The 55,993-nt window shown below is 66.1% G+C and carries 53 protein-coding genes and 1 pseudogene (1 of these 54 cut by a window edge); 31 read left to right on the forward strand and 23 right to left on the reverse strand.

Annotated elements, in window-relative coordinates; translation table 11 throughout:
* On the reverse strand, positions 1-2,791 hold a 2,791-nt coding region (locus tag Q0044_RS10725), incomplete at its 3' end, for a putative Ig domain-containing protein (RefSeq protein WP_298162140.1).
* 680 nt (positions 2,792-3,471) lie between these two features.
* Entirely contained in the window at positions 3,472-4,536 is a 1,065-nt protein-coding gene (locus Q0044_RS10730) for a TerC family protein (protein ID WP_298162141.1), read from the reverse strand.
* A 498-nt stretch (positions 4,537-5,034) separates the two neighbouring features.
* Here Q0044_RS10730 and Q0044_RS10735 point away from each other — a divergent pair, with 498 nt between their 5' ends.
* From Q0044_RS10735 to Q0044_RS10750, 4 genes and pseudogenes are all read left to right on the forward strand, one after another.
* A complete protein-coding gene (locus Q0044_RS10735; RefSeq protein WP_298162142.1) occupies positions 5,035-5,220 on the forward strand; it encodes an HP1242/YdcH family protein in 186 nt (61 codons plus the stop codon).
* Between the two features lie 97 nt (positions 5,221-5,317).
* Positions 5,318-5,788: a tellurite resistance TerB family protein gene (locus Q0044_RS10740; protein ID WP_298162143.1), complete on the forward strand. Its 471-nt coding sequence runs from the start codon at positions 5,318-5,320 to the stop codon at positions 5,786-5,788.
* Complete coding sequence (locus tag Q0044_RS10745) at positions 5,785-5,970, forward strand: hypothetical protein (RefSeq protein WP_298162144.1); 186 nt, start codon at positions 5,785-5,787, stop codon at positions 5,968-5,970. The genes Q0044_RS10740 and Q0044_RS10745 overlap by 4 nt, the downstream gene beginning before the upstream one ends.
* Positions 5,971-6,124: 154 nt before the next feature.
* Positions 6,125-6,328: pseudogene (locus Q0044_RS10750) on the forward strand (transposase); the annotation flags it as partial.
* On the opposite strand, the gene Q0044_RS10755 reads toward Q0044_RS10750, so the two are convergent.
* Together Q0044_RS10755 and Q0044_RS10760 are read right to left on the reverse strand one after the other, a co-directional pair.
* Entirely contained in the window at positions 6,321-7,982 is a 1,662-nt protein-coding gene (locus Q0044_RS10755) for an MFS transporter (RefSeq protein ID WP_298162145.1), read from the reverse strand. The pseudogene Q0044_RS10750 and the gene Q0044_RS10755 sit on opposite strands and share 8 nt — an antisense overlap.
* Before the next feature lie 5 nt (positions 7,983-7,987).
* Positions 7,988-8,896: an ROK family protein gene (locus tag Q0044_RS10760; protein ID WP_298162146.1), complete on the reverse strand. Its 909-nt coding sequence runs from the start codon at positions 8,894-8,896 to the stop codon at positions 7,988-7,990.
* Between the two features lie 57 nt (positions 8,897-8,953).
* On the opposite strand from Q0044_RS10760, the gene Q0044_RS10765 reads away from it, so the two are divergent.
* Entirely contained in the window at positions 8,954-9,142 is a 189-nt protein-coding gene (locus Q0044_RS10765) for a substrate-binding domain-containing protein (RefSeq protein ID WP_298162148.1), read from the forward strand.
* A gap of 430 nt (positions 9,143-9,572) precedes the next feature.
* Here Q0044_RS10765 and Q0044_RS10770 read toward each other — a convergent pair whose 3' ends face one another.
* Complete coding sequence (locus Q0044_RS10770) at positions 9,573-10,496, reverse strand: hypothetical protein (RefSeq protein ID WP_298162149.1); 924 nt, start codon at positions 10,494-10,496, stop codon at positions 9,573-9,575.
* A 239-nt stretch (positions 10,497-10,735) separates the two neighbouring features.
* The gene (locus Q0044_RS10775) at positions 10,736-11,665 is read right to left on the reverse strand and encodes a phosphodiester glycosidase family protein (protein WP_298162150.1); all 930 of its coding nucleotides are present in this window, start codon (positions 11,663-11,665) and stop codon (positions 10,736-10,738) included.
* Between the two features lie 251 nt (positions 11,666-11,916).
* Here Q0044_RS10775 and Q0044_RS10780 point away from each other — a divergent pair, with 251 nt between their 5' ends.
* Complete coding sequence (locus Q0044_RS10780; RefSeq protein WP_298162152.1) at positions 11,917-14,469, forward strand: TonB-dependent receptor; 2,553 nt, start codon at positions 11,917-11,919, stop codon at positions 14,467-14,469.
* A 214-nt stretch (positions 14,470-14,683) separates the two neighbouring features.
* Here the strand turns inward: Q0044_RS10780 and Q0044_RS10785 are convergent, their stop codons facing one another.
* The 6 genes from Q0044_RS10785 to modA all read right to left on the reverse strand — a co-directional run bounded on the left by Q0044_RS10785 (position 14,684) and on the right by modA (position 19,042).
* Entirely contained in the window at positions 14,684-15,454 is a 771-nt protein-coding gene (locus Q0044_RS10785; RefSeq protein WP_298162153.1) for a molybdopterin-binding protein, read from the reverse strand.
* The gene (locus Q0044_RS10790; RefSeq protein ID WP_298162154.1) at positions 15,451-16,242 is read right to left on the reverse strand and encodes a cytochrome b/b6 domain-containing protein; all 792 of its coding nucleotides are present in this window, start codon (positions 16,240-16,242) and stop codon (positions 15,451-15,453) included. The genes Q0044_RS10785 and Q0044_RS10790 overlap by 4 nt, the downstream gene beginning before the upstream one ends.
* Positions 16,243-16,655: 413 nt before the next feature.
* On the reverse strand, positions 16,656-17,303 hold the full coding sequence (locus tag Q0044_RS10795) for an ATP-binding cassette domain-containing protein (protein WP_298162156.1): 648 nt from the start codon (positions 17,301-17,303) through the stop codon (positions 16,656-16,658).
* Entirely contained in the window at positions 17,300-18,007 is a 708-nt protein-coding gene (modB, locus tag Q0044_RS10800; protein WP_298162157.1) for a molybdate ABC transporter permease subunit, read from the reverse strand. Before modB ends, Q0044_RS10795 begins: the two co-directional genes overlap by 4 nt.
* Complete coding sequence (locus Q0044_RS10805; protein ID WP_298162159.1) at positions 18,000-18,347, reverse strand: winged helix-turn-helix domain-containing protein; 348 nt, start codon at positions 18,345-18,347, stop codon at positions 18,000-18,002. The genes modB and Q0044_RS10805 overlap by 8 nt, the downstream gene beginning before the upstream one ends.
* A complete protein-coding gene (gene modA / locus Q0044_RS10810) occupies positions 18,344-19,042 on the reverse strand; it encodes a molybdate ABC transporter substrate-binding protein (RefSeq protein ID WP_298162160.1) in 699 nt (232 codons plus the stop codon). The genes Q0044_RS10805 and modA overlap by 4 nt, the downstream gene beginning before the upstream one ends.
* Before the next feature lie 85 nt (positions 19,043-19,127).
* Here modA and moaA point away from each other — a divergent pair, with 85 nt between their 5' ends.
* The 7 genes from moaA to Q0044_RS10845 all read left to right on the forward strand — a co-directional run bounded on the left by moaA (position 19,128) and on the right by Q0044_RS10845 (position 24,345).
* Complete coding sequence (moaA, locus tag Q0044_RS10815; protein ID WP_524536169.1) at positions 19,128-20,153, forward strand: GTP 3',8-cyclase MoaA; 1,026 nt, start codon at positions 19,128-19,130, stop codon at positions 20,151-20,153.
* Positions 20,154-20,155: 2 nt separating this feature from the next.
* Complete coding sequence (locus Q0044_RS10820; protein ID WP_298162163.1) at positions 20,156-20,392, forward strand: MoaD/ThiS family protein; 237 nt, start codon at positions 20,156-20,158, stop codon at positions 20,390-20,392.
* Positions 20,393-20,394: 2 nt separating this feature from the next.
* On the forward strand, positions 20,395-20,859 hold the full coding sequence (locus Q0044_RS10825; protein WP_298162165.1) for a molybdenum cofactor biosynthesis protein MoaE: 465 nt from the start codon (positions 20,395-20,397) through the stop codon (positions 20,857-20,859).
* Positions 20,856-21,425: a molybdenum cofactor biosynthesis protein B gene (gene moaB, locus Q0044_RS10830; RefSeq protein WP_298162166.1), complete on the forward strand. Its 570-nt coding sequence runs from the start codon at positions 20,856-20,858 to the stop codon at positions 21,423-21,425. The genes Q0044_RS10825 and moaB overlap by 4 nt, the downstream gene beginning before the upstream one ends.
* An 11-nt stretch (positions 21,426-21,436) precedes the next feature.
* A complete protein-coding gene (moaC, locus tag Q0044_RS10835; protein ID WP_298162221.1) occupies positions 21,437-21,913 on the forward strand; it encodes a cyclic pyranopterin monophosphate synthase MoaC in 477 nt (158 codons plus the stop codon).
* The gene (locus Q0044_RS10840) at positions 21,910-23,133 is read left to right on the forward strand and encodes a molybdopterin molybdotransferase MoeA (RefSeq protein ID WP_298162167.1); all 1,224 of its coding nucleotides are present in this window, start codon (positions 21,910-21,912) and stop codon (positions 23,131-23,133) included. The genes moaC and Q0044_RS10840 overlap by 4 nt, the downstream gene beginning before the upstream one ends.
* Positions 23,134-23,445: 312 nt before the next feature.
* Positions 23,446-24,345 carry a haloalkane dehalogenase gene (locus Q0044_RS10845; RefSeq protein ID WP_298162170.1) on the forward strand — a complete coding sequence of 300 codons (900 nt, stop codon included), beginning with the start codon at positions 23,446-23,448 and terminating at the stop codon, positions 24,343-24,345.
* A gap of 39 nt (positions 24,346-24,384) precedes the next feature.
* Here Q0044_RS10845 and Q0044_RS10850 read toward each other — a convergent pair whose 3' ends face one another.
* Positions 24,385-24,840: a DUF1330 domain-containing protein gene (locus Q0044_RS10850; protein WP_298162171.1), complete on the reverse strand. Its 456-nt coding sequence runs from the start codon at positions 24,838-24,840 to the stop codon at positions 24,385-24,387.
* 77 nt (positions 24,841-24,917) lie between these two features.
* On the opposite strand from Q0044_RS10850, the gene Q0044_RS10855 reads away from it, so the two are divergent.
* Positions 24,918-26,003 (forward strand): DUF2855 family protein, encoded by a 1,086-nt coding sequence (locus Q0044_RS10855; protein WP_298162172.1) that lies wholly within the window; start codon positions 24,918-24,920, stop codon positions 26,001-26,003.
* Positions 26,004-26,023: 20 nt separating this feature from the next.
* On the opposite strand, the gene Q0044_RS10860 is transcribed toward Q0044_RS10855, so the two are convergent.
* Positions 26,024-26,827 carry an SDR family NAD(P)-dependent oxidoreductase gene (locus Q0044_RS10860; RefSeq protein ID WP_298162174.1) on the reverse strand — a complete coding sequence of 268 codons (804 nt, stop codon included), beginning with the start codon at positions 26,825-26,827 and terminating at the stop codon, positions 26,024-26,026.
* 81 nt (positions 26,828-26,908) lie between these two features.
* Between Q0044_RS10860 and Q0044_RS10865 the strand changes: the two genes are divergently transcribed.
* Positions 26,909-27,907, forward strand: a complete 999-nt coding sequence (locus Q0044_RS10865) for an NADP-dependent oxidoreductase (protein WP_298162175.1) — start codon at positions 26,909-26,911, stop codon at positions 27,905-27,907.
* A gap of 6 nt (positions 27,908-27,913) precedes the next feature.
* Here Q0044_RS10865 and Q0044_RS10870 read toward each other — a convergent pair whose 3' ends face one another.
* Both Q0044_RS10870 and Q0044_RS10875 read right to left on the reverse strand, forming a co-directional pair.
* Positions 27,914-28,546: a hypothetical protein gene (locus Q0044_RS10870; RefSeq protein ID WP_298162177.1), complete on the reverse strand. Its 633-nt coding sequence runs from the start codon at positions 28,544-28,546 to the stop codon at positions 27,914-27,916.
* Between the two features lie 8 nt (positions 28,547-28,554).
* Positions 28,555-30,210 carry a sulfatase-like hydrolase/transferase gene (locus Q0044_RS10875; protein WP_298162178.1) on the reverse strand — a complete coding sequence of 552 codons (1,656 nt, stop codon included), beginning with the start codon at positions 30,208-30,210 and terminating at the stop codon, positions 28,555-28,557.
* 110 nt (positions 30,211-30,320) lie between these two features.
* On the opposite strand from Q0044_RS10875, the gene Q0044_RS10880 reads away from it, so the two are divergent.
* Positions 30,321-30,608, forward strand: a complete 288-nt coding sequence (locus Q0044_RS10880) for an EF-hand domain-containing protein (RefSeq protein ID WP_298162180.1) — start codon at positions 30,321-30,323, stop codon at positions 30,606-30,608.
* Here the strand turns inward: Q0044_RS10880 and Q0044_RS10885 are convergent.
* Entirely contained in the window at positions 30,605-31,021 is a 417-nt protein-coding gene (locus Q0044_RS10885; RefSeq protein WP_298162181.1) for a hypothetical protein, read from the reverse strand. The genes Q0044_RS10880 and Q0044_RS10885 overlap by 4 nt on opposite strands.
* A gap of 169 nt (positions 31,022-31,190) precedes the next feature.
* On the opposite strand from Q0044_RS10885, the gene Q0044_RS10890 reads away from it, so the two are divergent.
* The 3 genes from Q0044_RS10890 to Q0044_RS10900 are packed head-to-tail and all read left to right on the forward strand — an operon-like array spanning position 31,191 to position 34,683.
* The gene (locus tag Q0044_RS10890) at positions 31,191-31,649 is read left to right on the forward strand and encodes a MaoC family dehydratase (protein WP_298162182.1); all 459 of its coding nucleotides are present in this window, start codon (positions 31,191-31,193) and stop codon (positions 31,647-31,649) included.
* Positions 31,650-31,651: 2 nt separating this feature from the next.
* Positions 31,652-33,256: a GMC family oxidoreductase gene (locus Q0044_RS10895; protein WP_298162183.1), complete on the forward strand. Its 1,605-nt coding sequence runs from the start codon at positions 31,652-31,654 to the stop codon at positions 33,254-33,256.
* The gene (locus tag Q0044_RS10900) at positions 33,253-34,683 is read left to right on the forward strand and encodes an aldehyde dehydrogenase family protein (protein WP_298162184.1); all 1,431 of its coding nucleotides are present in this window, start codon (positions 33,253-33,255) and stop codon (positions 34,681-34,683) included. Before Q0044_RS10895 ends, Q0044_RS10900 begins: the two co-directional genes overlap by 4 nt.
* 1 nt (position 34,684) lies before the next feature.
* Here Q0044_RS10900 and Q0044_RS10905 read toward each other — a convergent pair whose 3' ends face one another.
* Positions 34,685-35,056: a hypothetical protein gene (locus Q0044_RS10905; RefSeq protein ID WP_298162185.1), complete on the reverse strand. Its 372-nt coding sequence runs from the start codon at positions 35,054-35,056 to the stop codon at positions 34,685-34,687.
* Between the two features lie 231 nt (positions 35,057-35,287).
* On the opposite strand from Q0044_RS10905, the gene Q0044_RS10910 reads away from it, so the two are divergent.
* The 3 genes from Q0044_RS10910 to Q0044_RS10920 all read left to right on the forward strand — a co-directional run bounded on the left by Q0044_RS10910 (position 35,288) and on the right by Q0044_RS10920 (position 40,188).
* Complete coding sequence (locus Q0044_RS10910; RefSeq protein WP_298162187.1) at positions 35,288-37,735, forward strand: TonB-dependent receptor; 2,448 nt, start codon at positions 35,288-35,290, stop codon at positions 37,733-37,735.
* A 120-nt stretch (positions 37,736-37,855) separates the two neighbouring features.
* The gene (locus Q0044_RS10915) at positions 37,856-39,106 is read left to right on the forward strand and encodes a DsbA family protein (RefSeq protein ID WP_298162188.1); all 1,251 of its coding nucleotides are present in this window, start codon (positions 37,856-37,858) and stop codon (positions 39,104-39,106) included.
* Entirely contained in the window at positions 39,103-40,188 is a 1,086-nt protein-coding gene (locus tag Q0044_RS10920; protein WP_298162189.1) for an MBL fold metallo-hydrolase, read from the forward strand. The genes Q0044_RS10915 and Q0044_RS10920 overlap by 4 nt, the downstream gene beginning before the upstream one ends.
* Position 40,189: 1 nt before the next feature.
* Here the strand turns inward: Q0044_RS10920 and Q0044_RS10925 are convergent, their stop codons facing one another.
* Positions 40,190-40,816, reverse strand: a complete 627-nt coding sequence (locus Q0044_RS10925) for a TetR/AcrR family transcriptional regulator (RefSeq protein WP_298162190.1) — start codon at positions 40,814-40,816, stop codon at positions 40,190-40,192.
* A 103-nt stretch (positions 40,817-40,919) separates the two neighbouring features.
* On the opposite strand from Q0044_RS10925, the gene Q0044_RS10930 reads away from it, so the two are divergent.
* Positions 40,920-41,222 (forward strand): SCP2 sterol-binding domain-containing protein, encoded by a 303-nt coding sequence (locus Q0044_RS10930; protein WP_298162191.1) that lies wholly within the window; start codon positions 40,920-40,922, stop codon positions 41,220-41,222.
* A 19-nt stretch (positions 41,223-41,241) separates the two neighbouring features.
* Here the strand turns inward: Q0044_RS10930 and Q0044_RS10935 are convergent, their stop codons facing one another.
* Both Q0044_RS10935 and Q0044_RS10940 read right to left on the reverse strand, forming a co-directional pair.
* Positions 41,242-42,405, reverse strand: coding sequence for a glutathione S-transferase family protein (locus Q0044_RS10935; protein WP_298162192.1), 1,164 nt, complete (start codon positions 42,403-42,405; stop codon positions 41,242-41,244).
* Between the two features lie 12 nt (positions 42,406-42,417).
* A complete protein-coding gene (locus Q0044_RS10940) occupies positions 42,418-43,485 on the reverse strand; it encodes a glutathione S-transferase N-terminal domain-containing protein (RefSeq protein WP_298162194.1) in 1,068 nt (355 codons plus the stop codon).
* Positions 43,486-43,592: 107 nt separating this feature from the next.
* Between Q0044_RS10940 and Q0044_RS10945 the strand changes: the two genes are divergently transcribed.
* Genes Q0044_RS10945 through Q0044_RS10970 form a run of 6 tightly spaced genes read left to right on the forward strand, consistent with a single transcriptional unit; the run spans position 43,593 to position 51,387 of the window.
* Entirely contained in the window at positions 43,593-44,636 is a 1,044-nt protein-coding gene (locus tag Q0044_RS10945) for a glutathione S-transferase family protein (RefSeq protein WP_298162195.1), read from the forward strand.
* Positions 44,633-47,035 (forward strand): arylsulfatase, encoded by a 2,403-nt coding sequence (locus Q0044_RS10950; RefSeq protein WP_298162197.1) that lies wholly within the window; start codon positions 44,633-44,635, stop codon positions 47,033-47,035. Before Q0044_RS10945 ends, Q0044_RS10950 begins: the two co-directional genes overlap by 4 nt.
* Entirely contained in the window at positions 47,032-47,886 is an 855-nt protein-coding gene (locus tag Q0044_RS10955; protein WP_524536170.1) for a formylglycine-generating enzyme family protein, read from the forward strand. Before Q0044_RS10950 ends, Q0044_RS10955 begins: the two co-directional genes overlap by 4 nt.
* A complete protein-coding gene (locus Q0044_RS10960; RefSeq protein WP_298162201.1) occupies positions 47,883-48,584 on the forward strand; it encodes a glutathione S-transferase family protein in 702 nt (233 codons plus the stop codon). Before Q0044_RS10955 ends, Q0044_RS10960 begins: the two co-directional genes overlap by 4 nt.
* Before the next feature lie 5 nt (positions 48,585-48,589).
* Positions 48,590-50,380 carry a long-chain-acyl-CoA synthetase gene (locus Q0044_RS10965; RefSeq protein ID WP_298162222.1) on the forward strand — a complete coding sequence of 597 codons (1,791 nt, stop codon included), beginning with the start codon at positions 48,590-48,592 and terminating at the stop codon, positions 50,378-50,380.
* Positions 50,377-51,387 carry an SUMF1/EgtB/PvdO family nonheme iron enzyme gene (locus Q0044_RS10970; protein ID WP_298162204.1) on the forward strand — a complete coding sequence of 337 codons (1,011 nt, stop codon included), beginning with the start codon at positions 50,377-50,379 and terminating at the stop codon, positions 51,385-51,387. The genes Q0044_RS10965 and Q0044_RS10970 overlap by 4 nt, the downstream gene beginning before the upstream one ends.
* A 39-nt stretch (positions 51,388-51,426) precedes the next feature.
* Here the strand turns inward: Q0044_RS10970 and Q0044_RS10975 are convergent, their stop codons facing one another.
* Together Q0044_RS10975 and Q0044_RS10980 are read right to left on the reverse strand one after the other, a co-directional pair.
* On the reverse strand, positions 51,427-51,990 hold the full coding sequence (locus tag Q0044_RS10975; protein ID WP_298162205.1) for an SCO family protein: 564 nt from the start codon (positions 51,988-51,990) through the stop codon (positions 51,427-51,429).
* Positions 51,990-53,348, reverse strand: a complete 1,359-nt coding sequence (locus Q0044_RS10980; protein WP_298162206.1) for an MFS transporter — start codon at positions 53,346-53,348, stop codon at positions 51,990-51,992. Before Q0044_RS10980 ends, Q0044_RS10975 begins: the two co-directional genes overlap by 1 nt.
* 182 nt (positions 53,349-53,530) lie before the next feature.
* On the opposite strand from Q0044_RS10980, the gene cyoA reads away from it, so the two are divergent.
* Both cyoA and cyoB read left to right on the forward strand, forming a co-directional pair.
* Entirely contained in the window at positions 53,531-54,712 is a 1,182-nt protein-coding gene (cyoA, locus tag Q0044_RS10985; protein ID WP_298162207.1) for a ubiquinol oxidase subunit II, read from the forward strand.
* Positions 54,712-55,993, forward strand: partial view of a cytochrome o ubiquinol oxidase subunit I gene (gene cyoB / locus Q0044_RS10990; RefSeq protein WP_298162208.1) — the 5' portion only. It continues 743 nt past the right edge of the window; only the first 1,282 of its 2,025 coding nucleotides appear in the window; its start codon is at positions 54,712-54,714; its stop codon lies beyond the right edge, outside the window. The genes cyoA and cyoB overlap by 1 nt, the downstream gene beginning before the upstream one ends.

Raw genomic sequence — 55,993 nt, forward strand, 5'->3', positions numbered from 1 at the left:
CGGTGACCGTAAAGGTCGCCGTCGCCGAGGTCGCGGTGGGCGTACCCGTGATCTGACCGTTCGTGGTGTCGAAGGCCAGTCCCGCGGGCAGTCCCGGCGACACGGCGTAGCTCAGCGTCCCTGTTCCGCCCGCGGCGGTGACGGGGGTGAAGGCGGTCGCCGCCACGCCCTGTGTCAGGATCCGCGACGCCACCGCCTGGACGGTATCCAGCGCCCCGTTGACGGTCAGGCTGAAGGTCTTGGACGAGGTCTGGGCCACAGGCGACGTCTGGTCCGTGACTGTGACGGTATAGGTGGTCGCCGCCGAGGCGGAAGTCGGCGTGCCGGTAATCTGGCCGGTGGTGGTGCTGAACGTCAGCCCCGCTGGAAGTCCAGGCGATACGGCGTAGCTCAGCGTCCCCGTGCCGCCGCCGGCGGTCACCGGGGTGAAGGCGGTGATGGCGGACCCCACAGTCGCCGTGCTGGATGCGACGGCCTGCGTGGTGTTCAGCGGCGGCGCCGCCGGCGGATCGACCGTCAGGCTGAAGGTCTTGGACGAGGTTTGCGCGGTCGGCGTCGTCTGGTCGGTCACCGTGACCGTATAGGTGGTCGTGGCGGAGGCGGACGCCGCCGTGCCGGTGATCTGGCCCGTGGTGGTGCTGAACGACAGACCCGCCGGGAGGCCCGGCGATATGGCATAGGACAGGACGCCCAGACCGCCGCTTCCGGTCACCGGCGTGAAGGGGGTGATCGCCGCGCCGACGCTCACAGTCCGGGACGCCACCGCCTGGGTCGTGGTCAGGGTCGTGTCGGAGAACACATAGGCCGCGCCACTGGAAGACCCGGCATCGTCGCGGGTGATGGCGCCGGTCGCGATCGAGACCCCGTCAATGCTCACGCTACTGCCCAGCCGGTCGCGATCAATGGCGTCGCTGGCGGTCAGGATCTGCTGTTCGGTCCAGACGCCCCCGGCGCGCGTGAAGACGAAGACCGCCCCCCGGGTGATGCCACCGGCAGGATTGGTCGGAGCCCCGATCGCCGCCGTGTCGCCCTGCACGGCGAGCGCATAGCCGAAGTTGGCGTTGTCCGCCACGCTGCTGGGTTGCAGTCGAGCCTGCTGGGACCAGGTCGTTCCGGAGCGGGTGAAGACATAGGCCGTGCCGCGAGCGGCTCCCCCTGCCTCGGCGAAGGGCGCGCCGACGACGACAGTGTCGCCGGACGCGGCGACGAAATAGCCGAAGCGATCGTCAGCATTGGCGTCGCTGGCCTTCAGCTTGGCCTGCTGGGTCCAGATCGTTCCGGAGCGTGTGAAGACATAGGCCGCGCCGGAGAGAGAACCGAGGGAGTCTTCGGAATAGGCGCCCGCGATGACCGTATCTCCGGAAATGGCGACCGAATAGCCGAGGTTGTCGCTGGCCAGTCGGTCAGCGGCCGTCAGTTCAGCCTGCTGGGACCAGACGCCCCCAGACCGGGTGAAGACATAGACGGAGCCGCTGTTGTTTACCCCGCCGTCATCGGCCTGGTGGGCACCGACGACCAGGGTGTCGCCGTCAATATCGAGGTTAATGCCAAAGCGGTCGGTGCCGGTCGCGTCGGTGTTGACCAGCTTGGCCTGCTGCGTCCAGGTCGTGCCCGACCGCGTGAAGACGTAAACCGCACCGGAGTTGCGGCCACTGGTGATCCTCCCTATGGCGCCGACCGCCACGGTGTCCCCCGATATGGCGATCGACGTGCCCAGGGCGTCGTTGAGCTCGGGGGCTTCCGCCGGCACCAGCCTCGCCTGCTGGCTCCACACGCCTCCGGATTTCACGAAGACATAGGCGGCGCCGGTGTCAGTGACCGTGCCGCTTTCGTCCTTCCCGTTGGCCCCGACGACCACGGTGGATCCGGAAATGTCGATCGAATAGCCGAACTGATCGATCGCCGCCGCATCGCTGGCGTTCAGGCGGGCGGCCTGGGTGAAGGTCGGGTCCACGATGATGGGATAGACGGCGTCTCGGGCGTCTACATCCACGGTGATCGTGTCGCCCAGGCCGCGCATGGCGGCAGGCAGTTTGCGCCCCGTGGCGTCCTTGACGATCAGGCCCGCGTAGCGAAGGCGGGCGCTCTTGTCCGCGTTGTTCAGGCGGATGTCATCGCCGTCCTGCTCGGCGATGAAGCCCCCGCCGACCTCCATCATGAATCTCAGGCTTTCGCTGGCCCCATCCGGCGCTTCCGCCACGTCGAAGCCCTGTTCGATTCCGCCGGGGCGATTGATGTACCACTCGGTGACGTTTCCGCGCCGGAACTCGACGCGCTCGCCATTTTGAACGGGAGAAGCCGTCGACAACGGCTCGAGCGACTCGGGCGCGCCATAGGCCGCGAGACGAACCGGCAGGCGCCAGTCCCTATCCTTGCCCCCCGCAAGAGCGAAGCCGTCCTCATTGAAATGAGCGACATAGTCCTGTCGGGGGTTGGCCGCCCGTAGCGCGGTGGAGGCTGCGTCAGGGCGATCAGCTACAGGCGTCGGCGTGTAGATCGCCTCGGCCAACAGTCCCTCGATCTGCGCCCTGTCAGAGGATGACAGCGCGTCGCCGCCCGCCAGGCGGACGGCCGGCCGGTCAAGCTTTTCCGACGGAGAAGGCGTCGGTCGTTCTGTCGTCGGGCTGGAATTCGCGGCTGTCGAAAACAGGACGCCGGACGCGGGAATGGCGGCCGGCTCGACCCTCGCCTCTTGAGGCAGTGCGGTGGCCAGAGCGATTGCAAGCGCGAAAGCTGCAAGCCCTCCGACAGCGGTGACGAGACGGACCTTGACCACTGAAAGAGGCAACATGAACGAGTTCCACCGAACGCGCTTTGCGCGAACCCGCGTATGGAGGCCGAAACGTCAGCGTCGGCGCAATGCTGCGGCAAGAATTCGCAATCGCGGCCAAACTCTTTGATGGGCTCGACGTCTTCACCGGACAGCTCACCGATTACATCAGCGTTAGTGCCGTCAGCTCAGTCCAACAGCGCACAACAGATGAGAACCGACACAAATTCGGGAAGCGAACTCGTATGTCGGCGCAGGCGTCTTTCGACCCTGATGAACTTATCGTACCTGAGATCGCTTGATCAGATGTTCCTTCGGCGCTTGTAGTTTATCAACGATTAAACAACAGACGGTATAGCGCCGAAACTGATTAACTCTGTATCCATGCGCTCACTGCCAATGCTTCGCCACCCGCTCCGAGGCGTCGGCGATGCGGCGGAGCGGGCCGCTTGCCTTTGAGGATGCCGACGACTTACGGACCGAACCTGATGGTCCAGCATCGGATTGTTCCATCGCTCAGGTCGCGGAAACGGACCGTGAAACGGCATGGAGCCGCTCCCCCACCCCGGCGGATGACGCCTGAACGAGCGCGGCGGCACGGCGCCAGCCTCCCCTGACGCCGCCCCCCCCCCGGCCAGCCTCAACCGGTGACCCGTTCGCGCCGGACCGAAAGAAGCTTCGTGGCGCCCAACAGATCGGGTTTATCGCCCGTCCTTGCCGTAGCCGGTCTTGATCCAGGAATAGAGCATCGAGCCGCCAATCAGGCCCAGGGTCGCGATCAGCGACCACTGCGGCTCGAGATAGGGCACCAGCGCCTCGCCAGTCAGGTCCTTCCAGGCCTTGTAGAGGCCGAAGTTCCAGATGATCTTGACCCCGATCAGGACCAGCACCATCGACAATCCGTACTTCAGATACTTGAAGCGGGCGACGGCTTCGGCGAGCATGAAGTACATCGACCGCAGGCCCAGGATCGCGAAGATGTTGGATGTGTAGACGATGAAGGGGTCTTTCGTGACGGCGAAGATCGCGGGCACGGAATCGACCGCGAAGATGACGTCGACCACCTCGACCATGACCAGGGCCAGGAACAGCGGGGTCGCGAACAGGACCAGCCGCCCCGTACCTTTGGGATCGGGCTTTTTGACGAAGAAGTTGTGGTTGTCGATGGTGTCGGTGATCCGCATCCGTTTCCTGAGGATTTTCAGGACGGGGTTCTGATTGAGATCCATCTCGTGGTCGCCGCCAAAGATCATCTTCCAGCCTGTGAAGATCAGGAAGGCGGCAAAAATGAACAGCACCCAGGTGAACTCGTTCACGATCGCAGCACCGAGCGATATAAAGATCGCCCTGAAGACGATCGCACCCATAATCCCCCAGAACAGCACACGGTGCTGATACTGGCGGGGCACCGCGAAGAAGGTGAAGATCATCCCGATGACGAAGATGTTGTCGAACGCCAGCGCCGTTTCGAGCAGATAGCCCGTAAAGTATTGAAGCACGGCCTGCTGGTTGAGATTCTCAGCGCTCATATAGTAGCGCGGATCGGGCTCATAGACGAAGTAGACATAGGCCCCGAACGCGATGGCGATCGAGGCGAAGGACGCCCACATGGCCGCCGATTTTTTGGCCGAAACGACCCCGTCCTTGCTGTTCACGACCCCGAGGTCGATCCACAGCAGAAAGCCTATAAAGGCCAGGAAGGCGATCCAGAGCCAGATCGGCTGACCGACATAGGTGGACGCAATAAATGGAAGGGACTCAAGCATCCCGCACCCCCGAATTTTGAAAAGGTGCTGCGTTGCACCATCCATGCGGGGATCCGACATCGCAGCCGACGCCTCGGCTGCCAGAGGGGCCCGGACCCGTGGAGGGGCCGGTAATGAAGTCAGAGCTTCGCCGCGTCAACACCTACTTTAGCGCACGACATGTTATGGTAAGCGTTTTTGTTCGCCTGTCAGTTTATTGCGGTCGTCGCGGCGCACCATCTCTTGTGCATCTGCGCATCAGTATTTTCAGGCTGATCCGGCGATTGATCCGATACGCACATAATACTTATTCATTCGCCGCATAAGAATTTGTTATTGGCGGATTTTGCGGATCCAGAGCATCTTGTCTATGCGGCCCGGGCCCCTCTGACGATCGATGGCGATCGTGATGTCGGACCGCATCGGGTGCGCTCGATGACGGGGTCCGGCTTTTGTTTCCCCCCAATCGAACCGACGACTTCGTCGTCGAGCGCTCCCCTTCAGAGAAGGAGAGGCTCCATGTCTAACGTGTTGGCGCATCGGCTACGGGGATTTCATTCCCTGCTCGAGATGGCGTTGAAGGACGAGCGGGCGCGACCGCGCCCCGATGATCGCACCATTGCGGGCATCAAGAAGAAGAAGCTCGCCATCAAGGACCGGCTCGCCGTCTTTGATGGTCGTCAGACGCCGACTGCGTCGCGCTAGTCGCCGAAGGGGTCGGCGGCCACCCCGATCGCCGACCCCGATCGTCCCCGACATCAACATGCGTCGCCGCCCGCCGGCGACCAGACGTGAGGTTCTTATGCCCAGATCAAACAGACTGCTTCAACGACGCGCTTCGATCGACCCGGACGACGTCTGGACCCCCGGCGACATCGTCCAGATGGACGCCGTCGTGGCAGGCTGCGCCATGGTGGCCCAGGCCGACGGCTGGGTCACGCCGGAGGAACGCAAGGGCATGATCGATCGAATGCGCAACTCCCCCACCATCGCCTTCTTTGGCGTCGACGACGTGCTTGTCCTGTTCGAGGCGCTGAACCTGCGCTTCGAACGGGATCCGGATGATGGCGAGGCGACGGCGGAGGTGGCCGTCTCACGCCTGCGCGGCCAGTCCGGAGCCTCTCGCGCGCTGATAGAAGCCGCCTGTCTGGTCGCCGAGGCGGACGGGGGCGTTGATGCCGAGGAGCGGGCGGTGATCTTGCGGCTTTGTACGCTCCTCGACCTTGATCCGGCGTCGTTCGACCTGCTGCCGCGTGAAGGAGGGCCACGATGAGGGTCGGCACATCCTCGAATCCCGCTGCATACGCCTGGGCCCTGCAGCTCACCCAAATGACCGGTCGCGTGGCGTCGCATCAGAGCACGCCCACCGATCGTCCCGTCGATCCGCCGAAGGCCATCAGCGATGACGCCGCGATCCGCAGACCCAGCCGCCATACCTTCGACATCCGGGTCTGACCGCGCGTCAGGGCCGGGCGAGCTGTCCGTCATCCGTAATGTCGCACACCCGGTTCCACGCCATGCCCCTGAAGGCGGGGGTCACGGCATCTGACCTGCCCCCTTCCTGATCCCTCGGTTTGAGTGAGCGTCCGTCAACCTCAAGGAGACGGAGATGAAGAAGAGCAGGTTCGCCGCGGCGCAGTTCATCGGCGTGCTTCGGGAGCAGGAGGCCGGCAGCCCGACGGCGGAGGTCTGCCGGCGGCACGGGATCAGCGAGCAGACCTTCTATCGGTGGAAGGCCAGATACAGCGGCATGAGCGTCCCGGACGCCCAGAAGCTGAAGGCGCTGGAGGACGAGAACCGGCGGCTCAGGCGTGGATGTCCACGTCCTTGCCTTCCCTGACCAGCAGGAAGCCCAGCGCCGCTGTCGCGATGGCGATGACGATCGGATACCAGAGGCCGTAGTAGATGTTGCCCGTGGCGGCGACCATGGCGAAGGCCGTGGTCGGCAGGAAGCCGCCGAACCAGCCGTTGCCGATGTGATAGGGCAGCGACATCGAGGTGTAGCGGATGTTGGTCGGGAACATCTCAACCAGGGCCGCCGCGATCGGGCCGTAGACCATGGTCACATAGAAGACGAGCACGAACAGGATCGCGATGACCAGCGGCTTGTTCACAAGGGCGCTGTCAGCCTTGGCAGGATAGCCGGCGGCCTTGAGGGCCTCGCCCAACCCCTTTTCCCAGTCTGTGCGGGCCGTCTTGAAATCGGCCGGAGGCATGGTCTCGCCGCGGAAGCTCTGAACGGTTGTTCCACCGATACGGACCTCGGCCACCGTCCCTGCGGGAGCGGCGACGTTTTCGTAGGTGACGCCCGCCTTGGCCAGCCAGGACTTGGCAAGGTCGCAGGACGTGTTGAACACCGTCTTGCCGATCGGGTCGAACTGGACCGAACAGTCGGCGGGGTCGGCATAGACCGAGACCGGAGCCGAAGCCGTGGCCGCCGCCAGTTGCGGATTGGCCGCGCCAGTCAGGGCATGGAATAGCGGGAAATAGGTCAGGGCCGCGATCAGGCAGCCGCCCAGTATGATCGGCTTCCGGCCGACCTTGTCCGACAGCCAGCCCCAGAAGACGAAGAAGGGGGTGGCCAGCAGCAGGGCCGCGGCGATCATCATATTGGCCAGCGCGCCATCGACCTTGAGCACACGCTCAAGGAAGAAAAGGGCGTAGAACTGGCCCGTGTACCAGACCACAGCCTGACCGGCCGCCAAACCGACCAGGGCGATGAGCACCAGCTTCAGATTCGGCCATTTGCCGAAGGAGTCCTTCAGGGGGGTCTTCGACGCCTTGCCCTCGTCCTTCATGCGCTGGAAGGCGGGGCTCTCGGCCAGCTTCAGCCGGATCAGCAGCGACACGCCCAGCATCAGGATCGAGAGCAGGAAGGGAATGCGCCAGCCCCAGTCGAGGAAGGCCGCCTCCCCCACTGCGAACCGCACGCCGAGGATCACCAGCAACGAGATCATCAGCCCGGCCGTGGCCGTGATCTGGATGAAGGAGGTGTAGAAGCCGCGTTTGCCCGGAGGCGCATGCTCGGCGACATAGGTCGCGGCCCCGCCATACTCTCCGCCCAGGGCCAGCCCCTGGATCAGCCGCATCAGCACCAGGATGATCGGCGCGGCGATGCCGATGGCGGCGTAGTTGGGCAACAGACCGACCACGAAGGTCGACAGACCCATCAGCAACATGGTCACGAGGAAGGTGTTCTTGCGCCCCCACAGGTCGCCCAGCCGCCCGAACACGATGGCCCCGAAAGGCCGCACCGCGAACCCGGCGGCAAACGCCATCAGGGCGAAGATATAGCCCGTCGTCTCGTTCACGCCCGAGAAGAACTGGGTCGTGATGATCGCGGCCAGGGAGCCGTACAGATAGAAGTCGTACCATTCGATCACCGTCCCGACCGACGAGGCCAGGATCACCAGCCGGTCGTCCTTGCCGATGCGGGTGTCGGGCGTTCCAGCACGGGTATCGGTCATAAAGGTCAGCCTCGCGGTGAAGGTGGATTGGCGCTGGCAACGGCAGCGATGGCGATTGCGCCCAGAACGCCGGATCGACCACCAAGGCCGGGACCGACGAGATAGTCGGCGATGGCGTCGGCATCGTCCAGATGTTTGAGGTAGCCGCCCAGTTCCGGCTTCAGCCGGGCCCGCGCGCGATTCAGCAGGGCGGGCATGCCGCCGACGCCGCCGCCGATGACGATGCGCTGGGGCGCGAGCACATAGGTCAGGCTCGCCGCCATCTGGGCCAGATATTCGGCGACCAGTTCCCAGACGGGATCGTCGCTCAAGAGGGTCTCTCCGGGACGGCCAATCCGCGCGGCGATGGCCGGACCGCTGATCAGACCCTCCAGGCAGCCGCCATGGAAGGGGCAGGCGCCCGCAAAGGGATCGCGCGCCGGATCGCGGCGCATCGGCAGATGCCCGGCTTCCGGATGCAGGACGCCGTGCACCAGCGCGCCGTTGGCGACAATGCCCATGCCGACCCCTGTCCCGACCGTGACGTACACATGGTCGGACAGCCCCTGGCAGGCGCCCCATCGTCCTTCGGCCAAGGCCGCACCCCCGACGTCGGTCGCCAGGCCGATCGGCACGCCGAACCGTCTCAGGGGATCCAGAATGTCAGCCCCTGACCACCCCGCCTTGGGGGTCGCCAGGATGCGCCCAAAATCGGCATTCGTCCGGTCGAGCCCGACCGGGCCGAAACTGGCCACGCCGATGGTGTCAAAGCCCTGTTCGGAGAACCCCGCTTCGAGAACCGCCTCCACCCGTCGCAGGGTCTCGGCCGGGGTCGTGGTCGCAATGCGGATCGGCTCGGACAGGTCGCCCGGCCCCTGACCGAAGGCGACCACGACCTTGGTGCCCCCGAACTCAATTCCCGCAAATCTCCTCATTGGGCGGCAACCCACCAGAAGACCTCTTAGGGCGCAAGACGGAGCGGACCCGGCGAGGTGTCAGTGATCGGGTTCGACGACCTGCCCTTCGCCGAACATGCCCATCCTCGCCTGACCACGGTTCACCAGGACCTGAAGCGCGGAGCTGCCGCCCTCGTGGAATTCCTCTTCCGCCAACTGGACGGCGAAGAGACCTCATCGGCGATTCTTCCGGTCACGATCATCGGACTGGAATCGTCCGTCTGACGGAACTTGTGAATAGCTGAGCCGGCGTCCGGCACCTGACCTAGTGCCGTCAGATCAACTTCGGCCTGACTTCAGGCAGGCCCCCTCGCCCGCCCATGGCACAGCTGCGTTCCACGCTTGACGTGCCGCTGATCAGAACAGCTTCATCCCTGGTCGGGAGCCCAAACGCCGCTGCATGCAGCAGGTGCTGTAGTCGGCGGCGGGTGCGGGCAGGAACCGCTGCTCCGGAAGCTGAGACGTGTGAACTCGGCTCCCGCCGGTGAATCGGTCGATGCGATTTCTCAATCCGGTCGTTTTCTCTGAGCCGACCTGGGTGGTGCAACGCGGTGAGACCGGATGCATCACCGCAAAGACATGGGTTCCAAATGCGTCACCGCATCTACGCCACCCGAGACTCTGACGGGCCGGCCCGCGGTGGACCTTGTCGCCTTCAGCGGTTCAGCGGCAATGGCGGCACATGGGTTTGAACGACAGCCCGACCCGACGCGATCGACCAGATCTCCCGGTCGGCCGTCCGGTCCCACGCCCAGCCCTGGCCCTCGAACTCGACATTGACGGTGGCGACATGGCGCAGGACCGACCCGGCCTCTGGCAGGGCGAGGACATACAGTTCCTTGGCGTCGTGCCCCGAAACATACAGCAGCCCGTCGTCGCCCCAACCTCCGCCCGAACTGGACGTCGGGGCGAACCGTTCCAGCACCGACGGCGGAAACACCCAGCTTTCCATACGCCGCCACTCGTCGTCGAACTTCACCAGTGTCGTGGTGGTGTGGTCACGGCCCGGCTGGCCGCCGCGCTGGTCATAGTTGGCGAACAGGGCCCACCAGGCGCCATCCTTGCGGTCGACCCAGGTCAGCGACCCGATCTGTTCGCCGAGGCTGATGCTGTCGATGTGGGCCAGGGTGTCCGGATCGAACACCTCGACCGAAGAGACCATCGGCACATGCGGAAAGTTCGAATGGCCGCACATCAACCTGCCCTCCAGCACGGCGCAGGCATTGAGATGGATGAACAGGGTCCGGTCGCCCGCCCATTCCGCCAGCTTCGCGCCATCCGACTTGGCGTACTTGCCGATACGGGTGTTGACCACGGCATAGAAGACATCGCCTGCCGCCGCTGCGCCCTGGCCCGCCTCCATGATACCGGGATAACGCCGTAACTCGACCGAGCCGAACGTCGGCGGGGCCGGCGGTTGCGGGATGGGCCGCTCCTGTTGGCGAGGATAGCTGGCGAGCGGCGGAATCGGCCGTGGTTCGGCGGGCTGGGCGACCGTCGGGCGGTCCTGGCCGCGCGCGGCAGCGGTGCCCAGGGCGAAGACGGCCAGGGCCGTGGCGGCCAGAATGAGTCTGGGCATCGGCGTCTCCAATCCCCTCCCTCGAGGGAAGGCAAGGCTGGGGCGAGAAAGGGGTTCACCGCACCCGCCGGCACCAGCCTGACCCCCACTCTTCAGTACCGCCTAGGCTCCAGCCGTGACGAGGTCTCGTCAGACTCAGCGCAGTTTCGAGACAGCCTTGCGAACAATTTACAGGCCGCCCGAACGGCGAACGGTTTCAGACCCGTCCGCTCCGGTTCGTTCAGATCAGGGGAGCCGGCTCAGGGCTGGATCGCATCAGAACGCGGACGCGCGCGGACGCCCAGATGATTGGCCGAGGGACGTTCCCGGCCCGGCACGGCGGTGTGGATCGGACGGTTCAACACAACGGGTCCATTCGCAGACTCGACCACCATGGTCGTGGATCCGCCACCGTCCAGATTGATCGCGTCACTGGCTCCCAAAGCGACCAGAATGTCGGTCAGTTCGTCGAGACTGGCGCCTTCGCTGAAACCCGGCTGGCGTCCATCCACGGTCACAAGCCAGGCGAGCCGACGGCGGGCATCGAGTCCGACGGCGGTCCGGGGGTGACGGGCTGCCCCATAGGCGGCGTCAAAGGACTCATAGGACAGACGCTGGCCGTCCCTCAGAAGCCGCGGACCGGCCGCCATGGCCTCACGCACCCCCGGGCCGCACTCCTGGCCATCCCGGATCACCACCTCGGCCTCACGCCAGATACACAGGATGGCGTTGACCCGCCGGTCGAGGTCCGTTTCGATCGGGGACACAACCCGCCCGTCATGGATCGCGGCCCCGGAGACATCCGTCCCCTGACCCGGTTGGGGGATATAGTCATCTCCTCCGGGCGAGCCCCCTGCGAAGGGCAGGAAGTAGCCTCCATTGACGGCCGCCTGCCAGTCCTGGGCCATGAGCGCCTCGGATGTTTTCAGCGCCCGGTATTCGTGGCCATCGCTGGAATCGCCAGGGGTGACAATCAGCGACACGCCCGGAGCCGTCAGGTCGATCTGGAGCACCTGTATCGCCATCGGGACCGGCCCTGGCGCAGGCAGGGTCCGATGTGACACGCCATCAAACAGGGCGACCCAGGGCGCAGGATCCGGATGGGCCATCGAGAGGGTGCCGCACGCAGAGATGGCGCAGGATGCAGCGGCAATAATGGCTCTCGCAAGAATGGTGGACGAACTAATCATTACATCCTCAGTATTCAGACCAATATTCACAGGATCGCAGCATCACAGGATTCTGGACGCTCCTTCTATTGCTTCTGACGCTGCCTGTCTCGGCCTGCCCGTGCAACGCCTATGTCTATTCGTAAAAAATTCGTTAACTCACTATCTAAACTTCTCCTAACGGATGCGCCGTTGTTGTCAGTCGCTGCGACGACATCGCCCCGACGCAGGCGCCTTGCTGAACAGCGCAAGCCTGCAGGGGGAATATTTCCATGACGTCTTCGCTTCGCGCCCTCCTCATGCTGATGAGCAGCTCGATCGCCTTGTCGGCTGTTGCCGGACAGGCCTTTGCGCAGTCGGCCGCCGCCGACCAGCATGCCACTGACGTCGAGGAGATCGTCGTTGTCGGCTATCGCGCCCAGAACGCACAGGCGATCCTTGCGCGTCGTCAGGATGAGCGGATCGCCGACTATCTCGCGGCCGACGATATCGGCAGCCAGCCCGACTACAACATCTCCGATGCGATCCGTCGCCTGCCCGGCGTCCAGACGGTGTTCGATGAAGACGAAGGCAAATTCGTCTCGATCCGCGGCCTTAACCCCAGCTACACCCTGGGTGCCTTCGATGGGGCGACCCTGGCGACCTCCGAACGCTCGAACCGCCAACTGAACATGGAGGCAATCCCCTCCGGTGCGATCCGCCAGGTCGTGGTCACCAAGTCCCGGACGCCCGATGTCGACGGCAATGCGATCGGCGGCACGCTGAACCTGATCACGCGCTCCCCGTTCGATTCGCCGGGCTTCTATCTCGCAGGCACAGCCTCGGGCGGCATCTCCTCCGACACCGTCGTCCCGGGTGAAGGTTTTGGCCGCGACTATGACGATGCGCCGAACTGGCGCTTCGATGCGACCATGTCGCAACGTTTTGGCAGCAGCGGCGAATTCGGCGTCCTTCTCGGCCTCAACTATCTTCAGCGCAACCGCGACCAGGAAAGGCTCCTGCCGCAGCAGGTCCAGCCCTCCATTTCCGCGACTCCGACGCCCGTGGGGGCCCCGGCGGCTGCGGCGGCCCAGACGGATTTGCTGTGGTCGACCTATCCGAACACCATTGAACGGCTCGGCGGCATCCTGAAGCTGGAATGGGAGCCGATGTCCGGCCTGCGGACGGGCGTTTCGTTCGTTCACTACGTCCAGAACGACAACGAGCTGCGCCATTCGCAGCGACTGCGCAACGGGACCGGCGGCAACGCCAGCTTCGTCCGTTTCAACGATTTTCCGCTCGAGAAGCCCACCACGGTGGGCCAGTTCTTCATCGACTGGACCCCGGACGAGGATCAGACCCTGGCCTTCCGGGCCTCCTATTCCGAAGCCCAATTCCTGGAAGCGTCCAACCAGCTTCAGTTCAACCTGACGGGTCCTGCGGCGACGTTCGATGTGGGCCTCCAGGGCCGGGTGCCGGTCGCGACCAACCTTGACCCACGCCTTTCGAACCCGGCCAGCTACACCCTGCTGAACAACGCCTTCACGCCCTATGAGGACGACAGCGACGAATATGTCCGCGAAGTCGCCTTCGACTACGGCCGCAATACCGAGCGCGGCGACATGGGTCTGGGGATTGGCCTCGGCGCCAAGGTCCGCGAGATCATCCGCGACAACGACTCGACCACCTGGAACTGGGTCTATACAGGCGCGCCCCTGTCGCTCGGCCAGTTCGCGGTCCCGACGAACTACAGGCCGCCGTTCGGCAGCTTCAACCAGATCTTCATCGACTTCGACGCCTTCAACGCCTTCTTCAACAGCAATCGCGCCAGTTTCACGGGCGGGCGCAACGAGAACCGGCAGGCCGACTGGCTGTTTGAAGAGGACGTCACCGCCCTCTACGGCCTCGTGCGCCACGCAGGCTCGCGTCACACCCTGATCCTCGGCGGTCGCTACGAGGACACGGAAACCTCGGTCGAACGCAACCGCACCCAGGGCACGGCCCAGTCGCGCGTGACCCGTGACGGCCAATACGACCACTTCCTCCCGTCGATCACCCTCCTTTATGATCTCACGGACTCACTGCGACTGCGCGCAGGCGCGGCCCGCGCGGTGGGACGCCCCAACCCCAGCCAGCTCGCCTCGGGCGAAACCGTCAATCAGACCACCGGGGCCATCAACCGTGGCAACCCGGACCTGCTCGCCCGCGAAGGCGACAGCTATGAAGCCTCTCTGGAATACTACATGCCCGGCAATGTCGGCGTGTTCTCGGTCGGCGTCTTCCGCAAGGAGATCAAGAACGAGATCGTCACCCGTCTGACCGTCGCCGGCGGCCCCAACGGCGAGGACGTGACGCAGCCCGTCAATGCCACAAGGGCAGACGTCCAGGGCCTCGAGCTCAACGCCGTCATCAACAACCTGCCCCTGCCGGGCTGGTTGTCGAACTTCGGCGTGTCTGCCAACGCCTCCTTCATCGACGGCAGTTTCGATACGGGCGGCGCGCGCGGCACGGTCGACGTGCTGCAAGGCCAGGCCGACACCCTCGCCAATCTCGCCCTCTTCTATGAGCAGGGTCCGTTCCGTGCCCGCGCCGCCTACGCCTATGTCGGCGAAGCCTTCACCAGTGTCAGCGCGACCGACCTGACCGGTGTGACGGATCGCTATGACGCGGCGACCAGCACCCTGGACCTCCAGGCGCGCTATACGATCAATGATCGCTTCGAACTGATCGGAGAGGTTCGCAACGCGACCAACGAAGAAAAGATCAACTACACCGGAAACGACATCTATCGGGACGTGTCCTTCTACGGGCGTCAGTTCTGGATCGGCACCACGTTCGGGTTCTAGGCCGCGCAAGCGTTGGCAACTGGGCTCCGGGCCGGGCTGGAGGGTTCGGTCAGGACAACCTCGCCAAACTGAAGTGGCCCTGACGTGACACGGTTGCAGGCAACCACGGCCGCCGAGGCGGCCGTCGCTGGTGCTCGTCCCGGGATCGACCTGCTGGTTATGCAGCAGGCGCGTCAGCAGGCTCAATGTGGCACCGGTGTCCCTCCGCGGCCCCTCAGATTCCGGCGTACCACTCGTATCCGCGATCGGGCCAATAGCCCCCATTGCCGCCCTGGATGTCGGCGAAGCTGGCGACCGCCTCGATCCGACGGATGTATTTGGCCTGTTTGTAGCCCAGCTGCCGCTCGACCCGCAGCCTCAGCGGCGCCCCGTGGGGCACGCCCAGAACCTCACCGTTCATGTCATAGGCCAGAAGGGTCTGGGGGTGGCGGGCGTCGACCAGGTCGATGCTCTCGTAATAGCGCGGCCCGTCCTCCGTCTGGGTCAGGGCGTCGAAACAGTGGAAGACGATGTATTTCGCCTCGGGCTTCAGCCCCGCCTCGTCGAGCAGGGTCTCCAGCCGGACCCCAGTCCACTGGCCGATCGCCGTCCAGCCTTCCACGCAGTCATGCTTGGTGATCTGGGTCCTCGCAGGGCGCGTGCGCAACTCGGCCAGCGACAGCGACAGGGGCCGTTCGACCAGTCCGCCGATCTCCAGCCGGTAGTCGGCGAAATCCGCGTCCCTCAGCGCCACATAGTCCGACGCTGCCGGATCGATCGATCCGTTCGGCTTGAAGTCCGGACTGATCTCGGAGACGTCGTATTCGGGCGCCAGGGCCTCGCGTGGCACCAGCAGACGCTGGGACCGGCGCGTCAGCGCCTCGGCGGACACCTTCAGCCGCTCACTGAACGACACGCCGCGTTCGCAGGCGGCAAGGGCCATCACGCCGGCGGTCGCCAGGACCCGACCCAGCCAGGTTCGACGGTTCATCGCAGGCGCGCTCATTTGGGTTCTCCATCAGCGGGAGTGGTCGGCTCGAGCACGAACCAGCCTGTGATCATAGCCCGCATGTTGTTGTAGAACCCGGTCCAGATCACCAGGCCCACGTGGATGACGATGAAGCCCACGATCAGTCCTGCCGAGATGAAATGCAGCGTCCGCGCCGACTGCCGTCCGCCCATGATCTCCAGAAGAATGCCGCCGATCGCGTTGAAGCCCGGCGACATCGAAAGGCCCGTGATCAGCATCATGGGAAGGATCACGAGGATCATCGTCACATAGGTCAGCTTCTGGATGACGTTGTAGGTCCGGGCTTCCTCATCCTTCGGGAAGTGAAACCGGGCGTGTTCCTTCACCGAAGGCCAGAACCCCTTCAGGTCCATTCCGGTCGGCCAGAGCCGCCGCCCGAACCGGCGGGTGATGAAGCCATAGGCGAGGTAGATCAGACCGTTGATGACAAACAACCAGGCAAAGAAGAAGTGCCAGTGCCGCGCTTCCGCCAAGTTGCGGCCCTGCGGGATCAGAAGCCAGTTCGGGATCGTGGGAATGCTCAGCCACGGGTCGGCAAAGTTGGTGCGCACGCCCCAGTCGAGATGAGGGTGGGCAAGCAGGATGTTCAGCCCGCTCATGATCAACACCACGACGGCCACGACGTTCAGCCAGTGGCTGATCCGGACCAGCACAGGGTGGCGCCAGGTGTCGGTGCGTCCGCCGGGCAGGGGCCGGTCTGCAGGTCCCGGGCTCGGCATCTCCGGAGCCTCGCCCCCGGCCTCATCGAATGGACGGTCAGTCATGCAGTTCCCCCCGACAGCCTGCGGACGGTCTCACGATCCGACCGGCGCGCAAACCGCCATTTCCGGTGGTTTCGATCCAGCGGGCAGAAAGGTTACACGGTCGCCTGGTCGGGCAGACTGAAAGATCACCCGCGGCCGCCTCAGGCGGGCATCCTGCGGTCGCTTGTCGGTTTTCGGCTGGCAGGCCGGAAGGGCTCTCCTTCAGACGAACGCCGACGATCCTGCCGTCGTTCTCCGGACGGTTGCCCATACCGCCGGAGATCATCCGCCGGCTGCAAGGCCCCCCTGATTCCTGGTCCGGCCGCGCCGCGCTTCAGAACGAGGCGACGCGCCTTCACCGACCGGCTGCTCCCTGTCCTCTGCCGCGCTGTCGGCCTCGTGCGCCTGTCCGGGGGCCATTGTCGTTATCGAAGTCAGTCTGAATCGAGCGGCCGATCGATCCGGCCATCGACCATCACGACCCGATCATCCGCGAGGCGATCGGCGTCGCGCGGGTCGTGCGAGACCAGCAGCATCGGAAGGGCGGTCTCGTCGCGCAGGACGGCCAGCCAGGGGAGAAGTTCGTCCCGCCGGGGCCCGTCAAGACCTGCGAACGGCTCGTCCAGCAGCAGCAGGCGCGGATCCGACGCCAGGGCCCGGGCGATGGCCACCCGCCGCGCCTCTCCGCCTGAGAGGTTGCGTGTCCAACGCCCCAACAAAGGTTCAAGCCCCAGCAGGCGCAGTATGGGCGCAATATGGATGGGACGCCCGGCGAAGCGGCACCCGTAGTCGATGTTTTCCGCCACGGTCAGATGCGGAAACAGGCGTGCATCCTGAAACACGTAACCGATCCTGCGCCTATGGGGAGGCGGCATCTGACCCGATCCGGCGTCCAGGATGGTCTCTCCGTCGACCACGAACCGGCCGGTCTCGACCGGAATCAGTCCGGCGATCGCGTGCAAAAGGGTGGTCTTGCCGGCCCCCGACGCGCCTTCCACCGCCACGATCCGCGCAGCGCTTTCGAACCGCGCCTGGATGCGAAAATCGCCCCGGGTCGCGACGATCTCACACCGGATGGTCACATCACTGCGCTCCGTCGCAACAGGCGGCGATTGACCCATTCCGTCGCCAGCAGGGCGGCCACACAGACAATGACCGACAGAAGCGCCAGCCGCAGAGCCGTCGCCTCCCCGTCGACCCGCTGCAGCACGGCATAGATGGCGACCGGAAGGGTGCGCGTCTCGCCCGGGATGGCCCCGACAAAGGTGACCGTGGCCCCAAACTCTCCGAACGCCCGCGCAAAACCCAGCAGGCCGCCCGCGATCAGCCCCGGCAGCGCCAGCGGAAGGGTGACCGTGGCCAGCACCCAGTGGGGCGGTGCCCCAAGTGTCGCCGCGGCCTGTTCCACGCCCCGGTCGATGCTCTCGATCGCCTGACGGATCGGTCGCACCATCAGCGGCAGGGCCATCACCGAAGCCGCCAGGGCCGCCCCCGTCCAGCTGAATGACAGGCTGATCCCGAAGGTCTCCGACAGCCACCGACCGACTGGTCCGCGCGCCCCGAACAACAGGAGCAGCCCAAGCCCGGTCACCACCGGCGGCAGCACCAGAGGCAGATTGACCAATGCCTCCAGGATCCAGCGTCCGGGAAATTTCCCCCGCGCCAGTACCAGAGCCAATCCGGCGGCGACCGGCAGGGTCGCGATCGTGGCCACCGCCCCGACCCGCAACGATAGAACCAGCGCCTCGATCTCGAACGCGGTCAGGGGCGCGAACAGGTCACTCATCGCCGCTGTCCAGCGCCGCCAGCCGCGCAAGGGTCGGCGCCGCGACAGCCTCGAGCTCCGCCCGAAGCGTCTCATAGGCGGCCAGCAGGGTTTCGCCATGCTCGGTGAGTCGCGATCCGCCCCCCTGGGCCCCACCTCGCGCGGTCACCAGAGCCGGTTTCCCGGTCAGGTCGTTGATCGCCTCCATCAGGGTCCATGCCCGGCGATAGGACATGCCCATCCGTCGTGCGGCTTCGCTGAGCGAACCGGAGTCCCGGATATGGGCCAGGAGTTCCGCCTTGCCGGGGCCGAGCCGGCCTTCGCCGATCCGGATCTGGAACCACAGCCGCGTCGATCTCATCGCCCCGGCCCGAATCCATGACGGGTGAACACCACCCCCGCCGCCTCCGACTGAAGAAAGGCCATCAACGACCCGGCCTCTCTTGCTGCCGTCGCCGTCAATGCGGCCGGATAGGCGATGTCAGGCTGAAACGCCGCTGCGGGCACATTGACGACGCGCGCGCCGTCGTAGCCGAGCGCGTCGCTGCGATAGACGATCCCCAGGTCGACCTCGCCCCTGGCCACGAACCCGCGCACGGCCCTGACGTCCCCCGCCAGGATCAGATTGGGCGAGACTGCGTCCCAGACGCCTGATCGCTGGAGCATCTCGCGGGCATAGCGCCCCGCAGGCACGCTCTCCGGGTCGCCTATAGCGATCCGGCCTTGCCAGGCGAAATTCACGACCGGGCGATCGGACGGCGCGATGACGACGAGACTGTTGGTGAGCAGGGTCACCTGGCTGTCGGCCCGGATCGCCCCCTCCCGCGCCAGTCGGCCCATCCAGAGGTCATCGGCCAGCACCACCAGGTCGGCAGGGGCTCCCGCCAGGAGCTGACGCGCCAGCTCCCCGCTGCCGGCGTACACGGTCCGCACGGGACCCCTCCCCTCGGCTTGGAACTTCGCCGCAAGCTCGGTCACAGCGTCAGTGAGCGAGGCGGCCGCAAACAGGGTCAGCGGCAAGGGTGCAGCGGGGCGACAGCCGGAAACGAGGGCCATGGCTCCGGTCAGCACGCCGCGCCGTCCGATCATCGGTCCAGAAATGACTTTGCTCCGCCACAGGCTTCGTTATGCTGATATGAGCATGACGGTCCTGCCCGCGTCCAGCCGCGTCGCAACGCCGATGGTCGACCCGTTCGGCCGAACGATCGACTATGTCCGTGTCTCGGTCACCGACCGGTGCGACCTGCGATGCACCTACTGTATGGCGGAACGGCAGACCTTCCTGCCGCGCGCCGAACTGCTGAGCCTCGAGGAACTGGACCGGCTGTGCTCGGTCTTCGTCGGCCTCGGGACCCGCAAGCTGCGTCTGACCGGCGGGGAGCCTCTGGTGCGCAAGGGGTTCATCGATCTTGTCGCGCGCCTGTCGCGGCATCTGGCTTCGGGGGCGCTGGACGAGCTGACCCTGACCACCAATGGCACCCGTCTGGCCGAGCACGCCGAAGCTCTGGCGGGCCACGGGGTGCGCAGGATCAATGTCTCGCTGGATACGCTTGACCCTGCCGCCTACCGGCGGATCACCCGCGGCGGGGATCTGGCCAAGGTGCTTGAAGGACTGGCGGCCGCCCGCGGCGCCGGGATTGCGATCAAGATCAACACTGTCGCCCTGAAACAGGACAACGGCGCCGATCTGCCGGCCATGATCGAGTGGGCGCACAATCTGGGCATGGAGATCACCCTGATCGAGACCATGCCGATGGGCGAGATCGAGGCCGACCGGACCGGCCAGTTCCTGTCGCTGAGCGACGTGCGCCGCGACCTTGAGACCCGCTGGACCCTGACACCGCTGGTCCGGCGGACCGGTGGCCCGGCCCGATATGCCCGCGTGGAACAGACCGGCGGGACCGTCGGGTTCATCACGCCCCTAACGCATACGTTCTGCGGCGACTGCAACCGGGTGCGGGTGACCTGCACCGGGACGCTGTTCCTTTGCCTCGGTCAGGACGATCACGCCGACCTGCGCGAAACCCTACGCGCTCACACCGACGACGGTCCGGTAGCCGAGGCCATCCGCGCCGCCGTTGCCCGGAAGCCCAAGGCGCACGATTTCCGTATCGGCCTCGACGTCGCGCCCGCCGTACGGCGGTCCATGTCCGTAACGGGAGGCTGAGCATGGCGCGTGTGCTTCTGTTCGGGGCCCTCGCCGATGCCGCCGGATGGCGCGACCGGGACATAGAGGGCGACACGATCGAGGCCCTGCGCCTTTCTCTGTCCGGAGACGAGCGGCTGGCGGAGCGGCTGGCGCGCCCGGGCCTGATGACGGTGCTGAACCAGGTGGTGGTGCGCGGTGATCATCCGGTCGGCAAGGACGACGAGGTGGCCTTTGCCCCACCGGTCAGCGGAGGCTGAACATGGTCCGACTTGAGGCCGGGCCGGTCGATCCCGGGGCACTACTTGAGGCGTTCTGCCGCGACCGCACGGATGTCGGCGCGGTCGTGAGCTTCACCGGCCTGTGCCGGGCGGCCAGCGAGGGCCTCCCGGTGACGACCCTGACCCTCGACGCCTGGCCCGGCTTTACCGAAGCCGTGATGACCGAACTGGAGGCGAGCACCCGCGCGCGCTTCGACGTTGTCGACGTCCTGGCGGTCCACCGATGGGGCGAAGTCGGGGTTGGCCAGCCCATCGTCTTCGTCGCCGTGGCGGCCGCACACCGACGCGCCGCCTTCGAGGCGGCCGACTTTCTGATGGACCAGTTGAAAACCCGTGCGCCCCTGTGGAAACGCGAGGACGGCCCGAACGGCCGTCGCTGGATCGAGCCTCGCCCATCGGACCACGCCGACGCCGCCCGCTGGACCGAACCGGAGCCTGCCGAATGACCGACATCCCGTCTTCCGACACCCTGCCCGCGCCCGGCGGCCGGCTGCTGCTCGATCAGGCCGTGACGCCGGTGCGCATCGCCGTCCTGACGATATCGGACACCCGCGACCACGACAGCGACACCTCCGGCGCGATCCTCGCGGAACGGATCGCGGCGGCGAGCCATGTCTGTGTCGACAAAGCCATCGTCCCCGACGCCGTGGATGCCATCCGGGCTCAGGTCACGCGCTGGATTGCGTCAGGAACGGTGGACGCGATCCTGACCACCGGCGGTACCGGCCTGACCGGTCGCGACGTGACGCCCGAAGCGCTGGAGCCGTTGTTCGACAAGCGGATCGACGGCTTCTCGGTGATCTTCCACACCGTCAGCTACCAGACCATCGGCCTGTCCACGCTGCAGTCGCGGGCGACCGCGGGGATCATCAACGGTGTCTTCGTCTTCTGCCTGCCCGGCTCCAACGGGGCCGTGCGCGACGGGTGGGACAAGGTCATCCGCTGGCAGCTCGACAGCCGTCACCGTCCCTGCAACCTGGTCGAACTCATGCCCCGGCTGCTGGAGGTCTGATGGCCGGGGACATGACAGGCCTGACCCATATCGACGCCGACGGCCGCGCCCGTATGGTCGACGTGTCGGCCAAGGCCGTGACCGTCCGCGAGGCCCGCGCCGAGGGCCGGATCATCATGGAACCCGCCACCCTCGCCCTTGCCCTGTCAGGAGCCGCGAAAAAGGGTGACGTGCGCGCCGTCGCCGAGATCGCCGGCGTCATGGCGGCCAAGAGAACCGCTGACCTGATCCCCCTGTGCCATCCCCTGCCGCTGGACGCCGTCGTGGTGACGGTCGAGGCCAGTCCGGACGGATCGGGCCTGTCAGTCTCGGCCACCACCCGCACGACCGGTCGCACAGGGGTCGAAATGGAGGCTCTGACGGCCGGGACCGTGGCCCTCCTGACCCTGTACGACATGCTCAAGGCCGTCGATCGCGGCATGACGATCGAGGCGGTCCGGGTGGTCGCCAAGTCCGGCGGCGCATCCGGCGACTGGACCCAGGCATGAGCCTTCCCACAGTCGAGGCCGCCCGCACGGCCATACTGACGTCAGTCAGGGCGCTGCTTCCAGAGCCGGTGCCGTTGATCGAGGCCGACGGCCGCTGGCTGGCCGAAGCTGTGACCGCGACACGGGATCAGCCCCCCTTCGACGCCTCGGCCATGGACGGCTGGGCGGTGCGGACAGCCGACCTCGGCCTCGCGTCGCTGTCGATTGTCGGACAGAGTGTCGCGGGACGGGGCCGGGCCATGCCCCTGGGTCCGGGCGAGGCCGTCCGCATCTTCACCGGCGCGCCGCTGCCGCCCGGCGCGGACCGCGTGGTGATCCAGGAAGAGGCGACACGCGACGGCGACCGCCTGACGGTCCAGAGCGCACCGGACGCACCGGCCTGGGTTCGCCCGCGCGGGTCCGACTATGCGGCAGGCGCCGGTCTGCTGGAGGCGGGCCAGGCGCTCAACCCCTGGCGGGTCGCCCTTGCCGCCTCGGCCGGCCGGCCCGAATTGACCTGCGCGCGCCGTCCCAGGGTGGCCATACTGGCCGGTGGCGACGAGGTGGTGGAACCCGGCACCGCTCCTGGACCGCATCAGATCAGCGACGCGGCGGGTCCTGGCGTGGCCCTGGTCGCCCGCCGCGCGGGGGCGGAGGTCCGCCGCCTGCCTCTTGTTGGAGACACGCTGGCGGGGATCGCCGCGACCCTGGCGACAACCGAAGCAGACCTGATCGTCACCATCGGCGGGGCCTCGGTCGGCGATCACGACCTGCTGAAGCCGGCGGCCCGGTCAAGGGGCGCGATCCTTGTGGTCGAGGGCAGCGCCATGCGCCCGGGCAAACCGGTCTGGTTCGCCACCCTGCCCGACGGCCGCGCCATTCTGGGCCTGCCGGGCAATCCGGTCTCGGCCCTGGTCTGCGCGGAACTTTTCCTCGCGCCGCTTCTCGCCGCCCTTCAGGGCGGAGCATCGGAACCGGCGTTTCAACGTCTGCCCGTCGCTGCGGCCATGCCCGCGAACGGGCCTCGGGATCACTATATGCGCGGTCGCATTGTCTACGATGCGGACGGCCGCCCCAGGGCCGAGGCCTTGCCCGATCAGGACTCGTCGATGGTGACGACGATGGCCCAGGCAGACTGCCTGCTTCGGCGACCGCCCCATAGTCCTGCTCTGGCGGCCGGCGATCCGGTGCTGGTTCTGACCCTGGGATCAGGCCCGAACGATGGGATACGCTCGACCTGATTCCGGCTCTGCAACGCAGGCGCTGGAACGCTGTGACGCCAGAACAAAATCAGCTGCACGAGACATCACCTCACTCGGCGGCCTGGCCGTCTTCGGTGGAGACCGGCCGGGATCAGGCCGACGCCACGCTCGTCGCGACCACAGAGCCCATCGGCGAACCATCCAATAGTGACGCGTTCACTGGCGCGGTGAAACGGCGGCTACGCGTCATGAACCCCGACTGCACCTCCTTCACAGCAAGGCCCGGCCACATCGCGAGATTGACGCACGGGATTATATTGGCATCCTGCGTGCAATATTCAGGAGGTTGCCATGCGGCTTTTGAGAACGCCCGATTCCAGTTTCGCGAATCTGGAAGGCTATGATTTCGCGCCGCACTACACCGAAATCGCCGACGCGGACGGAACCGTCATCCGGATCCACCACGTCGACGAGGGTCCGCGAGATGGACCGCCGGTCTTGCTGATGCACGGCAATCCGACCTGGGCCTATCTGTACCGCAGGATGATCCCGATCCTGGCCGCCGCCGGCTGTCGGGTCATGGCTGTGGATCTGGTCGGATGCGGCCGATCCGACAAGCCGGCCGAAAAGTCCGACTACACCCTTGCCCGTCACTATGACTGGATCGGTCGCTGGATGGCCGCGCTGGACCTGAAGGGGCTGACCCTCTTCTGTCAGGACTGGGGAGGAACGATCGGCCTTGCCCAGGTCGCCAACATGCCCGAGCGGTTCGACCGGGTGATCGCATGCAACACCGGCGTGCCGGCAGGCGAAGGCGGCAATGAGATGCTGCGGAACTGGCTGGCGATGATGGCGGTCCTGCCGGAATTTCCGTTCGACGCCGTCATGCAGGGCGGGATGACGGTTCCCCTCACCCCCGCCATGATGGCCGCCTATAAGGCCCCCTTCCCGGAGCCGGCCTACCAGGCGGGAATCGTCGCCTTCCCGCAACTAATCGCCATCTTCGAAGACAATCCCGGCGTGCCGCTGAACCGCGAGATCCGCGAAAAACTCAAGCGTTTCAACAAGCCCTTCCTGACCGTCTGGGGCGGGAAGGACGTGGTGACTCCCGGCGGCGATCGGCGCCTTCAGCGTGAGATCCCCGGAACGGCGGGGCAGCCTCACCTTCACCTGCCGGAGGCCGGCCACTTCTTGCAGGAAGATGCACCGGAGGAAGCGGCGCGCGCCATACTCTCCTTCATGGGGCGCTGAGGGAAATCGGGCGTCCCTCCGTCGGCCGACCAGCGGGACTCACCCGCCCTGGCGCGTCCTGAGCCACGCCGGCAGGACGGTCTCGATATTGAGCTGGCCTTCCAGACCAGCCGCCCTGTGCACCGAGATCGCACGCCATTCGGCCGAGGTGCTCATGGCCGTCAGGGCGGCGCGGTCGGGATACTGGGCCAGGGCGACCTCATCCCAAAGCCTGTCGACCTCACCGATCGCCAGCCAGGTGACGTCGCCAACAAACAGCACCTTGCCGCCGAAGGCCGTGATCATCGGACCGACCTCGGCCCCGTAAAGGGCATAGGCCTCGCGCCCGGTCAGGTCGCAGGGCCGCCCGTCCTCATAGACGGCGCGGTCACGGAACTTGAGCAGATTGACCATGACGATCGGCCCGGAAGGCCCCGCCTCGAACATGCCCTTCTTCTGGGCCTCGGAAACCGGGTAGAGTGCGTTTCTGACCTGTACGGCGGGACTGGCGTTCATTGCGGGCACCTCTGTTGTTTCGTCACACAGGATGCCATAATAATCATGCCAGACAAGATCGAGACCGGAGCTTCATCGTGAACGAGATCACCCAGATCCAGGTGCGCAGGAACGACCTGCACACCACGCGGATCGTAAACCGGCCCCTGCCCGAACTGGCGGTTGGCGAGGTGGTGGTGTCCGTCGACCGGTTCGCCTTGACGGCCAACAACATCAGCTATGCCGTCACCGGTGATTTCATCGGCTACTGGGGCTTCTTCCCCGTGGACGCCGACTGGGGCGTCGTTCCGGTCTGGGGCTATGGGACGGTGGTCGCGTCCAGATGCCCAGACATTCCGGAGGGGGAGCGCCTGTACGGCTTCTTCCCCATGGCGTCACACGTCGTGCTTCAGCCCGGAAAAGTGACGGCGAGCGCCTTCATGGATTTCGCCGAGCATCGCCGCCCCTTGCCGGGCCTCTACAACCGCTATGTCCGGACCGCCGGGGACCCACCCGAGATCGCCGCCATGGGGGACGAGCGGTGCCTGTTGTTCCCCCTCTTCGCCACCTCATACATTCTCTCGGACTATCTGGAAGACAACGCCAATTTCGGTGCGACCCGCGTCCTGATCGGCAGCGCCTCGTCCAAGACTGCCTTCGGCCTCGCCCATCTGCTCTCAAAGGCCCCCGGGCGGACTCTCGAGATCATCGGTCTGACGTCGCCCGGCAATGTCGCGTTCACAACCGGCCTCGGCCTCTATGACCGGGTCATCACCTACGACCAGATCGGCACCCTTGAGACCGGCATACCGACCGCACTTGTGGACATGTCGGGGTCAGGCGCGGTGATCCAGGCGGTCGACGACCATCTGGGCAAGGACGTGGTGCTCAGCTCCATCGTCGGGGCGACCCACTGGGACGCCAAACGGCACAAGGGCGAGACGCAAGGTGCAAAGCCCACCTTCTTCTTCGCGCCCGCCCAGTTCGGCAAGCGCGAGCAGGACTGGGGCCCCGGGGTCGTGATGCAGCGCGCGCTTGAGGCCAGCGCGCGTGTCGCGGCTGATGCCCGGTCGCTGCTCGAGGTGCGGCACAGCCGGGGGGCGGAGACCGTCCGCGACGCCTATGTGGAAATGCTGAACGGCCAGACGCCGCCCCGCATCGGAGTGATGCTGAGCGTCGCCTGATCCGCCGCCTCTGCGGCCCGTCAGAGGTTGTCGGTGATGATCGCCGGTGCAGGGAAGGCGGCGCTGAGGCCGCCGCAGACGTTCAGGGCCTGCCCGTTGACATAGCGGGACTCGTCGCTCGCCAGGAACAGGGCCGCATCGGCCATGTCCTCTGCCGCCCCGATCCGGCGCATCGGATTGATGTCCGCGAGCGGATTTGTGCCAACTGCCGCCTCGAGAAAGTCGAACGAGGGCTTGGTCATCGGCGTGGCGGTGCCGGCCGGGCAAAGCGCGTTGACGCGTACACCCTTCCGCCCCAGCGACTGGGCCGTGTTCTGGACCAGGCTGATGACGCCGGCCTTGGAAGCACTGTAGTCGATCGGACCGGAGTTGGCGCGCTGGCCCGCGATACTCGCCGTGACGATGATCGCGCCCGACCGCTGTGCGGTCAGTCGCGGCGCGCCATGTTTGATGAGCAGCATGGGCCCCAGGAGATTGATCCGGATCGTCTCCATGAAATTGGCGACCTCCGTGCCCTGGATCGGCACCATCCAGCCGCCCACCCCGGCATTGGCGACCAGGACGTCCAGTCCGCCGAAGCGCTCCGCGGCGGCCGTGACGAAGGCCTCAACCGAGGCCTCATCGGCCACGTCGGCGCGATGGAACGCGATCCGCTCGGAGGCTTGATCGAAGCCCTCGAGCGCCGCATCCAGGCGACGCTGGGAACGGTCGACGCCGAACACCCGCGCCCCTTCCGCCACGAAACGACGGGCCATCGCCAGGCCGATGCCCCCCGCAACCCCGGTGATGAGGGCGACCTTGCCCTCGAGTCGTCCACTGCTCATGGTGTCTTTCCGATGCACTGATTATGGCATAGTTAGTGCCAATATATAGACTGCCGCAACCCCGATCTACGAAAGCTACCCATGACCCGACCGACCCAGATCCGTCTCGCGCAGCGTCCCGTTGGATCGGCTGATGCAGACACCTGGACGACGACCCACGACGCCGGCCGCGATCCGGAAGAGGGAGAGATCCGGCTGAACGTGACCCACATCTCGCTCGACCCTGCGATGCGGGGATGGATCAACGCCGGTCGCAGCTACGTCCCGCCTGTCGGGATCGGCGAGGTTATGCGGGCCATCGGCGTGGGCGAAGTGACGGCCACGGCGTCCGATCGCTTCCAGGTCGGGGAGATCGTGATGGGCCTCACGGGGGTTCAGACGGACGCCACGGTCGTCGCCAAGGATTTCAACAAGATCGAGCCGTCTCTTGCTCCGGCCTCGACCTTCCTCGGCGGCCTCGGGATGCCGGGCATGACCGCCTATTTCGGACTGCTGGACATCGGCAAGCCCGAGGCCGGACAGACCGTGGTTGTCTCCGCCGCAGCCGGCGCTGTCGGAGCCGTTGTCGGACAGATTGCGAAGATCAAGGGGTGTCGGGTGGTCGGTCTGGCCGGGGGACCCGAGAAATGCCGCTACGTCGTCGAGGAACTGGGGTTCGACGCCTGCATCGACTACCGGTCGGGCTCGTTGCATGAACAGCTGAAGGCCGCCTGTCCGGACCGGATCGACATCTATTTCGACAATGTCGGCGGCGAAATTCTGGACGTTTGCCTGGGTCTTCTGGCCCAGAAGGCCCGGGTCGTGATCTGCGGGGCCATCAGCCAGTACAACGCCACTGAAGGCATGACCGGGCCGGCCAACTACATGAGCCTGCTGGTCAATCGCGCGCGGATGGAGGGGTTTGTCGTGTTCGACTACCAGAAGCAGTTCCTGAGCGCGATCATGGAGATGGCCGGCTGGATGATGTCCGGTCAGATCAAGTTCAGGGAGCATGTCGTCGAGGGCATCGAGAGCTTCCCCGTCGCGTTCGACATGCTGTTCGCGGGGACCAACTTCGGCAAGCTGGTGATCAGGGTCTAGCCGGGATCAGCCGGCCGTCCAGATCAGCTGGAACAGGGCGGCACACAGGGCCAGCACCAGGGCGACCGCTGTGCGCGGGCCCGCGACCAGGGTCGAGATCGGCTGGGCGGGAAAGGCCATGGCGTGGGTCAGGGCCGCCATCTTCAACCCGTGCGCGCGAAGGAACGCTTCGTCGGTCGCCAGCTTCATCATGTCTTTGCGGCTGCGATAGCGCATCAATCCGGCGATGCTCCAGCCCGGATCTGGCGGTACGTTGAGGGCATCGACGTAACCCGAGATCTTTCGGTAGCTCAGGAGCGGAAGCCCCCCGTTCGCGATCAGGGTGGGGGCGAAGACGGAGAAATAGGCCTTCAGAAGAGCGAGGCCGCTGCGGCTCTCGCCCGAGACCGGATCGGTCACTGCACCGGGCCGGACGCGGATCAGATTGACCATGAGGAATTCGCGGCCGTCGTCCTCTTCGAGGAAGCGACGGATCTGGGCCATGTCGTTCAACCCCGGCGGCCAGATCGCCTCCGCCCGGGAAATCATGGCCTCGATCTCATGCCTCCGGATCGGACCCCTCCAGTTGTCATACCAGAGGCGAAAAACGCCATAGAGGACCGCGGCCACGATCCAGATCATCCAGGGTCGCAACTCCATCGACGATCTCAGTTCGACCAGGTGACGTAGGTGTCGCCGGTCTGGATAGGCTGATCGCCGGTCCTGTCGACACCCACCGGCGCCTCGACCAGGGCCGGCCACATGGGAGCCCTCTGGGTCCTGTCGTGAGCTTCGAGCTGGGCTCTGAGCGCCGCGACCACCTCGGGTCTGCTGGCGGCCAGGTCATTCCGCTCGGTTGGATCGGAGGCGAGGTCGAACAGCCAGGTCCGGGCCGGACGGTCGAGCACCTGGAGTTTCCAGTCTCCGGCGCGCACGACCCGATAGCCGCCTGACCTCCAGAACAGGGCCTCATGCGGACGACCGGATGACTGCCCCGAAAGGAAGGGAGACAAGTCCACGCCGTCCATCGCACGGTCTGACGGCATGGAAGCACCCGCAGCGGCGGCAGCGGTGGCGAAGATGTCGAAATGCGAGACTGGGGCCGTCAGCCGTGTTCCCGCCGGAATACGGGCCGGCCAGTTCATGAAGTAGGGCACGCGGATGCCGCCTTCGAAGAAGGTCAGTTTCCAGCCGCGGAAGGGCTTATTGATGTCAGGCAGGCCGATGTAGTTCGCACCACCGTTGTCACTGGTGAAGACGACAAGAGTGTTGTCGTCGAGTCCCTGGGCCTTCAGTTCGGCCATGATCCGCCCGACGCCGCGGTCGAGCGCGACGATCATCGCCGCATAGACCCGTTCACGGTGGTCGGTGATGTGGGAGAGCGCGTCGTAGTCCGACTTCAGCGCCTGAAGGGGCGTGTGGGGCGCGTTGTAGGCCAGATACATGAAGAACGGCCGGTTCCGGTTCGCCCGTATGCCCGCCAGCGCCTGGTCCGTCAGATAGTCAGTGATGTAGCCGTCGGGATGAAAACGGTCCCCGCCGTTGTACTGGACGCTGTAGGGCAGGTTCGCCCACAGGAATTTGTCGATCGGATCGAAGTCCTGACGCGAGTTGACGACATCCGGATCCCGCGCCGGCAGATACATCTGGCCGCCCACCATGAAGCCAAGGCTTTCGTCGAAGCCCTGGTCTTCCGGCCGCATTCCCGCAGTCTCGCCGAGGTGCCATTTGCCGAGGTGCATGGTGTGGTAGCCACGCGTCTTGAGGAGCTCGGCAAGGGTGATCTCTCCGGCCGGCACCCCCATCTGTTCATAGGAGGGGGTCTGATCGACCCGGTCGCGGCGGAAGACGGGCCGCAGCTCCCGATCCCTTGGCGCCAGGGTCGGGATCAGCTGGGCCATCTGGACGGGGATCGAGGTGAACTCGAAGCCGAACCGGGTCGGATAGCGACCGGTCATCAGCGCTGCGCGCGAGGGGGAACAGGTCGCATTGCCCGCATAGCCCGATGCCAGCACCGCCCCGCCCTGCGCCAGGCCGTCGATATTCGGAGTGCGGACGCTCCCCTCCCCGAGGCCGCCGTTCAGGCTGACGTCGTTGAAGCCCAGATCATCGGCGAGAATCACGATGACATTGGGGGGACGATCGGCCGGGGCTTCAGTCGCCGATGCCGGGCCGGGTTCCCACACCACGGGGCGGTTCGGTCCGACCGGAGGCGCGCGCCAGCCCGCGATATGCAGGATGACATAGTCCTTGAGCGCAACCCCGCCGAACCCAAGCACGAGCAGCCCGGCAAGGGCTCCACCGATCCAAACGGCCCGCTTCATGATCACTCCCCGTCCGGCCCTCCGCATCGGAGCCAGTACATATTGGCATGCAGGATGCCAATATGTAGAAGCCTCTGTAAAGAGGCATAGAGCACCGAGGAGAATTGGAGATGATCGACCGAACCCTGCTGGCCGTCATGTTGCTGTCGTCGGGTCTGGCGGCTGCGCCGGATCACGCCGAAGCGGGCACGCCAGCCGAGGACTTTGTCGCCAGCGACGCGGACCGTTCAGGCACGCTGAATGCCGCCGAGTTCCGCCGCTTCATCGCCCTTGGTGTTGCAGCCGGCCGTCCGCGGGCGGTGATGATTCGGGACAACAACGCCTATGACATGGCCTTCGGTCGGGTGGATCGCGACCGGAATGGTCAGCTCTCGCGCGCCGAACTCCAGATCCGCTAGCGTTTGTCGCGCCGAAGCCTGCGGTCTCCATAGACCGCGACCAGCCAGGCGATCACGACGATCGGCAGCAGGATCGTGTTGAAGACCTCCCCGGGCACCTCGACAGGGAGGGGTCTCCAGAACTGCAGGTTCACGACGGCCCCCGCGGTCAGCAGGGCCTGCAGGCCGAGCCCCAGCGTCACAAGGTCCCTTCGGGCCGCGAGAATGAACCCCTCGAAAAGCCCGACCCCGATCTGGTTGACGCCGATCAACGCGAACAGGGGGATGATCGTGTCCGCCGACGTGCTCAGATCCAGTCCGGCGATCGTACCGGCGCCGCCGTCAGGACTGAAGGCATGAACCCCGCCACGCGCCAGGTTCATGAGGGCGAACAGACCAAGGACGATGGACGGCCCGAGTTTGAAGGGGTTCATGGAATCGGCCTTTCCGAGTCTGTGACCACCCGCCGTGTTGAAAGGTGCGGTCGCTGAAGTGAGTCGTCTGGCCTTCCGGTGGGTTTCATGATCCAACGCCAGTCACTTATACTGCACCATGAGTGACGATAGATGGCAAGCCGAGCCGTCGAGCCACCTCGGGAGTCCCATGCCGCAAATCATCTCCGCCGAGAGCCTTGCCACCCGCACTGGCGACGATCTCGGTGCGTCAGACTGGGTCCTGGTCGATCAGGACCGGATCGACCGCTTCGCGGCGGCGACCGGTGATCATCAATTCATCCACGTCGATCCCGTCGCAGCAGCCCAGACCCCGTTCGGCGGAACGATCGCGCACGGCATGCTGACCCTGTCCATGGCGATCGCCATGTTGCCGCCGGGCTATCTCCTCGTGGAAGGCCTGGTGATGGCCGTGAACTACGGGTTCGAAAAGGTCCGGCTGATCGCACCGGTGCCGGTCGGATCGGAAATCCGGGCCCACCATCGGTTCCTGGGCGCGACGCCGCGAGGGTCCGGCTGGTTGTTGCGCAACGAGATCTCGGTGGAGATCAGGGGTATGGACAAGCCAGCCCTGACCGCTGAGTCCCTCATTCTGCAGCTCACCGCCTGAACATGAGCACGGACATCTTCGACTTTATTGTCGTAGGCGCAGGCTCCGCCGGATGCGTCCTGGCCGAACGGCTATCCCGCGATCCCCGCCATACGGTTCTGCTGCTCGAGGCCGGCGGATCAGACGACGCCGCCGTGATCCGCACACCGATGCTGATGGGGCTGGCCATCCAGTCACGGGCCTACAACTGGCACTATGAGACCGAGCCCCAGGGCGAATTGAATGATCGGCGGCTCTATTGGCCGAGAGGGCGAACCCTCGGCGGCTCGAGCGCGATCAATGCGATGCACTATATCCGGGGCGCGCACGCCAACTACGACGAGTGGCGCGACGTCTGCGGCTGCGAGGGTTGGGACTGGGATTCCGCTCTTGCGGCGTTCCGCGAGGTCGAAGGCCAGTCACGGGGCGCTGACGCCTACCACGGGGCGGACGGGCCTCTCACGGTCCAGGATGTGTCGCCGCTCAATCCCCTCACCGAGGCCTTCTTCGAGGCCGGGGGCCTGCTCCAGTACCCACGCAATCCGGACTTCAACGGCGCCGGGCAACTCGGGTTCGGTCCGTATCAGGTCACACAGCGCGGCCTTCGACGCTGGAGCGCGGCCGACGCCTTCCTGAAGCCCGCCCTGTCGCGGCCGAACCTGACGCTTCGAACGGGCGCCCTCACCCGCCGTGTCCTTCTGGAGGCTGGCGTCGCGCGCGGCGTGGAGGTCGAGGTCGACGGTCGCTGCGAACTCCCCATGGCGCGGCGCGAAGTCATCCTCTGCGGGGGGGCCGTCAACTCGCCGCAGCTTCTGCAACTGTCCGGTATCGGCGACGCCGGCGATCTCAGGAACGCCGGCGTCACCCCCGAGATCGACCTGCCGGGCGTCGGCCGCAACCTGCAGGATCACATCGACATCATCGGTCAGATCTCGACCCGCAGCGCCACATCGATCGGCCTGTCTCTGCGGGCGCTGCCGACCCTGATCGGGGGCGTCGCCGCCTGGATGGGCGGTCGGGCCGGCCCGCTGTCGACCAATCCGATCCAGGGGGGCGCGTTCGTCCGGTCCTCACAGGCCGGCGACCTGCCGGACATCCAGCTGGTGTTCACCCCGGGCCTCGCGGCGCCGCATGGTCGAGAAATGCCGCTCGGCCACGGCGCCACCCTTCACGCCTGCGTCCTTTATCCGGAAAGTCGGGGGCGGCTCCGGATCGTCTCCAACGATCCGGCGATGCCGCCGGCGATCGATCCGGCCTATCTGACTGCGCCCCGGGACCTTGAGGTCCTGACAGACGGGCTGGAAATCGTCCGCACCCTGCTCGGCTCGACAGCTTTCGACTTCGACCGTCGCGCCGAGCTCCTTCCCGGGCCAGACAAGACCAGCCGTTCGGACCTGATGGACGATGTTCGGGCGCGGGCCGAAACCCTCTACCATCCGGTCGGTACCTGCATGATGGGGCGGGGTGAACTGGCCGTCGTCGATCCCCAGTTGAGAGTCCGGGGTGTGGAACGGTTGCGGGTCGTCGACGCCTCGGTCATGCCCAGACTGGTCGGCGGCAATACCAACGCCCCGACCATCATGATCGCCACCCGTGCCGCCCCGATGATCCTGGAGACCGCCCCATGACGAATTCCCCCGAGATCTCAGAAGCCCGTGACCTGATCCGTTCGGGCATCGAGGCCCAGAGAGCGGCATTCGCGCGGCAGCCCCGTCGCCCGCTCGCGGACCGGCGCCGCGACCTGGAGGCCATAGAGCGTCTGGTCCTCGACAACGAGGCGGCCATCGCCGACGCCATCGACGCTGACTTCGGTGGTCGATCCAGACAGGAGACCCGCCTGCTCGAGATCGCTGTGACGGCCCAGGCGGCCCGTCATGCCCGCAAGGCCCTGGCGGCCTGGATGAAGCCCCGCCGTGTGGGTACCCCCGCCACGGCGGCGCCGGGGCGATCCCTGATCCGGCATGACCCCAAGGGAGTCGTCGGTATCGTCTCGCCCTGGAACTATCCGGTTCAGTTGACCCTAGTCCCGCTGGTCGCCGCCCTGGCGGCGGGCTGCAGAGCTCTGGTCAAGCCGTCGGAGCTGACGCCCCGCACCAGCCAGCTGATGGCGGACCTGCTCGCCGACCGCTTCCCTGCCGACCAGGTCGCGGTCGTGACGGGCGGAGCCGATGTCGCCGAAGCGTTCTGCGCCCAGAGGTTCGACCATCTTTTCTACACCGGCTCGACCCGGGTCGGGCGATCAGTGGCCGAAGCTGCGGCTCGTCATCTGACGCCGGTCACACTGGAGCTGGGGGGCAAGTCCCCGGTCATTGTCGATGATGCGGTTCCCCTGGAGCGAGTCGTCCACCCCCTGGCCTGGGGCCGGTTCCTGAATGCGGGCCAGACCTGCGTGGCGCCGGACTATGTACTGGCGACGGGGGGCCGCGCCGAAGCGCTCGGCCAGGCCGTGATCCGGCAGGCCGAGACCTTCTATCCCGACCTGGCCTCAAACCCCGAGTACACGGCCATCGTATCGGACCGGCATCATGCCCGGTTGACGGCCATGATCGACGAGGCGCGGCACCGGGGCGTTCAGGTTCTGCAGGCGACGCACGACCCCGCAGCCTGTGCGCTGGCCGGACGGATCGCCCCCACAGTCCTGATCGACCCTCCCGCTGATCTGGCCGTCATGCGCGAAGAGATTTTCGGCCCGTTGTTGCCGGTCCTGAACTGCCCGTCGATCGCGGCGGCGTGCGCCCGTGTCAGCGCCGGAGAACACCCGCTCGCCCTCTATGTTTTCAGCGATGATCACCGGGTGGTCGGTCAGGTGCTGGAAAGCACCCGCTCCGGCGGCGTCACCGTGAACGCCACCATGCTTCATCTCGCCAACGAAAACCTGCCCTTCGGGGGTGTCGGGGAAAGCGGATCAGGCGCCTATCACGGACGTCGCGGGTTCGAGGAATTCAGCCACGCCCGCAGCGTTTTTGTAGCGGGGCGCTGGCACTCCAGCCGCCTGATCGCACCGCCCTACGGGGCCGCCTACCGGTTTGCCTCGTCCCTGGCGCTGAAATCCTGAGCTAGGGCAGTGTGCGATAGCCGAGGACGACGACCGCCAGCATCATGACCTCCGCAGCGATCAGGGGCAGCGCGTCCCGGCCGCTTCCATCCAGCACGGCGCTGACCAGTCGGCCGGCGATGATGACCGAGAGCATGACCAGAGGGATGATCAGAACATCCGACCGGTTGCGGACTGCGGCATAGATCGCTGATCCTCCGATCATGACGAAGATCCCGAGGAAGTCACCGCGCAGGGTCGACATTCCGACCGGACCGGAGGCTTCCAGGCCGAGGCGCAGTGCTGCCCGGGCGGGCGTCAGAAGAAAACCGGCGGCGAGCGGCAGGGTCAGCCCGCCCGTCAGGAGAAGTGCGATCCGGACGATTGTGTTCAAGAGCTGCCCCCCGGCATGAACGGTGAATGAATGGCCTTCCGCGTCGGATCGAACCGGACGCGAACCCTGAATAGCGGGACCCACTTCGGCCGCAAGGCCCAATCCTATCAACCCCACTTTATTTTGACACTCATAGTGCTAACGTAGTTCGCAAGTCCGCCGTGAACCACGAGACGGGACGAGCAATGGCTGCGGTTTTCATCACGCCGACAGCCAAGGGGGAGAGATGATATGAAGGCCAAGACCGGACTCGGAGTCTCGCTGCTCGCACTCACTGCGGCCATGATGACCGGAACCGCTGCCGTTGCGCAGTCCGCACAGGACAGTGAACCCGTAACACTGGATGAAATCGTCGTCCTGGCGACGAAGCGTCCCGAAAGCCTGTTCGATGTGCCGGTCGCCGTCACGGCCTATTCAAACGAGCAGCTTCAGGCGGCCCAGGTTCGCGATGTCCGGGACCTTCAGATCGTCGCGCCGACCCTTGTCGTCAATTCCAGCTCAGGGTCGACACAGACCATTTTCACGATCCGCGGCATCGGCACGCCGGGCCAGAATACGGGGCTCGAGCAGTCGGTCGGGGTGTTCATCGACGGCGTCTACCGGGGCCGCCCGGGCGCGGCCCTCGGCGACCTCGCCGACGTCAGCCAGATCGAGGTGCTGCGCGGACCCCAAGGGACCCTCTTCGGCCGGAACACCTCCGGCGGCGTCATCAGCGTGCAGACAGAACTGCCGGAGTTCGTCCCCGGCGGGCAGATCGAGAGTTCGCTGGGCGATTACAACTACCGTCAGATCCGCGGAACCGTGACCGGCCCGATCTTCGGAGATTCGGTCGCCGGCCGGCTGACTGCCACATCCCAGCAGCGGGACGGCTACGTCGAGGATTTCAATGCGGGCGGAACCTACAACGACCGTTCTCGCTGGTCGGTGAAGGGGCAGTTGCTCTGGGACATCTCGCCCAGCGCGACCCTGCGACTGATCGCCGATCGGTCGGAAACAGATGAAATCTGCTGCGTCGCCGTACCCGTCTTCTACGGTCCGACGGGCGTGGCGATCTCGGCGCTGGGCGGCGTCCGCCGTTCAGGCACGGCCGGCGCCTATGGCGGCGTCTCCGGCGTCTTCGTCGACAACAGCCGCTATGAGGTGGCGCTGAATCCGGCGAGCCAGCCGGTCAGCGACGCGTCGGTAGACCAGGGGATTTCGGGCCAGCTGGACTGGAACCTCGGGTCGACGGACCTGACCGTCATCGCATCCCGGCGGACCTACGAGACGCTTCCGACCGTCGACGGCGACTACACCAGCCTCAATCTGCTCACCCAGAAGACGGGGCAGGACATCGAGGAAGGATCCCTCGAAATCCGTCTGGCGTCCGCCGATCCTGACGCCCGACTTGAGTGGCTGATCGGCGGGTTCCTGTTCAACCAGGATATCTTCGCCGACCAGGAATTGCGCTACGGAACCCAGTTCCGGGCCTATCTCGAGGCCATTACCCCTCGCGTCACGATCGCACCCGGCGTGACCATCCCCATTCTGACCCGCCTCGAACAGGCGACCGGACGGCCGGTCGGAACGTTCGGCGCGGCCGGTGTCGCGGTGAACGACGACTACGACTACGAGAGCCGCAGCGCCGCCGTGTTCGGACAGGCGACCTGGAACGCTACCGAGAAACTCGAGATCACTGGCGGCCTGCGCTACTCGCGCGAGGAAAAGAGCGCCGACTACCGGATCCAGTCGTTCGATCCCCTGTCCCAGATCCAGTTCGTGGGCCCGCTGGCGCCCTTCGCAGCGCTGAGGACCCTGCAGAACTTCCCGGCGGTGAACCCCTTCTCGACGGAGTTCACCGACGACGATGTCTCGGGAACGCTCAGCGCCGCCTATGAGCTGTCCGAGGGGGTGAACCTGTTCGTGCGCTATGCGCGAGGCTACAAGTCCGGGGGCTTCAACCTCAGCCGGACGGCCGCACAGACGACGCCTGGCAACCCCGTGGCCGACCCGAATAGGGTCATCTTCAATCCCGAGATCGTCGATGCCTATGAGGCCGGCGGCAAGTTCCGCTTCTGGGACGGCCGGGCCCAGATCAACGCCAACGTCTTCTTCCAGACCCTGGACAACTATCAGACCAACGCCTTCGACGGGACGTCCTTCAGGATCATCAACGCCGGGGGACTGGAGAGCAAGGGACTGGAGTGGGATTACCGCATCCAGCTGACGGACGACATCATCCTCGACGGCGGCGGCACGCTCCAGGACGCCCAGTACACCGACTTCACCAACGCCAGTCCGACGGCCGGCCAGATCGTGGCGGGCCAGACCGTGCAGGACCTGAGCGGCCAGACGCCGAACTTCGTGTCCGATGTCCTGATTTCGGGCGGGATCACCTTTGCGAAACCCCTGAACAGCTCCGTCGGCCTGCGCGCCAACCTCAACTACCTGTATCGCTCTGACTACACGACCGCCCAGGACCTGGACCCTCTGTCACTTCAGGACGGGTACGTCCTTCTGAACGCCAGCCTCGGCCTGGGCACGCTCGACAAGGCATGGGGGGTGGAAATCTGGGTTCGGAACCTGACCGACGAACGTGTCGCCAACATCATCTTCGACACGCCTTTCCAGGCCGGCAGCCAGAGCGCCTTCATGGAGCCGCCGCGCACGGCCGGCATCACCCTGCGTCGCAACTTCTGACCGCGACCGTTTCGGGGCAGGACCATGGGGCTCAGGGCGGCGATCGGGCCTCTGGTCGCGCAGGCGATCACATCGAACCGGCGCCGCGACGATCAACGGCGTCGGTTCGAGGCGGCTCGCTTGCGTCGCGGGCAGCCGCACGAAATCCTCTATTTCCATCAGGCGGATGATCCCTATTCCGCCCTGACGGTCGAGAGGCTCGCAGAGATATCCGCGCGATACGACGTGGTGATCACACCCCATCTGGTCCCGCCGCCGGCCGACTGGGCGGCTCCGGAACGCAGGAGACTGGAGGCCTACAGCCGCCGCGACGCCGCACAGATCGCCGCCGCCTACGGTCTGGCCCATGAGAGCCGCTCGGTGCCGCAGACCGAGGCGGTGCGTCGGGCCGAGGCCGTGCTTCAGTCCGCCATTGCCGCAGGGCAATTCCTTGCGGCCGCGCCGGTCGTCAGCCGCGCCCTGATCCAGGGCGACTCGCTCGACGAGGCCGCGACCGCCTTCGGAACGGCGGACGCGACCGTCGTGGCGGCTGCCCTTGCGGAGGGAAGCCGGCTGCGCGACCGCCTGGGCCACTATCTCGGCGCGACCCTGTTTCACGCCGGGGAATGGTACTGGGGCCTCGATCGTCTGGGTGATCTCGAGGCCCGTCTGCGGACCCTGGGGTGTGGCGACTCGTCCGCGGACCGGATGGTGGCCGCCCGCCCTGAGCTCCGGTTCGGGGAGACGGACCGTTCGGCCGATCTCTCGACACCGGCGCTGGAGATGTTTCTCTCGTTCCGCAGCCCCTACACCTATCTGGCGATCGACCGGACCATCGCGCTGGCGTCCCACTATCGGGTGGAGCTGCGCCTGCGTCCCGTCCTGCCGATGGTCATGCGGGGACTGCCCGTTCCGGCCGCCAAGCGGAACTACATCCTCAGGGACTGCAAGCGGGAGGCTGAACGGCTCGGGCTCCCGTTCGGCCGGGTCGCCGATCCGGTCGGGCGTCCGGTGGAGCGGGGCCTTGCCGTCCTGCACGGAGCCATCGGCGTCGGGCAGGGTCCAGCGTTTGCGACCTCCTTCCTTCGCGGTGTTTTTGCAGAGGGCGTCGACGCCGGGTCGGACCGGGGCCTGCGGACGCTGGTCCAGCGCGCCGGTCTCGAGTGGCGGCAGGCCCAGGGCTGGATGGCGGATGACGGCTGGCGAACCGAGGTTGAAAACAATCGCCTCGCGATGTTCGCCGATGATCTTTGGGGGGTGCCGTCCTTCCGGTTCGGCCAGCTGTCGACCTGGGGCCAGGACCGCCTCTGGCTGGTCGAGAAGGCCGTCGTCGAAACGCTCGGCCACCCCCGCGGGGTCGCCACCAGGACCAGTCCCAGGACACCATCATGACCCTTCGCCGCGTCGCCCTCGCCGCCCTCGCTCTCATCCTGTTGGCCGCGGGCCTGCTGATCGTGTTCCAGCGACCGATCGGGGCCCGGGTGTTGGCCAGGATCGCCGACACCCAGGTCGGACGCGACAGCGTCACCACCATGCCCGACGGTCTCAATGTCGCGCTTTGCGGTACAGGCTCCCCTCTTCCGGATCCCACGCGGGCCGGCCCCTGTAGCGCTGTGATCGTCGGCGGCAAGGTCTTTCTGGTCGACAGCGGCGAAGGGGCGGCGCGCAATCTGTCACGAATGGGAATTCCCGCCGGACGAATCGAAGCGATCTTCCTGACGCATTTCCATTCCGATCACATCGACGGCCTCCCCCCGGTCCTCCTGCAGCGCTGGGTCGGCGGAACGCACACCCAGCCCACGCCCCTGTACGGTCCGGAGGGGGTCGAGGCGGTCGCGGCCGGATTCAACGCCGCCTATGCGCTGGATTCCGGGTACCGGACCGGCCACCATGGTCCGGAGGTCGCGCCGCCGACGGGGCACGGCGCCACCCCCATGGTCTTCAGCGCACAGGCGGCGGCCGGGCCGGACGGCGTGGTGGTCTACAATGCCGGGGGCCTGGTCGTCAGGGCCTTCACGGTCGATCACGGTCCCGTCAGCCCTGCCGTGGGCTACCGCTTTGACTACGGCGGGCGCAGCGTGGTCTTCAGCGGCGACACGGCGGTTTCGGCGCATCTGAACGCCATGGCTACGGGCGCGGACCTCCTGATCCATGAGGCGCTGCAGCCGGCCCTGCTTTCGGCCATCGAGCATCGACTGGACCAGCGGGAGCTTCCCAACCTGGCCCAGGTCATGCGTGACATCGTCGACTACCACGCCACGCCGGAACAGGCTGCCGATGCTGCACAGGCGGCGGGCGTCGACGCGCTGGTGCTCAATCACCTGGTGCCGCCGCAACCCTTGGCCTACGGCTATCCGGCCTTTCTGGGCGACGCGCCGAAGCACTTCGACGGGCCGATCACCGTGGGCGAGGACGGCATGCTGTTCAGCCTGCCGCAAGGCGGCGACAGGATCATCCGCAAGCGGCTGTTCTAGATCAGTTCGAGCTCAGCCGGGCGGCCATCAGCAGGGACCGCAGCATATGTTCCACGACCCTCCGGGCCTGGACGACGGTCAGATGCTGGTCCCTACGCAGTCCGATCCAGGTCGGCCAGGAAGAGGCGGAAACCATCGACTGGAGAAACAGCGACCGGTCCGCCTCGTCCAGCGGCATGAGCGAGGCGGAAAAGACAGTGCTCAGATAGATGCTGTGGGTCACATCGTCCTCTCGGAGCATCCGGTCGATGACGGAGTTCTCGGACCTCATCGAGCCGGCAACGGCACGGGCGGGCGTGACATATTCCCACAGTCGCCCAAGCCGCTGGGCGACTGCGGTGACCCGTTCGGACTCCGGCAGCAGGCTGATGTCGCGGGAGTGGAAGCGGGCGAAGACCTCGTCCCGCTGCATGTGGGTCGCTGCGACGATCAGCTCATTGGTATCGGAAAAGTGACGGAAGACGGAACGCCGCGACACATTCGCCCGGTCGGCGACCGCATCCATCGTCGGCATCTGCCGGGTTTCGCGGACAAGGTCCAGCAGGGCCCTCGCGATAGCCAGGCGACTCCGCTCGCTCCGCACACGGCGGCCATCGACGAAGGGCTGATCATCAGCGGTTCCCGCCAAGGCACGCTCCAAATATTGACATTATGAATGCCGAAACATTAGGCACTCCCGGTGGCCAAAGGCGCCACGGAGTTGATCCATCAACATACCGGAGGACGGTGACATGACGCTAGACGAAATTACCTCGGAAATCCGGGGGCGGGTCGCCGCCAACGGGGGAATCAAGGGCAAGACGGTGAAGTTCCATTTCGGCGATGACGGCGCGATCCGCATCGACGCCAAGGGTGACGCCGTCGTCGTCGACAACGAAGACAGTGCGGCTGATTGCACGGTCAAGATCTCCAAGTCGGACTTCCTCGAAATGGCCGCCGGCAAGCTGAACCCCACGGCCGCCTTCATGTCGGGCAAGATCAAGATCGACGGCGACATGGGCCTGGCCATGCAGCTGGGCAACATCCTGAACTAGGTGGTGCGGAGGCGGTCGCTCAGGTCGAGCGATCGCCCCAAACCTCACGGTTCTGCACCCGTGCGAGTCTGCGGCTCGCCCGGAGGTCCAGCCATCGGGACAGACCCTGCGGCGCGAGACAGGCCCTGACCGACGCCTGTTTCTCCGGATCCAGCGCCGCGAATGTGTCCGTGACGGCCTGCAGTTTGAAGACGCTGAACGCCCTCAGGGACGTCGTGACCGGCGTCCCGACAAGATCGAATGTCAGTTTCCCGCGAGGGCGTCGCTCACGGTCCGGCGACTGGACCGGGTCGCCTGCGACGATGTCGGGGTGTTCGCCAAGCCAGAGGTCCAGGGCGGCCACCTGGGCCTCCAGTTCGGCACCGTAGATGCAGTCGACGGCCCTGAGCACGGGACCGAGGCTTTCGGCCACCCCGTCGTCAGCTGCCAACACAGGGTCCAGTCCGGCGAACTCGGGCATGTCGGCGTCCGGCGCGTTCATGCGTTCGACCCAGCGCCAGACGAAATAGGCCCGCCGCTTCATCTGCTCCGCCGGATAGGGGTCTCGGCCGAGGTGGGCGTAGAAGGACGACAGAAGCCCGAAGTCACCGACGCAAGGCGCGCCGCCGAGGAGATAGGGCGAGACGCGGAAGTGCGAGTCCAAGGCTGCGAGCAACTCGTCGTACGCCGACTCGATGGCCGGGATCACGGTCGGGGTTATTCCGAGGGCGGGCAGATAGCTCTGCATCTTGCCCATGGCGCCATCGGCCACGGCAGCCGCCTGCGAAGGATCGACGGCCGGTGCGATCGCGGCGGCGAAGGCCGTCCGCAGGAAGTCCATGTTCTGTTCGGGATAGTTCCATCGAAAATGCATGCCGGTCCGGATCATCCCCTCGTCCCCGAACAGCTCGAAAATCCGCGCGATGACAGACTGGCGCGGGCCGGAGGGATAGATGGAAACGGCCGGCGGAAGGACATTCTCGACATAGTCGAGAATGTCGGCCGTATCCTGGATGATCGTCCCATCCGGCGCTTCAAGAACCGGGATCATCAGACGGCCGAGCGACGGCGCAATTTCGCCCACGAACCGCGGATCGCTGATCAGCCGCTCTACGAAAGGCACGCCGCGTTTCCTCAGATAGGCGCGCGCCTTGCCGGTGAACATCGAGACAGGCATGCCGTAGAGGATGTAGGTCGCAGTCATGGATCTACCTTTTCATCGAACGTCGCGACCCCAACGATCGCGGATGCGGGAGGGATCAGCCGGCGGGATCCCCGTGAAGGTTGCGCCGGACAGGACCCGTGTTCCGTCTTCACCCAGAACCGACGCCACACGTCCTTTCATCGGCGGATCAAGCGCCTCGAAATCGCGGCTCAGCCGCGACAGCCGCCCGGCGCGATAGGGGTTCGGCCGATAGCGGATGACGGCGTCGCCGAGCCGGTACAAGGTCTCATCCTGCCCCGCGGTCACGGCTGTGGCGTTGGCCGCCATCTCCGGCAGAAAGCGATCCGCAATCAGGCGGAACAGGTCCGCCAGATCATCTGGCACGGACGTCATGGTTCGCGCCCCGGGTCCGACCGGGCCCTCGAACGCCCACAACCGCGTGGCCCAGGCGGCGACCGCCGGAGCCCGCTCGCGCATGATCCGTCCCGGGGTCGGATCGCAATGGAAGTGACGGAACATCGGGCCAAAGAGACCGATGTCCGCCCGCGTCGGCCCCGGTCCCATGACCCAGTCGCGCCGACGCAGGACGGGATCCAGAGCATCCAGAAGGTCCAGGTAGTCGGCCTCGATCCGATGGCGATTGGCGGAGGTCACCCCTTCTCCGCGCAGATAGTGGGCCCGCTGCCGCAGCAGGATGAACTGCCGTTTCAGGGCATGGGGGCCGCCGACGTCGCGCAGCATGCCCCGCGCCAGCCGCGCGCTCATCAGCCGTGCATCGTCGTCGAAGGCCCAACGGTAGTAGAGAGCGGGTCGCCAGAGATGCTCGTCGGCATAGGTTTCGATCAGTCCGGCAAGGAAGGCGCAGGCCGGATCGGAGGGCGTGACGCCCGGCTGGGGCAACTCGTCTTCCAGGGCGTCGATGATCCGGACGGTGTCGGTCATCCAGCGTCCGTCCGGCAGCTCCAGCTGAGGCATCTGCCGAACGCCCGTATGTCGGGCCAGCCTCTTGAAGGCGCCCGTATCCATCTCCTCGAGTCGGTAGGGCAGGCCCCTGGCGCGCAGATAGGCTTCGAGCTTGCCCGTAAAATACGACAGATCCAGCCCGTGGACGACGAACATAGCACCGCTCCATGCCAGCTCGATTGACCGGCCTTCCTGCTCCCATCATTATGGCATCTTGAATGCCAATAGTAGACCGATCCAACGGTCCAGGGCGGAGGTTTCGCATGCAAGAGAATCTGGCGGGGTCGGGCCTGTATCAGCTCAAGGGAGCGATCGGATCACCCTATTCGATGAAGATGCGCGCAGTCCTGCGGTATCGGCGAATTCCGTTCGTCTGGCAGGGGGGCATGGTCGGGTTCATCGCCGCCCAGGCGATGAAGGCCAAGGTGGTGCCGGTCCTGGTCACGCCGGAGGGCGAGGCCTGGAACGACTCAACCCTGCTGATCGAGCGACTTGAGGCCTGGCATCCCGGCTCGCGCAGTCTGGTGCCGACGGATCCGGCGGTGGCCTTCCTGTCGCTGCTGCTCGAGGACCTGGCGGACGAATGGCTGGCCAAGGCCATGTATCTCTACCGCTGGGCCCGGCCGGTGGACCAGGAGCAGATGAGCCGCTGGCTCGCCTTTGACGCCGTGCGCGGCGCTGGAGAGGCCCGGATTCTCGAACAGGCGAAGATATGGCGGGACCGCCAGGTCGAACGACGCGACATCGTGGGGGTCGGCGAGGCGGCGCAACCGGTCATCGAGGCCTCAGCCGCCCGGATCATGTCCGCCCTGGACCAGCGGGTGGTCGAGCGGGGGTTCCTGTTTGGCGACCGCCCGAGCGCGGCGGACATGGCCTTCTACGGCCAACTGACCCAGCTCGCGACCGACCCGACGCCCCAAGCGCTCATGCGGGACCGGTATCCGTGGCTGTTCCGCTGGGTGCAGATCACCGACGATCTGTCGGGCGAGGTCGAGGGCCAGTGGGACGATGACGTCGATTCACCGCCCCTGAGGGCTCTGCTGGTCGAGTGCGCGACCCATCACCTTCCGCTTCTCACCGCGAACGCGGCGGCCATCCGGTCGGGACGGACACAGTTTCAGTATCGGGCCGGAGGGGTCGAACTGGAGCAGCCGACCGACCGCTATCAGGCCAAATGCCTGAAGGCGCTGCTGGAGGCCTTCGCCGCCCTGGATCGCGAGACTCAGGCCCGGCTGGTCCCGCTTCTGGCGGAGACCGGATGCCTGCCGTTTCTCACAGGAAATCATTCGGAAGGCGTTGCGGCATGACGGACACGCCCCCGAACGAGCGGCCGCGCCGCCATCTGGATCGACGCTCCCTTCTGATCGGCGCGGCGGCCGGGACCGTGGCCGCGACCGGCGGTGCCCTTGCCGTCGGTGCGATCCGCGAGGCGATGGCGCCCTACATCACGCCCTCGGCCGTGCCCGAGGGACAGGCGGCCCGCGTGCGTGAATCCTTCAGGGACTCGCGGCCCTCCTACGCCGGATTGCCGACGGCGCCCGAGGGCGCCCCGAACATCATCACCATCGTGCTGGACGACGTCGGCTTCTCCGATCTGGGCTGCTACGGGAGCGAAATCCGGACGCCGACGTTCGACGCCCTGGCGGAAGCGGGCGTGCGCTATTCCAATTTCCGCACCTGCGCCATGTGCTCGCCGACCCGGGCCGCGCTGCTGACGGGCCTCAATTCCCATTCGGCGGGGATGGGCTGGCTGGCCGACATCGACAGCGGCTATCCCGGCTATCGCGGCGACCTGACCCGCGAGGCCGCGACCTTGCCCGAGATTCTGCGTGACGCGGGCTGGTCGACCTTCCTCGTGGGCAAATGGCATCTGAACAATGCCGCCAGCAGCGGCCCCAACGGTCCCTACTACAACTGGCCGACCTCGCGCGGGTTCGAGCGAGCCTACTGGTTCCAGGGCCATTCGACCGACTATTTCAGGCCGTCCGAACTGTATGACGGCGTCGCCCCGATCGAACCCCCCACGGCCGAGGACTACTATGTTTGTGACGACCTGACCGATCGGGCGATCAGCTACATCCGGACGCAAAAGGCCATGTCGCCGGACAAGCCCTTCCATCTGCAACTCGCCTATCCGGGTGCCCATTCCCCGCTTCAGGCCAGGGGCCGCGAGCGCGACGCCTACAAGGGGTTCTACGATGCCGGCTGGGACGCCGTGCGCGCCGCCCGGCTCCAGCGCCAGAAGGCGATGGGTCTCCTGCCCGCGACCACCAGCCTGCCCCCCCTCTCCTTCGGGGCTCGTCCCTGGGCTGAACTCGACGCGGTCGAGCGGCGCGTCTTCGCCCGATACATGGAGGTCTACGCCGCCATGATCACCAATATGGACGCCAATGTCGGGCGACTGCTGGCGACCCTGAGCGAGCTCGGCCAGGCCGAAAACACCGTCGTTCTGGTGATGTCCGATAACGGCGGATCAGGAGAAGGCACGGCCGACGGTTCGCCCAATGTCTTCGCCCCGGCCTTCGGACGGCCGGTCCCGATCGAAAAGGCCGCCGAGCTCTATGGCGTGATGGGCGAGGACGCCACCTTCCCCCACTATCCGATGGCCTGGGCCTGCGTGTCGAACACGCCGTTCCGGCTCTATAAACAGTATGCCCACCTCGGGGGCGTAGCCGACCCCCTGATCGTGTCCTGGCCCAGCCGAATCCGGGACAAGGGCAAGATTCGGGAGAAGTTCGTGCATGTCGTGGACGTCATGCCGACCTTGCTCGACGCCGCAGGCGTGGATCGTCCGGAGTCCTATCTCGGCGCGCCGCAAAAGCCGCTGGAGGGAGCCAGCTTCCTGCCGAACCTGCTGTCGGCGGACGCGGCGACCCGCACGGGTCAGTACTATGAACTGGGCGGCAACCGGGCCTACGAGGACGAGCGCTGGCGGCTGGTCTGCCGGCATAAGCGCGGCACCCGCCAGGACGAGGACGTCTGGGAACTTTACGATCTGAGCGGGGACCGCAATGAAAGCCGCGATCTCGCCGCAGCCCACCCCGACGTCGTCCAGCGACTTCGGGCGGCGTGGCAGGCGGACGCCGAGAAATACGGCGTCTTCCCGCTGGACGACCGCAGCCTGATGCTGAAACTGGTGCAGGACCGCCAGTCGAAGGGCATCCGCCCCCGCTGGGAGTTCCGCCCGCCGGTCGAGCGGATAACCCATGACGTGGCGCCGCTGGTCTGCGGCCTCGACCACGAGATCACGGTCGAGCTGGACTGGGCGCCCGGTCAGGACGGGGTGCTGGTGGCCTCGGGGTCCAAACACGCCGGCTATGTCCTCTATGTCGAGGACGGTCGCCTGTCCTACGAGTACAGCCTCGTGCCCTGGAGCGAACGGATCGTCGCCGACAGCCTGCTTCGGAGGGGCCGGAACGTGGTTCGCTATGTCCAGACCATGACGGCCCGCCCCTTCGACGGCGGCGGCGCGCTTTACGTGAACGGCCGGAAGGTCGGTGAACGCACCTATGAACAGGCGCTGTTCGCAACCGGCTATGACGGCTTCACGATCGGCGCTGACCTGGGGAACCAGGTCTCGGCGCGATATGCGGGCCCCAATCCCTTCGGCGGCCGTATCGAGCGTGTATTGATCGAGGTCGACAACAAGCCGACGAATCCGCTGGAAACCCAGAGGTTCCTAGACCGGATGGGCATGACCGTATGAGATGCGAGGGGACGACCGCAGCGATGGCGATCATCCCCGGCGGCCGCTATCGTCTGGGGTCGGATGATCACTATCCCGAGGAGCGTCCGGCGCGCTGGGCCGAGGTGTCCGGCTTCGCCATCGATGTCACGCCGGTGACCCATGCGGCCTTCGCCCGGTTCGTCGCGGAGACGGGATGGATCACCACCGCCGAACGTCTCGAACCCGCCGGATCCGCCGTCTTCACCATGACCGACGGACCGGTGGACCTCGGCCGCCCCGACCTGTGGTGGCGCTTCGTCGAAGGGGCGGCCTGGCACAGTCCGCAGGGTGGAGGGTCGGTCGCCGTTGATCTGGAACATCACCCCGTAACCCATGTCTCTCTTGAAGACGCCCTCGCCTATTGCGACTGGGCCGGAAAGCGCCTGCCGACCGAGGCCGAATGGGAGGTCGCCGCGCGGGGCGGGCTGGACCATGCGGTCTATGCCTGGGGCGACACCTTCGCCCCGAACGAGCAGCTGATGGCGAACCTCTGGCGCGGCGCCTTTCCGTGGTGGTCAGAGACGCCCGGACCGGGCACCACGCCCGTGGGCGCCTATCCGGCCAACGGCTACGGCCTGTTCGACATGATCGGAAACGTCTGGGAATGGACGTCGGACCGGTTTGACCGGAAGTCGACCTGCGGATGCAGTGGTCCGGCGGCAGGCGATGATCTCCGCACGCTCAAGGGCGGATCGTATCTCTGCGCCGGAGAATACTGCGCGCGCTACCGGCCGGCGGCGCGGATCGGGCTGACGCCGAAAACCTCGACCGGTCACATCGGCTTTCGATGCGCCCTGCATCTCCCTTCCCGTCTGGACGAAGCACCATGATCGACCTGTACACCTCCCCGACCCCGAACGGCTGGAAGGCCTCCGTCGCGCTCGAGGAACTGGGTCTCGACTACGAGGTCCATGCCGTCGACCTGCTGTCGGGGGCCCAGCGGGCGCCCGACTACCTCGCGCTCAATCCGAACGGGCGGATCCCCACGATCGTGGATCGTGACGCAGGAGACTTCGCCGTCTTCGAGTCCGGCGCGATCCTCATCTACCTCGCCGAGAAGACCGGGCGTCTGATGCCCGCCGACGCGAAGGGACGCAGTCTCGTGCTCCAGTGGCTCATGTTCCAGATGGGCGGGATCGGTCCGATGATGGGTCAGGCCAACGTGTTCCATCGCTATTTTCCCGAGAAGATCCAGGTCGTGATCGATCGCTATCAGGGCGAGAGCGGTCGGCTGTTCGGCGTGCTGGACCGGCGGCTCGCGGATCATGAATGGCTCGCGGGCAACTATTCGATCGCCGACATCGCCAACTGGTGCTGGGTCAGGACCCACAAATGGTCCGGGGTCGACATCGCACCCTTCGAACACCTCCAGCGTTGGGTCGCAGCCATCGCGGCGCGGCCCGCGGCCCAGGCCGGGATCAAGGTGCCGTTCGATCTGGAAGCTGTCATCGCGGCCACGAAGACGGGGGCCGAGACGTTTGCGGCGGGCGGCCGGACACTGGTCAACATGGGCAAGCCCGAGGCGTGACCGGAATGCTTGCCGCGCTGCGTCGCGAGGTCCGGTTTCTGCGAGGCGGCCTGCGGACGCTTGCCCGGGTCAGCCGTCTGAAACCGGGATCCCGAGTCAACGTCGCCGACGACCTTGAACGCGCCGTCGACCGCCATGCCTCCCGCGTCGCGATCCTGTTCGAGAACGAGCGCTGGACCTATTCAGACCTTGAACAGAGAGCCAACCGCTACGCGGCCTGGGCCGTGGGTCAGGGGCTCGAGGCCGGGGCCACGGTCGCTCTGTTCATGGAGAATCGTCCCGACTATCTGGCGGTCTGGTTCGGCCTGGCCAAGGTCGGGATCGCCACCGCCCTGATCAACACCCAGCTGACCGGGACCGGCCTCGCCCATTGCGTGACCACAGCCTGCGCCGACCACATCATCGTCGACGCGCCCCTTGCCGAGGCCTGGCGGTCGGCGCGGCCCCATGTCGATGCAGACGTTTCGGCCTGGCTGTCGGGGGGCGTGGCCGACGACTTCGGCCGCCTCGATGACGTCCTCGCGGAAGGGTCATCCGGGCGGCCTGACCGCCGATGGCGCGCCGGGAGCCGGGCCGAAGATCTGGTTCTCCTGATCTATACCAGCGGCACCACCGGCCTGCCCAAAGCCGCGCGGATCACCCATCTCCGGATGCTGCTGACCATGCACTCGTTCGCTGCGGCCAGCGGATCGACGGCGCGGGACGTGATCTATGCCCCCCTGCCGCTCTACCATACTGTCGGAGGGGTCTGCGCGCCGGGCATCGCCCTGACGGTCGGCGGGGCCATCGCCCTGCGCCGGCAGTTTTCGGCGAGCGCGTTCTGGGCCGACTGCGTGCGGTTCGAAGCCACCCTGTTCCAGTACATCGGTGAGCTGTGCCGCTATCTGCTCAATGCGCCGCCGCAGCCGGACGAGCGACGACACAGGCTGCGGCTTGTGGTCGGAAACGGTCTCCGGCCCGAAGTCTGGGATCGTTTCCAGCAGCGGTTCGCCATCCCCCGGATCCTGGAATTCTATGGGGCGACCGAGAGCAACCTGACCCTCTTCAACTTCGACGGCGGCCCTCACGCCATCGGCCGGGCGCCGCCCTATATGAAATCCGCGGTCAATGTGGCGCTGATCCGGTTCGACCCCGTGGCGGAACGACCCGTCCGGGACGCCTCCGGCAGATGCATCCCCTGCCCGGACGACGAGATCGGCGAGGCCATCGCCCGCATCGATCCGGCCAAGGCCCAGATGCGGTTCGAGGGCTACTCCGATGCCGAAGCGACGGAGAGCAAGATCCTCCGGAACGTCCTGGAGCCGGGGGACGCCTGGTTCCGCTCCGGAGACCTCATGCGACGCGACCGGCTCGGCTATTTCTATTTCGTCGACCGGATCGGGGACACCTTCCGCTGGAAGGGAGAAAACGTTTCGACCACCGAGGTCGCCGAGGTGATAGCCTCCGTGCCGGGGGTTCTGGAGGTCAATGTCTACGGCGTTGAGGTTCCCGGCTTCGGCGGCCGTGCCGGCATGGCCAGCCTGGTGGTGGATGAAGATCGCTTCGATCCGGGCGAGGTGCGCCAGGCCGTCCACGGCGGATTGCCCGGCTATGCCCGGCCGCTTTTCCTGCGCCTGACGCGGGCGATGGACACCACGGGAACCTTCAAGCAGAAGAAGTCTGAAGCGATCCGTGAAGGCTTCGACCCCCGTACGGTCGTGGACGCCCTGATGTTCGACGACCCCCGACAGAAGGCCTATGTGCCCTTGTCGGAGACTGTTCACGACGAGATCGTCTCCGGAGCGCTGCGCCTATGATTGCAAGGCGGATCTGGGTTGTCCCGACGGCGGTCGCCTTCGTTCTCGGCGCTGCGGGCTGCACCCCGTCGCGTGGCGTCGAGCCCGCAGTCTGCCCGGCGACGCCCAGATCGGACGGCCCGGGACGACTTGTCGACGTGCCGGCAGGGCGCTTTCTCATGGGGGACGACGTCTATGCGGACGAGGGACCGCCGCGTTTCGAGACAGTCGCCGCCTTCCAGATCGATGCGACAGAGGTGACCAATGCCCAGTTCGCGCGATTTGTGAGGGAAGCGGGCTATGTCACGGTCGCCGAACGGCCGGTCGACCCGGGTCTGTATCCGGGCATGCCGGCCGGAGCGCTACAGCCGGGTTCGGCGGTCTTCAGCTTCGACAGCACGCGCTTCGATCCCGCCGACGCCTCGACCTGGTGGGTTTTCGTGCCCGGCGCCTCCTGGCGTCACCCCGAGGGTCCCGGAAGCGATCTGAAGGGACGCGACTTCCTGCCGGTGGTCAATATCGCCCTGGCTGACGCACAGGCCTATGCGCGATGGGCCGGTCGTCGGCTGCCGACCGAAATCGAATGGGAATGGGCGGCCCGGTCGGCCGACCCTGCGGCTGACGAATCCAGTCGCCAGCCCTCGGAGGCCAACACCTGGCAGGGCGTCTTCCCCGTCAGGAACACCGTCGATGACGGATATTCGGGGGCCGCCCCGGTCGCCTGTTTCAAGCCCAACGGGCTGGGGGTCCACGATCTGATCGGCAATGTCTGGGAATGGACAGCCGATCCCTACCGACAAACCCGCCCCGCAGCGTTCGCGCCCGGCGACGCCGGACAGGATCCCCGCCAGCCTGGAGTTGCCGTCGGCGTGATCAAGGGCGGCAGCTACCTATGTGCGCCGAACTATTGCATGCGGTATCGCCCCGGCGCACGGCAGGCTCAGGACCTGACCCTCGGCGCCTCGCACGTCGGTTTCCGGACAGTGAGCCTGGCCGGAGCACGCGGTCCGGACGCCGGCCCAGGCTGACCGGCGCGTCGCCGACCCAGGGCCGGGACCGCAGATCGCCTAGCCGCGCGCCAGCAGCCGGCGCAGGCTGTCCGTCAAGGCTTCGACGGATTCGCCATAGCTGACCGGCTCGACGAAGGCCCCGTCCTTGTCGAACAGGAAGAGTGTCGACGTATGGTCCATGGTGTAGGAGCCGCCCTCGATCGGGACCTTGCGGTAGTAGACCCGATAGGCCGAGGCGACCTTGGCCACCGCTTCGGGCGTGCCGGTCAAGGCCCGGAAGCGGGGATCGAAGTTCGACATATAAAGCCTCAACTGCTCCGGCGTGTCGCGCTCCGGGTCCACGGAGATGAAGACCACATTCAGCCGGTCCGCGTCGGGGCCCAGAGCCTGCATCGCTGCGCCCAGCTCGCCCAGGGTGGTGGGGCAGACCTCGGGACAATAGGTGAAGCCGAAGAAGACGGCTGAAGGCCGCCCCTCGAGGACCCGTTCGGTCACCCTCGTCCCGTTCGTGTCGGTCAGGGAGAAGGGGCCGCCGATGTCCACCGGGGCCTGCGGCGGGCCGCTGCAGGCCGTAAGCGCCAGGGCGGCGACGAGGACCAGCCCGGCAAGGGGACGCTTCATTACACCGGATCCGCCGCGGTCTTGCCGGGCAGGTCACCGCGCCCGAGCGTGCTGTTCAGCCAGAGAGCGACGAGGGTCACGAGCGCGCCGGACAGCAGATAGGCGCCGGAGGCGATCAAGCCCCACTGCGACGCCAGTCCCAGGGCCGCGAGCGGCGCGAATCCGGCGCCGAACAGCCAGGCCAGGTCCGAGGTCAGAGCCGAGGCCGTGTAGCGGTTCCTTTGCGAGAAGCTCGAGGCGATCACCCCCGAAGCCTGCCCGAAGGCCAGTCCCAGCAGGATGAAACCCGAGACCATGAAGACGAGCTCGCCCGCCGGCCCGCCATCGAGAAGTTGCGGTGCAAAGCCGCTGAAGGCGGCGATGGCCGCCGCTGTGGCCGCCAGAACCGCCCGCCGGCCGTAGCGATCCGCCAGCCAGCCCGAGGCCATGATCGCACAGATGCCGGCGACCGCCGCGGCGATCTCGATCAGCAGGAAGCGGCTGGGTGATTCCTCGGTGAACAGGAAAACCCACGACAGCGGGAACACCGTCACCATGTGGAACATGGCGAAGCTGGCCAGGGGCGCGAAGGCTCCGATGACGATACGCGGCCCCTCCTCGCGGATGGCCTGAAAGACGGGGGTCGGCTGAAGCTCGCGCGTGTCGAACAGGGCCTGGAAGGTCGGCGTCACCACGATCCGCAGCCGGGCGAAGAGCGCCACGACATTGATGGCGAAGGCGCAGAAGAAGGGATAGCGCCAGCCCCAGTCGAGGAAATCCGCCGCTGACAGCGACGTCAGGAAATAGGCGAACAGGGACGAGGCCACGATCAGGCCGATGGGCGCGCCCAGCTGCGGCACCATGGCGTACCAGCCCTTGCGATGAGGGGGCGCGCTGAGCGCCAGAAGAGACGGCAGCCCGTCCCAGGCCCCGCCCAGGGCGACGCCCTGCCCCATGCGGAAGACGGCCAGGAAGACCGCCGCCCAGACCCCGACCTGGGCGTGGCTGGGGACGAAGGCGATACAGACGGTGGACGTGCCGAGGAGCAGAAGCGCGAGCGTCAGGCGCGCACCCCGCCCGAAGCGGCGGTCGAACCAGATGAAGAAGGCGGTGCCGAAAGGCCGCGCGACGAAGGCCAGGGCGAAGACCGCAAACGACCAGGCCATGCCCTGCAGAGGGTCGAGGTGTGGAAAGATCAGACGCGGAAAGACCACCACCGAGGCGATCGCATAGACGAAGAAATCGAAGAACTCCGACGTCCGGCCGATGATCACCCCGACCGCGATCTCGCCGGCGTCGATCTCGCCATCGCTGGCGTTGATCTGCGCGGCGTCGCGCTCGAGTTGGTCTGACGAAAGGTCGGCGTTGATACTGGACATGTCTCCGCGAGGCTCCGGGCTGAGCGGGATGATTTCGCGATCTCTTTCGGCCTTCCGGTCGAGCCGGGGCATTGGACAGATTGTCCAATGTCGCCGCTCGCGGCAAACCCCTAACTCCGCCGATCCGGACCGCCCTCCCCCGATCGGGGTCCGGACCTTGGTATCTTGCAGGAACGGCCCACGTGCGCCCTCACGCCTTCATTCTGTGTCTCGTCGGTCTGTTGCTGTCCGGCTGTCAGGCCGTCGTGCTCGACCCGGCCGGGCATGTGGCCGCCCAGCAGCGCGACCTGCTGGTCATCTCCGTTGTGCTGATGCTGATCATTATCGTCCCGGTGATGACGCTGACGATCTGGTTCGCCTGGAAATACCGGGCCTCCAACACGACCGAAAAGTACGACCCGGAGTGGGACCACTCGACCCACCTCGAACTGGTGATCTGGGCGGCGCCCCTGCTCATCATCATCTGCCTGGGCGCCGTCACCTGGACGGGCACCCATCTGCTCGATCCCTATCGTCCGCTGGACAAGATCGACCACGACCGTCCGGTGCCGGCCGACGTCCGCCCGCTCGAGGTCCAGGTGGTCGCGCTCGACTGGAAATGGCTGTTCATCTACCCGGAGTACGGCGTCGCGAGCGTCAACGAACTGGCCGCCCCTGTGGACCGGCCGATCCGGTTCAGCCTGACCTCGTCCTCGGTCATGAACTCCTTCTACATCCCGGCCCTCGCCGGCCAGATCTATGCCATGCCCGGGATGGAGACGAAGCTGCACGGAGTCATCAACGCAGCAGGCGACTACAAGGGGTTCTCGGCCAACTACTCCGGTGACGGCTTCTCCGGCATGAAGTTCACCTTCAAGGGACTTGATCCCGCCGCCTTCGACGCCTGGCTGGCCGCCGCGCGCCAGGGCGGAGGACGGCTCGACCGCCGGTCCTACCTCGAACTGGCCCGCCCGACAGAGAACGCGCCCGTGCAACGTTTCGCGGCCGTTGAGCCCCTGTTGTGGGACGCCATCGTCAACATGTGCGTCCAGCCGGGCAAGATGTGCATGGGCGAGATGATGGCCATCGACGCCCGGGGCGGACTGGATCTGGACGGCGCCCGAAACACCTTGCCCCTCGTGAACGACCAGTATGCCCGGCGTGGATCCTCCGTCTTCGGCGGCGCGGGCGAGGCCTATGTCATGGCCCTGTGCACGCCGGAAGAAGCCGCCGCGGCCGCCCTGGCCCGCGAACGCCTGTCGCATGAGGCGCTGTTCGCCACGCCGCGTCCGCCGGAACGCCTGCAAGGCGCCGGTCTCACGCGACGCACCCCCTTCATCCCCCAGTCGCCAGTCTTGATGGCGTCACTTGAAACCGCACCCTGATGGCTGAGTTTTCCGCTACTGACCCGTCGGCCTTTGTCGAGGTCTCGCCCTTGCTCGGGCGTCTGACCTGGGCGGCGCTGCCCTACGATCCGATCGTGATCGCGACCTTCTGCGTCGTCGCTCTCGGGGGCCTGACGGTGTTCGCCCTGATCACACGTTACAAGCTCTGGGGCTATCTCTGGAAGGAGTGGTTCACCAGCGTCGACCACAAGAAGATCGGGATCATGTACATGATCCTGGGCATCATCATGCTGCTGCGAGGCTTCGCCGATGCGGTCATGATGCGCCTGCAGCAGGCCATGGCCTTCGGCGGCTCCGAGGGGTATCTGAACGCCCACCACTACGACCAGATCTTCACGGCCCACGGCGTGATCATGATCTTCTTCGTGGCCATGCCCTTGATCACCGGGCTGATGAACTACGTCGTGCCGCTGCAGATCGGCGCGCGCGACGTCTCCTTCCCCTTCCTGAACAACTTCAGCTTCTGGATGACCACCGCGGGCGCCGTCCTGGTGATGGCCTCCCTGTTCGTCGGTGAGTTCGCCCGCACGGGCTGGCTGGCCTATCCGCCCCTGTCCGGCATCGGATACAGTCCGGGTGTAGGGGTCGACTACTATATCTGGGCGCTGCAGATCGCGGGGGTAGGCACGACCCTGTCCGGCATCAATCTGATCGCCACCATCATCAAGATGCGCGCGCCCGGAATGGGTCTGATGAAGATGCCGATCTTCACCTGGACCAGCCTGTGCGCCAACGTCCTGATCGTCGCCTCCTTCCCCGTGCTGACGGCGGTCCTGGCCCTGCTCACGCTCGACCGCTATGTCGGCACCAACATCTTCACGAGCGACTTCGGCGGCAGTCCGATGATGTACGTGAACCTGATCTGGATCTGGGGTCACCCCGAGGTCTACATCCTGATCCTGCCCCTGTTCGGCGTCTTCTCGGAGGTCGCCTCGACCTTCTCGGGCAAGCGGCTCTTCGGCTACACCTCGATGGTCTACGCCACGGTCGTCATCACGATCCTGTCCTACCTGGTCTGGCTGCATCACTTCTTCACCATGGGATCGGGCGCCTCGGTGAACTCGTTCTTCGGGATCACCACGATGATCATCTCGATTCCCACGGGGGCGAAGATCTTCAACTGGCTGTTCACGATGTATCGCGGGCGGGTCCGGATGGAGCTGCCGATGATGTGGCTGATCGCCTTCATGCTGACCTTCGTCATCGGCGGCATGACGGGGGTGATGCTGGCCGTACCGCCCGCCGACTTCGTCCTGCACA

Source organism: Brevundimonas sp., from assembly GCF_027484365.1.
Lineage (GTDB): Bacteria > Pseudomonadota > Alphaproteobacteria > Caulobacterales > Caulobacteraceae > Brevundimonas.

What these genes read in the sequence shown, in the direction of transcription:
- Q0044_RS10775 (WP_298162150.1), bottom strand. Translation starts at nt 11,665, where the DNA reads ATGATTAGTTCGTCCACCATTCTTGCGAGAGCCATTATTGCCGCTGCA.
- Q0044_RS10930 (WP_298162191.1), top strand. Translation starts at nt 40,920, where the DNA reads ATGACGCTAGACGAAATTACCTCGGAAATCCGGGGGCGGGTCGCCGCC.
- Q0044_RS10805 (WP_298162159.1), bottom strand. Translation starts at nt 18,347, where the DNA reads ATGAGATCGACGCGGCTGTGGTTCCAGATCCGGATCGGCGAAGGCCGG.
- Q0044_RS10735 (WP_298162142.1), top strand. Translation starts at nt 5,035, where the DNA reads ATGTCTAACGTGTTGGCGCATCGGCTACGGGGATTTCATTCCCTGCTC.
- Q0044_RS10860 (WP_298162174.1), bottom strand. Translation starts at nt 26,827, where the DNA reads ATGAGCAGTGGACGACTCGAGGGCAAGGTCGCCCTCATCACCGGGGTT.
- Q0044_RS10760 (WP_298162146.1), bottom strand. Translation starts at nt 8,896, where the DNA reads ATGAGGAGATTTGCGGGAATTGAGTTCGGGGGCACCAAGGTCGTGGTC.
- Q0044_RS10950 (WP_298162197.1), top strand. Translation starts at nt 44,633, where the DNA reads ATGACGGACACGCCCCCGAACGAGCGGCCGCGCCGCCATCTGGATCGA.
- Q0044_RS10785 (WP_298162153.1), bottom strand. Translation starts at nt 15,454, where the DNA reads ATGAGCGCGCCTGCGATGAACCGTCGAACCTGGCTGGGTCGGGTCCTG.
- Q0044_RS10945 (WP_298162195.1), top strand. Translation starts at nt 43,593, where the DNA reads ATGCAAGAGAATCTGGCGGGGTCGGGCCTGTATCAGCTCAAGGGAGCG.
- moaA (WP_524536169.1), top strand. Translation starts at nt 19,128, where the DNA reads ATGACGGTCCTGCCCGCGTCCAGCCGCGTCGCAACGCCGATGGTCGAC.
- Q0044_RS10910 (WP_298162187.1), top strand. Translation starts at nt 35,288, where the DNA reads ATGAAGGCCAAGACCGGACTCGGAGTCTCGCTGCTCGCACTCACTGCG.
- Q0044_RS10970 (WP_298162204.1), top strand. Translation starts at nt 50,377, where the DNA reads ATGATTGCAAGGCGGATCTGGGTTGTCCCGACGGCGGTCGCCTTCGTT.
- Q0044_RS10895 (WP_298162183.1), top strand. Translation starts at nt 31,652, where the DNA reads ATGAGCACGGACATCTTCGACTTTATTGTCGTAGGCGCAGGCTCCGCC.
- Q0044_RS10820 (WP_298162163.1), top strand. Translation starts at nt 20,156, where the DNA reads ATGGCGCGTGTGCTTCTGTTCGGGGCCCTCGCCGATGCCGCCGGATGG.
- Q0044_RS10935 (WP_298162192.1), bottom strand. Translation starts at nt 42,405, where the DNA reads ATGACTGCGACCTACATCCTCTACGGCATGCCTGTCTCGATGTTCACC.
- Q0044_RS10960 (WP_298162201.1), top strand. Translation starts at nt 47,883, where the DNA reads ATGATCGACCTGTACACCTCCCCGACCCCGAACGGCTGGAAGGCCTCC.
- Q0044_RS10850 (WP_298162171.1), bottom strand. Translation starts at nt 24,840, where the DNA reads ATGAACGCCAGTCCCGCCGTACAGGTCAGAAACGCACTCTACCCGGTT.
- Q0044_RS10920 (WP_298162189.1), top strand. Translation starts at nt 39,103, where the DNA reads ATGACCCTTCGCCGCGTCGCCCTCGCCGCCCTCGCTCTCATCCTGTTG.
- Q0044_RS10975 (WP_298162205.1), bottom strand. Translation starts at nt 51,990, where the DNA reads ATGAAGCGTCCCCTTGCCGGGCTGGTCCTCGTCGCCGCCCTGGCGCTT.
- Q0044_RS10825 (WP_298162165.1), top strand. Translation starts at nt 20,395, where the DNA reads ATGGTCCGACTTGAGGCCGGGCCGGTCGATCCCGGGGCACTACTTGAG.
- Q0044_RS10940 (WP_298162194.1), bottom strand. Translation starts at nt 43,485, where the DNA reads ATGTTCGTCGTCCACGGGCTGGATCTGTCGTATTTTACGGGCAAGCTC.
- Q0044_RS10880 (WP_298162180.1), top strand. Translation starts at nt 30,321, where the DNA reads ATGATCGACCGAACCCTGCTGGCCGTCATGTTGCTGTCGTCGGGTCTG.
- modB (WP_298162157.1), bottom strand. Translation starts at nt 18,007, where the DNA reads ATGAGTGACCTGTTCGCGCCCCTGACCGCGTTCGAGATCGAGGCGCTG.
- modA (WP_298162160.1), bottom strand. Translation starts at nt 19,042, where the DNA reads ATGGCCCTCGTTTCCGGCTGTCGCCCCGCTGCACCCTTGCCGCTGACC.
- Q0044_RS10770 (WP_298162149.1), bottom strand. Translation starts at nt 10,496, where the DNA reads ATGCCCAGACTCATTCTGGCCGCCACGGCCCTGGCCGTCTTCGCCCTG.
- Q0044_RS10730 (WP_298162141.1), bottom strand. Translation starts at nt 4,536, where the DNA reads ATGCTTGAGTCCCTTCCATTTATTGCGTCCACCTATGTCGGTCAGCCG.
- Q0044_RS10845 (WP_298162170.1), top strand. Translation starts at nt 23,446, where the DNA reads ATGCGGCTTTTGAGAACGCCCGATTCCAGTTTCGCGAATCTGGAAGGC.
- Q0044_RS10955 (WP_524536170.1), top strand. Translation starts at nt 47,032, where the DNA reads ATGAGATGCGAGGGGACGACCGCAGCGATGGCGATCATCCCCGGCGGC.
- Q0044_RS10870 (WP_298162177.1), bottom strand. Translation starts at nt 28,546, where the DNA reads ATGGAGTTGCGACCCTGGATGATCTGGATCGTGGCCGCGGTCCTCTAT.
- Q0044_RS10745 (WP_298162144.1), top strand. Translation starts at nt 5,785, where the DNA reads ATGAGGGTCGGCACATCCTCGAATCCCGCTGCATACGCCTGGGCCCTG.
- Q0044_RS10865 (WP_298162175.1), top strand. Translation starts at nt 26,909, where the DNA reads ATGACCCGACCGACCCAGATCCGTCTCGCGCAGCGTCCCGTTGGATCG.
- moaB (WP_298162166.1), top strand. Translation starts at nt 20,856, where the DNA reads ATGACCGACATCCCGTCTTCCGACACCCTGCCCGCGCCCGGCGGCCGG.
- Q0044_RS10740 (WP_298162143.1), top strand. Translation starts at nt 5,318, where the DNA reads ATGCCCAGATCAAACAGACTGCTTCAACGACGCGCTTCGATCGACCCG.
- Q0044_RS10885 (WP_298162181.1), bottom strand. Translation starts at nt 31,021, where the DNA reads ATGAACCCCTTCAAACTCGGGCCGTCCATCGTCCTTGGTCTGTTCGCC.
- Q0044_RS10755 (WP_298162145.1), bottom strand. Translation starts at nt 7,982, where the DNA reads ATGACCGATACCCGTGCTGGAACGCCCGACACCCGCATCGGCAAGGAC.
- Q0044_RS10840 (WP_298162167.1), top strand. Translation starts at nt 21,910, where the DNA reads ATGAGCCTTCCCACAGTCGAGGCCGCCCGCACGGCCATACTGACGTCA.
- Q0044_RS10980 (WP_298162206.1), bottom strand. Translation starts at nt 53,348, where the DNA reads ATGTCCAGTATCAACGCCGACCTTTCGTCAGACCAACTCGAGCGCGAC.
- Q0044_RS10890 (WP_298162182.1), top strand. Translation starts at nt 31,191, where the DNA reads ATGCCGCAAATCATCTCCGCCGAGAGCCTTGCCACCCGCACTGGCGAC.
- Q0044_RS10900 (WP_298162184.1), top strand. Translation starts at nt 33,253, where the DNA reads ATGACGAATTCCCCCGAGATCTCAGAAGCCCGTGACCTGATCCGTTCG.
- moaC (WP_298162221.1), top strand. Translation starts at nt 21,437, where the DNA reads ATGACAGGCCTGACCCATATCGACGCCGACGGCCGCGCCCGTATGGTC.
- Q0044_RS10780 (WP_298162152.1), top strand. Translation starts at nt 11,917, where the DNA reads ATGACGTCTTCGCTTCGCGCCCTCCTCATGCTGATGAGCAGCTCGATC.
- Q0044_RS10875 (WP_298162178.1), bottom strand. Translation starts at nt 30,210, where the DNA reads ATGAAGCGGGCCGTTTGGATCGGTGGAGCCCTTGCCGGGCTGCTCGTG.
- Q0044_RS10965 (WP_298162222.1), top strand. Translation starts at nt 48,590, where the DNA reads ATGCTTGCCGCGCTGCGTCGCGAGGTCCGGTTTCTGCGAGGCGGCCTG.
- Q0044_RS10790 (WP_298162154.1), bottom strand. Translation starts at nt 16,242, where the DNA reads ATGACTGACCGTCCATTCGATGAGGCCGGGGGCGAGGCTCCGGAGATG.